Source organism: Pseudomonas sp. 14P5.3.2, from assembly GCF_057799175.1.
Genome location: NZ_JBYOKU010000009.1, coordinates 115,344 through 169,593, shown reverse-complemented (window position 1 = coordinate 169,593; position 54,250 = coordinate 115,344). Strand labels below are relative to the sequence as shown.

The window sequence follows — 54,250 nt, the reverse complement described above, 5'->3', positions numbered from 1 at the left end:
TGAAACTGGAAGACACCACCATCGGCTGGCGTTTCATCAACCCGTTGATGAAAGCGCAGTATGGCGTCGACGCGATGCCGCAGACCGCCGACAACGTCGCCGACGACTATAAAGTATCGCGCGCCGACCAGGACGCGTTCGCCCTGCGCAGTCAGCAACGCACCGCCGCCGCGCAGGCTGCGGGCTACTTCGCCGAAGAAATCGTCGAAGTGCGGATCGCCCACAAGAAGGGCGAAACCGTGGTCAGCCAGGACGAACATCCACGCGCTGACACGACGCTTGAAGCCCTGAGCAAACTCAAACCGGTCAACGGTCCGGACAAAACCGTGACCGCTGGCAACGCGTCCGGGGTCAACGACGGCGCGGCCGCGCTGATTCTCGCTTCGGCTGAAGCGGTAAAAAAACACGGCCTGACCGCCCGAGCCAAAGTGCTGGGCATGGCCAGTGCCGGCGTCGCGCCACGGGTGATGGGCATCGGCCCGGTGCCGGCGGTGCGCAAACTGATCGAGCGTCTCGGAGTGGCGGTCAGCGATTTCGACGTGATCGAACTCAACGAAGCCTTCGCCAGCCAAGGCCTGGCGGTGCTGCGTGAACTGGGTCTGGCCGACGATGCGTCGCAGGTCAACCCGAACGGTGGCGCGATTGCCTTGGGTCACCCGTTGGGCATGAGCGGCGCGCGACTGGTGCTGACTGCGTTGCATCAGTTGGAAAAGACCGGCGGCAAGAAAGGTCTGGCAACCATGTGCGTCGGCGTCGGGCAGGGTCTGGCGCTGGCCATCGAACGCGTCTGACGCACAGCTGCACGAACAAGAACTGAGGAAAGCGAAATGACTGACAAGCCTGGCTACCGTCGTCCGCAGGAAGGCACCCAGCCTGAGTACCTGCACCCGACGTATCAATCCACCAACCTGCGCTCGCCATCCAAGCCATTGGTGTTTCTGCCGCATTCGTTGTCGGAGATCACCGGCCCGACCATCGGTGCCGAACGCGTCGCCGAGAAAGACAACGACCTGACTGCTCAGCACGACGGCGAGCCGTTGGGCGAGCGCATCATCATTCACGGCCGTGTGCTCGATGAAAACGGTTTGCCGGTGCCGGGGATTCTGGTGGAGATCTGGCAGGCCAACGCCGCCGGCCGCTACAACCACAAACGCGATCTGCACGACGCGCCGCTGGACCCGAACTTCACCGGTACCGGTCGCACCGTGACCGACGCCGACGGCTGGTATCAGTTCCAGACCATCAAGCCCGGCGCCTATCCGTGGGGCAACCACCACAACGCGTGGCGCCCGGCGCACATCCATTTCTCGCTGTTCGGGCCGAGCATCCTCACCCGTCTGGTGACGCAGATGTATTTCCCCGGCGACCCGCTTCTGGCCTACGACCCGATCTACAACTGCGTGCCGGACACCTCCGCCAAGGAGCGTCTGATCGCCGCTTTCGATCTGGAAAAAACCATTCCGTCCTACGCCCTCGGCTATCGCTGGGACATCGTCTTGCGCGGCCGCGACGCCACGCCGATGGAGAAATAAGATGACGCTGACTGCCACCACGTCCCACACCGTCGGGCCGTACTACCACATCGGCCTGACCTGGCTGAACCGCGAAAACCTCGCGGTCGAACAAACCCTCGGCGAGCGCGTGGCGATCACCGGCCAAGTCGTTGACGGCAACGGCGATGTGGTCAACGACGCGATGCTCGAAGTCTGGCAGGCCAACGCCGCCGGCAAATACGCGCACCCGGAAGACGAGCAGGACAAACCGCTGGACCCGCACTTCGAAGGTTTCGGCCGGGTGCCGGTGGACGCCGAAGGGCGCTTCCGTTTCACCACGATCAAACCGGGCACGGTCGAAGGCCTGAAGGGCTCGACCCAGGCCCCGCACCTGGTGGTGCTGGTGTTTGCCCGCGGCCTGGTCAAACACTTGCTGACACGCATCTACTTCGAAGGCGATCCGGCGAACGTGAGTGATCCGCTGCTGGAATGTGTGCCGGCCGAGCGCCGCGGGACGTTGCTGGCGAAGCCGGATGCGGCGGGTGTTTATCAGTGGAATGTGATTTTGCAGGGCACTGAGGCGGAGACGGTGTTTTTCGATTATTGAAGGGGCAACACACATCCCATGTGGGAGCGGGCTTGCTCGCGAAGGCGGTGGGTCAGTCAACATTAATATTGCCTGACACGCCCTCTTCGCGAGCAAGCCCGCTCCCACAGGGAAACTGTATGGCTGATTCGATGTGGAACGGGACTGTTGCGAAGTGTGTCTAGACTCTCACCTGTCCCCTCAGAGTAAAAACAATGACAACTACCACCGCTCATTACACCGGCGAAGAGCGCAGCAAGCGCATCTTCGCCATTGTCGGTGCCTCGTCCGGCAATCTGGTCGAATGGTTCGACTTCTATGTCTATGCCTTCTGCGCGATCTATTTCGCCCCGGCGTTTTTCCCCTCCGACAACCCCACGGTGCAACTGGTCAACACGGCCGGCGTATTCGCCGCCGGTTTCCTGATGCGCCCGATTGGTGGCTGGATTTTCGGGCGGCTGGCGGACAAGAAGGGCCGCAAGACTTCGATGATGATTTCGGTGCTGATGATGTGCTTCGGCTCGCTGCTCATCGCCTGTCTGCCGACCTACGCCAGCATCGGCGTGTGGGCACCGCTGTTGTTGCTGTTCGCGCGTCTGCTGCAAGGTTTGTCGGTGGGTGGCGAATACGGCACCACCGCGACCTACATGAGTGAAGTTGCGCTCAAGGGCCAGCGCGGCTTTTTCGCTTCGTTCCAGTACGTGACGCTGATCGGCGGACAACTGCTGGCGGTGTTGCTGGTGGTGATCCTGCAGCAGTTCCTCAGCGAAGACGAACTGCGTGCTTACGGCTGGCGGATTCCGTTTGTGGTCGGTGCGGTGGCGGCGGTGATCTCGCTGTTCCTGCGGCGTTCGCTGAAAGAAACCGCCAGCAAGGAAATGCGCGAGAACAAGGACGCCGGCAGCATTCGCGCGCTGTTCCGTGATCACAAAGCCGCTTTCATCACCGTGCTCGGTTACACCGCCGGTGGCTCGCTGATTTTCTACACCTTCACCACCTACATGCAGAAGTACCTGGTGAACACCGCCGGCATGCACGCGAAGACCGCCAGCTACATCATGACCGGCGCGCTGTTCCTGTATATGTGCATGCAGCCGCTGTTCGGCATGCTCGCCGACAAGATCGGCCGGCGTAATTCGATGCTCTGGTTCGGCGCGCTCGGCACGCTGTTCACCGTGCCGATCCTGTTGAGCCTGAAAAGCATCAGCAGCCCGGTGCTGGCCTTTGTGCTGATTACCGTGGCGCTGGCGATTGTCAGTTTCTACACCTCGATCAGCGGCCTGGTGAAAGCCGAAATGTTCCCGCCGGAAGTCCGCGCTCTTGGCGTCGGTCTGGCCTATGCGGTGGCCAACGCGATCTTCGGCGGCTCGGCTGAATACGTGGCCCTGAGCCTCAAGGCCGGGGGCATGGAAAACGCCTTCTACTGGTACGTCACGGTGATGATGGCGGTGGCGTTCCTGTTCAGCCTGCGCCTGCCGAAACAGGCGGCGTACTTGCATCACGATCTGTAAACCGATGAGCGCGGGCTGTGAAGGCCCGCGCCGGCAAGGACTGTTTATGACTCAGCGACCGGGCAATCAATTGTTCGATGCCTACTTCACTGCCCGCGATATGCGCGACGTGTTCTGCGATCAGGGCCGGGTGCAGGCGATGCTCGATTTCGAAGCGGCACTGGCCCGGGCCGAAGCGCGGGTCGGGGTGATTCCGGCGTCCGCCGTTGCGCCGATTGCCGCCGCCTGCAACGCCGGTCTGTATGACTTCGCGGCGCTGGGCGAGGCGATTGCCACGGCCGGTAACTCGGCGATTCCACTGGTCAAGGCGTTGGGCAAGCAGATCGCCGCGAGCAGTGCCGAGGCTGAGCGTTATGTGCATCTGGGGGCGACCAGTCAGGACGTGATGGATTCCGGGCTGGTGCTGCAATTGCGTCAGGCGCTGGAGCTGATTGAAAGCGATCTGGCAGCGCTTGCCGATTCGCTCGCCGCCCAAGCCCAACGTCATGCGGCGACGCCACTGGCCGGGCGCACCTGGCTGCAGCACGCCACGCCCGTCACGCTCGGAATGAAGATTGCCGGTTGGCTCGGCGCGGTGACCCGCAGTCGTCAGCGCCTGCGTGAACTCAAGCCACGGCTGCTGGTGCTGCAATTCGGCGGAGCGTCCGGCACCCTCGCGGCGCTCGGCGGGCAAGCATTACCGATCGCTCAGGCCTTGGCGGAAGAACTGCGACTGACACTGCCCGAGCAACCGTGGCACACCCAGCGTGATCGCATCGTCGAGTTCGGCGCGGTACTCGGTTTGATCGCCGGCAGCCTCGGCAAACTCGGGCGCGACGTCAGTCTGTTGATGCAGACCGAAGCGGCGGAAGTGTTCGAGCCGTCGGCGCCGGGCAAGGGCGGTTCGTCGACCATGCCGCACAAGCGCAATCCGGTCGGCGCGGCGGTGTTGATCGGTGCCGCGACGCGGGTGCCGGGGCTGGTCTCGACGCTGTTCAGCGCCATGCCGCAGGAGCACGAACGCAGCCTCGGTCTATGGCATGCCGAATGGGAAACCCTGCCGGACATCTGCTGCCTGGTGTCCGGTGCGCTGCAACAGGCGCGCCTGCTGGCCGATGGCCTGGAAGTCGACGCCGAACGCATGGCGCGCAATCTCCAATTGACCCAAGGGCTGGTGCTCGCCGAAGCGGTGAGCATCGTCCTCGCGCAGCGGGTCGGCCGCGACACCGCGCACCATTTGCTCGAACAATGCTGCAAACGCGCGGTGGCCGAACAGCGCCACCTGCGTGCGGTACTCGGCGACGAGCCGCAAGTGACTGCCGAACTGAGCAGCACCGAACTCGATCATCTGCTCGACCCTGCGCATTACCTCGGCCAGGCGCAAACCTGGGTCGAGCGCGCAGTCGCCGAACACAATGCTTTGACTGTCTGAAGGAGAGGGCTGTGGCTTTCGTTCAACTCGCCGATGGCGAACTGCACTATCAATTGGATGGGCCGGTCGATGCGCCGGTGCTGTTGCTGTCCAACTCGCTGGGCACCGACCTGCACATGTGGGACGCGCAGATACCGGCGTTCACCAAGCACTTCCGGGTGCTGCGTTTCGACACGCGCGGGCACGGCCAGTCGCTGGTGACGCCGGGGCCGTACAGCATCGAGCAACTGGGTCGCGACGTGCTGGGGCTGCTGGATGCGCTGCACATCGAGCGTGCGCATTTCTGCGGATTGTCGATGGGCGGGTTGATCGGCCAGTGGCTGGGGATCAATGCCGCTCATCGTCTGCACAAACTGATTGTGTGCAACACCGCCGCGAAGATCGGCGACCCGTCGGTGTGGAATCCGCGCATTGAAACCGTGTTGCGTGATGGCCCGGCAGCGATGGTCGCGCTGCGTGATGCATCGATTGCCCGTTGGTTTACCCCGGACTTTTCCACGGCCAATCCGGCCGCGGCGAAGAAGATCACCGACATGCTCGCGGCGACGTCACCTGAAGGTTATGCGGCCAATTGCGCGGCGGTGCGCGATGCCGATTTCCGTGAGCAACTGGCGTCGATCAACCTGCCGCTGCTGGTGATCGCGGGTACCGAAGATGCGGTGACGCCACCGTCCGGCGGGCATTTCATTCAGGAGCATGTGCGCGGCGCCGAGTACGCCGAGTTCTATGCCGCGCACCTGTCCAACGTGCAGGCCGGTGCCGCTTTCAGTGATCGGGTGTTGGCGTTTCTGAACGCTCAGTGAGGGAAGATTTGTGGACGAGAAACAACGTTACGACGAAGGTTTGCAAGTACGCCGCGCGGTATTGGGCGATGCCCACGTCGATCGCAGCCTGAATGCGCTGACCGAGTTCAACTCGGAATTCCAGGAGATGATCACCCGTCACGCCTGGGGCGACATCTGGACCCGCCCGGGCCTGCCTCGGCATACCCGCAGCCTGATCACCATCGCCATGCTGATCGGGATGAACCGCGAGGCCGAACTGAAACTGCATTTGCGTGCGGCGGCCAACAACGGTGTGAGCCGGGGCGAGATCAAGGAGGTGATCATGCAAAGTGCGATCTATTGCGGGATCCCGGCGGCGAATGCCACGTTCCATCTGGCGGAGTCGGTGTGGGATGAGCTGGGGGTTGAATCCCGGGAGTGATGGTGCCTGAACTGAGGCCTTCGCGAGCAAGCCCGCTCCCACAATGGAACGCGTTCATCTGTAGGAGTGAGCCTGCTCGCGATGGCGATATTTGCCGTGACACCTCATACCCTGGCGACAATGAAAATCCGCTTGAACGGAAACAGCGTCTGCCCGTTTTTCTCCGGCGGATAATGCTTATGCACCCGCATCAGATAGTGATAGATGAAGCGCGCCTGTTCTTCTGAACTCAGCGCCTGCATCACCGGCCGCAGTGCCGAGACCTTCACCCAGTCGTAGATCGGCGACTTGCCGCCGACCACCTGCAATTGCTCGGTTTCCCAGATGTCCAGTGACGTGGTCAGCGGCGCCAGCAAGCGGTAGTAATCCTCCAGCGACAATAGCGGTCGCGCCGCCATGTGCTGGCGCAGTTGCGGTGTGCCGATAGGGGTATGGCCCGGGCCGGCGTCTTCTAGGGTGTCGAGCATCAGTCGATACCACAAGGCATCGCGCCAGTCCGGCATGTGCGCCGCCAGACAGCCGCCGGGGTTCAGATGCCCGAGCAGGCGCGGCAGCAGTTGTTGATGATCGCCAATGAAATGCAGCACCGCTGCGGCGAGCAGCAGGTCGGCGGGTTGTCTGGGTTGCCATTCGAGCAGGTCGCACTCTTGCCAGCGGGCGTTGATCGGCAGACATCGGGCCTGATCCAGCATCTGCCGCGAACTGTCGACGCCCAGCAACTGCGCTCGCGGCCAACGTTCGGCCAGCAGCTGCGTGGCAATACCGGTGCCGCAGCCCAGGTCGTAAATGTGTTTGGGGTTATCCAGTTCGACGCGATCGAGCAATTCGTGGACCGGGCGCTGGCGTTGACGGGAAAACTGCTGGTACGCCTTGGCGTCCCAGTCGAGGGCTGCGTTGAGTGGGTTGATCATGAGGTGGTCCTCCGATGATCAGCAGTGTCTTCCGATGACAACCTGGCCAAATCTTGAGGACCAACAACTTTGGAGAGCGGAAGCGGGGAGGGTGTGGCGCCTGAGTCCTTCAGGTGTTTCCTACTCTACCCGAGGCTTTGCGAAGCGCTACAGATCCTGACGGATGGCTCTCTGATATCCCTTTCCCTGTAGGAGCTGCCGAAGGCTGCGATCTTTTGATCTTAAAAAAGCACAAGATCGCAGCCTGCGGCAGCTCCTACAGATAATCCGGGGCCATTCTCGAATCAGAGCAAGCTGATCGGATAGCTGATGAACAGGCGGTTTTCGTCGAACTCGTTGTTGCTGAAGTCGCGGCGCATGGTCGAGTTGCGCCAGCGCACGTTCAGGTCGCGCAAGGCGCCGCTCTGCACGGTGTAGCCCAGTTCCGATTCGCGGCCCCATTCCTTGCCATCGGTGATGGTTCCGGTGTGCACGTTGTCGCCGCTGATGTAGCGGTTCATCAGGGTCAGGCCGGGGATGCCCAGGGCGGCAAAATTGTAGTCGTGGCGCACCTGCCAGGATCGCTCCTGAGCGTTGTCGTAGCTGGAGTTGTAGCTGTCGTTGGCCAGGGTGCCGCCGCTGGTGCCGTTGACGCGCATCCAGGCGCTGTCGCCGGTGAGTTTCTGCAGGCCGACGTAGAAAGTGTTGCCGCCGTAGCGGGCCGAGAACATCCCCGACCAGGTCTTGTTGTCGAGTTCGCCGGCGCGGGCGCTGCCGTCATCCTTGCCATAGAAGAAGCCGAGGTTGGCGCCCAGGGTCCAGTCGCCCAGTGGCTGGCTGTGAGTCAGGTTGACGTATTGCTGGCTGTAGATGTCCTTGAGTTCGGCGTTCCACAGGCCGATCTGCGTGCGCTTTTCGTTGAAAACGTATTCACCACCCTGAAAGTTGAAGCGGTCCGAGGTGAACGCCGGCTTACCGAACATCGACATGTCGCTCATGCTGCTGTCGTCGCGCGGACTGTTGGCGCGGAACTGGCCGCCGTAAAGGGTCAGACCGTTGATCTCCTTCGAGGTGATCTGCCCGCCACGGAAGGTTTGCGGCAGCGAACGGCCGTCGTCCGAACGCAGGATCGGCAGCACCGGCATCCATTCGCCGACCTTGATTTCGGTCTGCGACAGCTTGGCCTTGAACGCGACGTTGGTACGGCCGAAATTGTCCGCCGGGCGCCCGTCGTGATCCAGTGGCAGCAATTGCGTGCCGCCGGTGCCCTTGCCGCCGTCGAGCTTCACCGAATACAGGCCCAGCACGTCCATGCCGAAGCCGACGGTGCCTTGGGTGAAGCCGGATTTGGCGTCGAGGATGAAGCTCTGCGTCCACTCTTCAGCCTTGCCCTGAGCCTTGGTCGGGTTGGTGAAGTTGCGGTTGATGTAGAAGTTGCGCAGGTTCAGGTTGGCGCTGGCGCCTTCGACAAATCCGGCTTCTTCGGCTGCGACAGGCAGGGCGGCGCCGGTCAGTGCGAGGGCGATCAGGCCGGGGAGTGCGTACGGCGCAGTTGGATGAGTCATCGCAGGGTCTCTTGTTATTTTTTTTGGGTCGAACGGGTCTGTTGCCGCCACTTTCGGGGCAGGCAAGCGCTTGCAGAATCTGGGATGCAGTGGCGGCGATCAGCCGGACGGGACAGGGCGCGGGAGCATGGTGTCGAACCTGTTGTTATTGGTTTTGTGGGACGAATGGTGCGGGGCGCGATGGGCGGGATTCAATCGGGGAAAGCGGGTTTTGGGCGATTATCGAACGCAAGATTGAGTCGGGTTTTTTTGGCGTCTATCAGGGCCTCTTCGCGAGCAAGCCCGCTCCCACAGGGGAATGCATTCCAAAAGTGGGAGCGGGCTTGCTCGCGAAGAGGCCGGTTCTGACGACAGAATCTTTCTGGCAGGCAACAAAAAGCCCGCCAAGTGGCGGGCTCCCTGTGTTCACCGGATGATCAGAACAGCTTCATCTTCGGTGCTTCTTCTTTCAGCGGTTCGTTCTGCGCGGTCTGCGCATTCCAGCCACCACCCAGCGCCTTGTACAGGTTGACCGCACTGGTCAGCTGCGCGAGGCGGTCGGTGATCAGTGCCTGTTGCGCGCTGAACAACAGACGCTGGGCGTCGCATGTGAATTTCCGTACCAACGTTGTGCCCCGGATGTAGCTGCTTTTGCAAATCTCTAAATTTTCCGAATTTATTGGGCGAGGCGATTGCAGAAAGTGGTAATAGGAGTTTTTGCTTTCTATAAAAATATTTCATGTTGATTGAAGTGGTATAAAAAAGTCAACTGTCAGTAGTGACAGTTGTGCGTGAGAGAGAAAGTGGCGTAATTTTTTTGCTCTTGTTATGGAAGGGAAGGGCGTGTTATGAAAGATTCAAATGGTGTTTATGTTGGTGAAGTTAAAAAATTTGGTGAAAATTTAAAGCTGGTAAAATCTACAAGTGGGCTAATTAAACTTCGTGTCAAGCGAGAGGGGCAGCAGAATGAAGAACTGCAGACGGGATGGTTCAACTTCTATATTGAGAGTTGGCGTACTGTAGTTGAGGCCTACTTTGGGGAGGATACGGGCGCCAGAGTACCAGCAGTCATGCTGCTGGCTAATCATAAGTTGCAAAAAAAGACCTACGAAATTAAGAATCCTTTCGACGACGAATGGGAAGTTTGCGCTATGTTTGGAACCGGTAGGCCGAACGGAGGAATTGGTGGGGATGCATTTGGTAAGGGCATACTGAGGGTTCACGGCATCGTTGATGATGACGTGAAGCAACGTATTGATGGAACTTTTTCGTTTAATTATGTAGATCGTGATGGGCGGGTAGTAAAAGTAGAAGCTGATGATTTTTGGGCTGAGTTTAAATATTGATATTTCTGGACGTTTGTTGATAGTTTCTTTCATGCAAAAAAAGCCCGCCTGGATAGCGGGCTTTTTTCTCAACCAAAGATCAGAACAGCTTCATCTTCGGTGCTTCTTCTTTCAGCGGTTCGTTCTGCGCGGTCTGCGCATTCCAGCCACCACCCAGCGCCTTGTACAGGTTGACCGCACTGGTCAGCTGCGCGAGGCGGTCGGTGATCAGCGCCTGTTGCGCGCTGAACAACTGACGCTGGGCGTCGAGGAAGGTCAGGTTGCTGTCGACACCGATGCGGTAACGACGCTCGGCCAGGCGATAGTAATCCTGGTTGGCCGCGACGAAGTCACGTTGCGCCTGCAACTGCTCGGTGTAGGTCTGGCGGGCGGCCAGGCCGTCGGCGACTTCCTGGAAGGCGGTCTGAATCGACTTCTCGTAGTTCGCCACGTCGATGTCTTTCTGGATCTTCGCCGCGTCGAGGCTGGCGCGCAGGCTGCCGGCGTTGAAGATCGGCAGATTGATCTGCGGCGAGAACAGCCAGGTACCCGAACCACCCTTGAACAGACCGGACAGGTCCGGGCTCAGCGTACCGGCGTTGGCCGTCAGGCTGATGCTCGGGAAGAACGCGGCACGGGCCGCGCCGATGTTGGCGTTGGCCGCTTTCAGGTTGTACTCGGCTTGCAGGATGTCCGGACGACGTTGCAGCAGGTCCGAAGGCAGGCCGGCCGGTACGTCGCTGAGCAGGTCATCCGACAGCGGTTTGGCTGCTTGCAGGTTGGCCGGGATACCGGTGCCGAGCAGCAGGGTCAGGCTGTTTTCGTCCTGAGCCACCTGACGCGTGTACTTGGCCAGTTGCGCCCGGGCGTTTTCCACCGAGGTACGCGACTGCGCCAGGTCCAGCGCCGAGGCGACACCGACTTCGTTGCTGCGGCTGGTCAGCTTGTAGCTTTCTTCGAAGGCACCGAGGGTGTCCTGCGTCAGCTTGAGCAGTTCCTTGTCGGCCTGCCAGGTCAGGTAGGCGTTGGCCACGCTGGCCACCAGGCTGATCTGGGTGCTGCGCCGCGCTTCTTCAGTGGCGAAGTATTGTTGCAGCGCTTGTTCGCTCAGGCTGCGAACTCGACCGAACAGGTCGAGTTCGTAGGCGCTGATGCCGACGGTGGCGGAGTAGGAGCTGGTGATGCCCGCTTCACCGGTCTGCGAAGCCCGTGCCGGAACGCGCTGGCGGCTGCCGGTGGCGTTCGCCGAAACCGCCGGGAACAGGTCGGCCCGCTGGATGCGGTACTGAGCGGCGTAGGCGTCGATGTTCAGCGCCGCGACGCGCAGGTCGCGGTTGTTTTCCAGCGAGACCTGGATCAGCTGTTGGAGGGCAGGATCATGGAAAAACTGCTTCCAGCCTTGCTCGGCAGCGGCTTGCGCCGGTGCCTGGGCCGGCGAGTACGCCGGGCCCTGCGGGAACTGGTTCGCAACCGGTGCTTCTGGTCGCTGATAATCAGGAATCAGCGAGCAACCGCTCAGCACGAAGGCTGCGACCGCGATGGAGAGTAGCGACTTGCTCATTGGCCAGCCTCTTTAGGAGTTTCTGTGGTGTCATCCTGGTCCGCATTTTTGCGCTGGCCCATGGACGACACGGTGACGAAGAACAGGGGGACCCAGAAAATTGCCAGGATCGTGGCCGTGAGCATACCGCCAATCACACCTGTACCGATTGCGTGTTGACTGCCCGAGCCGGCGCCGGTGGAGATCGCCAACGGTACTACACCGAGGACGAATGCCAGCGAGGTCATGATGATCGGTCGCAGACGCATGCGGCAGGCTTCGATCGCCGCATCGCGCAGACTGCGCCCTTGTTCATGCAGCTCCTTGGCGAATTCGACGATCAGAATGGCGTTTTTAGCTGCCAGACCGATGGTCGTCAACAGGCCCACCTGGAAGTACACGTCGTTGGACAGACCGCGCAGGCTGGTGGCCATCAGCGCACCGATGATCCCCAGCGGTACCACGAGCATGACCGCGATCGGAATCGACCAGCTTTCATACAGTGCCGCCAGACACAGGAACACCATCAGCAGCGACAGGGCGTAAAGCGCTGGCGCCTGCGAACCGGACAGACGTTCCTCGTAGGACAGACCCGTCCAGGAGATACCGACACCGGCCGGCAGCTTCTTGGCAATCGCTTCGACTTCGGCCATCGCTTCACCGGTGGAGTAACCCGGCGCCGGAGAACCGAGGATCTCCATCGCTTCCACACCGTTGTAACGCGCCAGTTTCGGCGAACCGTAGATCCACTCGCCCTTGGCGAACGCGGAGAACGGCACCATGGTCCCGGCGCTGTTGCGCACGTACCACTTCTTCAGGTCTTCAGGGCTCATGCGCGAACCGGCCTGGCCTTGCACGTACACCTTCTTCACACGACCGCGGTCGATGAAGTCGTTGACGTAGCTACTACCGAAGGAAATCGACAGGGTGCTGTTGATGTCGGTAATGCTCACGCCCAGGGCGCGGGCCTTCGCATCGTCGATTTCCAGGTGGTATTGCGGCTCGTCGTTCAGACCGTTCGGACGGACCTGGTAGAGCACCTTGCTCTGCGCGGCCATGCCGAGGAACTGGTTACGCGCTTCCATCAGTTTTTCGTGACCGATACCGGCGCGGTCCTGCAGGAACACGTCGAAACCGGTGGCGTTACCCAGCTCCAGTACCGCAGGCGGGGCAAAGGCAAACACCATCGCGTCGCGGAAGCTGAAGAAGTGCTGCTGGGCGCGCTGGGCCAGGGCAAACACGCTGTTGCTCGCATCACGCTCGTGCCACGGCTTGAGCATGATGAATGCCAGACCCGAGCTCTGACCACGACCGGCGAAGTTGAAGCCGTTCACGGTGAACACCGAGGACACCGCACCGGACTCTTTTTCCAGCAGGTAGGAGCGCATTTCGTCGATCACGACTTGCGTACGTTCGGCACTGGAACCGGCCGGGGTCTGCACCTGGGCGAACAGTACGCCCTGGTCTTCTTCCGGGAGGAACGCGGTCGGAATGCGGGTGAACAGCCAGATCATGCCGACCACGATCAGGACGTAGGCCAGCAGGTACGGCGCTTTGCGCGACAGCATGTTGCCGACACCGCGCTCGTAGCTTTTCACGCCACGGTCGAAGCTGCGGTTGAACCAGCCGAAGAAGCCTTTTTTCGGTGTGCCATGCTCGCCTTTCGGAATTGCCTTGAGCATGGTGGCGCACAGCGCCGGGGTGAAGATCAGCGCCACCATCACCGACAGGGCCATGGCCGAAACGATGGTGATCGAGAACTGCTTGTAGATCACACCGGTGGAGCCGCTGAAGAACGCCATCGGCAGCAGTACCGCCGACAGAACCAGGGCGATACCGACCAGAGCGCCCTGGATCTGGCCCATGGACTTCTTGGTCGCTTCCTTCGGTGACAAGCCTTCTTCGCTCATCACCCGCTCGACGTTTTCCACCACGACGATGGCGTCGTCCACCAGCAAGCCGATGGCCAGCACCATACCGAACATGGTCAGGGTGTTGATGCTGAAACCGAACGCCGCGAGGATGCCGAACGTACCGAGCAATACCACCGGCACGGTCATCGTGGTGATGACGGTCGCGCGGAAGTTCTGCAGGAACAGGAACATCACCAGGAACACCAGCACGATCGCTTCGACCAGGGTTTCAACCACACCCTTGATCGACTCGGTCACCACCGGAGTGGTGTCGTACGGGAACACCACTTCCATGCCTTGCGGGAAGAACGGGCTGAGCTCGTCGATCGTTTTACGCAGGGCTTTGGCGGTGTCGAGGGCGTTGGCGCCGTTGGCCAGCTTTACCGCCAGACCGGAAGAAGGCTTGCCGTTGAACTGGGCCGAGATGGTCGAGTTTTCACCGCCCAGGCCGACGTCGGCAACATCACCGATGTGTACTTGCGAGCCGTCCTGGTTGACCTTCAGCAGAATCGCCTTGAACTGCTCGGCAGTCTGCAGACGGGTTTTGCCGATGATCGTGGCGTTCAGTTGCTGGCCAGGCAGCGCCGGCAAACCACCGAGCTGACCGGACGACACCTGGACGTTCTGCGCCGAAATCGCGGTGCTGACATCGGCCGGGGTCAGGTTGTACTTGTTCAGCTTGGCCGGGTCGAGCCAGATGCGCATCGCGTACTGGGCACCGAAGACCTGGAAGTCACCGACACCGGCAGTCCGCGAGATCGGGTCCTGCATGTTCGACACGATGTAGTTGGACAGGTCGTCCTTGGACATGCTGCCGTCACGCGACACCACGCCGATCACCAGCAGGAAGTTCTTCACTGCCTTGGTCACGCGGATACCCTGTTGCTGCACTTCCTGCGGCAGCAGCGGGGTGGCCAGGTTCAGCTTGTTCTGAACCTGAACCTGCGCGGTGTCGGAGTTGGTGCCTTGCTCGAAGGTCGCGGTGATAGTCATGCTGCCGTCGGAGTTACTTTCCGAGGACACATAACGCAGGTTGTCGATACCGTTGAGCTGCTGCTCGATCACCTGGACCACGGTGTCCTGCACGGTTTGTGCCGAAGCACCCGGGTAGGTCACGGAGATCGCAATGGCCGGAGGCGCAATGCTCGGGTACTGGTTGATCGGCAATTTCAGGATCGATAGTGCCCCGACCAACATGATCACCAGGGCAATTACCCAGGCGAAAATCGGACGGTCGATAAAAAATTTCGACATGAGTTACTCCCCTTTGCCGCCAGCGGCTTTGTCAGCTGCCTGAGCGGGGGCCGGGTTCTTGGCTACGTTGGTCGCTTCAGTCGGGTTGACCTGAACACCTGGTCGAACATATTGCAGGCCTTCGGTGATCAGACGATCGCCGGCTTTCAGGCCGTCCTCGATCAGCCACTGGCTACCGACGGTGCGACTGGCCTTGAGCTGACGCAGTTCAACCTTGTTGTCCGGGCCGACAACCAGTGCGGTCGGGGTGCCTTTGAGGTCGCGGGTCACGCCTTGTTGCGGCGCCAGAATGGCGGCTGCGTTGACCCCGGCCTGCAACTGGGCGCGTACGAACATGCCTGGCAGCAGGGTGTGATCCGGGTTCGGGAACACGGCGCGCAAGGTCACGGAGCCGGTAGTCGGATCAACCGACACTTCGGAGAATTCCAGCTTACCGTCGAGCTTGTACTGGCTGCCGTCTTCGAGGGTCAGTTTGACCGCTGCCGAGTTGTCGCCGACCTTTTGCAGGCGACCGCTTTCCAGCTCGCGGCGCAGTTCCAGCAGTTCAACCGAGGACTGGGTAACGTCGACGTAGATCGGGTCCAGTTGCTGGATCGTCGCCATCGCGTCAGCCTGGCCGTTGTTGACCAGTGCACCTTCAGTCACCGAAGAGCGGCCGATACGTCCGGAGAGCGGTGCGTAGACCTTGGTGTAACGCAGGTTGATCTGCGCGCTTTGCAGCGAGGCTTCCGACTCCATGCGGTTGGACACGGCAGTGTCGTATTCCTGGCGGCTTACAGCCTGCTCGTCAACCAGTTGCTTGTAGCGGTCGGAGATCGACTTGGTCGAACGCAGGTTGGCTTCGGCGCTTTTCAGGGTGGCTTCATAGACGGCCGGGTCGATCTGATACAGCTGCTGACCGGCCTTGACGTCGCTGCCTTCCTTGAACAGGCGCTTGAGAATGATGCCGTTGACCTGTGGTCGAACTTCAGCGATGCGGTACGCACTGGTGCGGCCCGGCAGTTCGGACGTGAGTGTAAAGGCTTGTGGTTGCAGGGTGACGACGCCGACCTGAGGAGGCGGAGCGGCTGGGGCCGCTTCTTCCTTTTTACATCCGCTGAGCAGCGATGCCAGGGCGACGGCAGTGACCAGAGCGGTAACAGCTGGCTTGAATTGCATGAAGATCCTCGGGTCAGGCGCGCACAGTGCGCACAAGAAGTGTGGAAGGGTAAAAAAATCGGGTCGAGTGGATAAGTAGCTTGCTAAGGAATATACTTACGTTCATGGTTGTTTGTAAATAGCTTGGCGTCGTACCCACCCTGTTACAAAATGCGTCGCAAGGTTTGAAATTGTAGGCCGGGGAGCTGATTCGTGAGAGATCGGCCCCCTCTTTATTCAGCGGATATTCAGCCATCCCTGAAACATCCTGTTTGAGGTTTTACTGCCATGGTCCGTCGTACCAAAGAGGAAGCTCAGGAAACGCGCAGCCAGATTCTCGAAGCGGCCGAGAAAGCGTTTTATGAAAGAGGCGTGGCCCGCACGACCCTGGCGGATATCGCAACGCTGGCTGGCGTCACGCGCGGTGCCATCTACTGGCATTTCAGCAACAAGGCGGATCTGGTGCAGGCGATGCTCGACAGCCTGCATGAACCGCTGGATGAATTGGCGAAGGCCAGCGAGAGCGAGGACGAACTCGACCCACTGGGGTGCATGCGCAAGCTGTTGATCCATCTGTTCCATCAGGTAGCCCTGGATCCGAAGACCCGTCGCATCAACGAGATTCTTTTTCATAAGTGCGAATTCACCGATGAAATGTGCGATCTGCGCCAGCAGCGCCGCACGGCCAGTCTCGATTGCAACCTGCGCATCGGCCTGACCTTGCGTAATGCGGTAAATCGCGGCCAGTTGCCGGAAGATCTCGACACTGCCCGAGCGGCCATCAGCATTCATGCGTATATCGATGGCCTCCTGTATGGATGGCTATTGGCGCCGGACAGCTTTCAATTGCATGCCGAAGCCGAGCGCTGGGTCGATACAGGGCTGGACATGCTGCGCCTGAGCCCCAGCCTGCGCAAATGAAACAAAATGCGTAATTGGCACAGGTTATGTCAATCGGCCTGCTTTTATATAGACCCGAACCGCGAGTTTAAACGTAGCGAGCTACGGATTTTGTAGGGATTTTGTGTCTTCGCTGTGAACGAATGTTAGCTGTCGCCAATAATGACAGCATCACCTTGTGGGAGCGGGCTTGCTCGCGAAGGCGTCTGAACATTCAATACATCTGCCGACGGTTATACCGCTTTCGCGAGCAAGCCCGCTCCCACAATGGAGCTTCAGCGATTGCGGGGCAAAACCCAAGAAAAAGCCCCCGACTTTCACAAGTCGGGGGCTTTTGTATTTCTGTCGCGTCCTGAATAAGGTTTACAGCGTCGGGTAGTCGATGTAACCGACCGGGCCCTTGCCGTAGAACAGCTCAGGGCGCGGATCGTTCAGCGGTGCATCGGCCTTCAGACGTGCCGGCAGGTCCGGGTTGGCAATGAACGGTACGCCGAACGCCACCGCGTCAGCCTTGCCTTCTGCCAGCCAGGCATTGGCACTGTCCTTGGTGAAGCGTTCGTTGGCGATGTACGCGCCGCCGAAGGCTTCTTTCAGTTGTGGGCCGAGGCTGTCGGCGCCTTCTTTCTCGCGGGAGCAGATGAAGGCGATGCCACGCTTGCCCAGCTCGCGAGCGACGTAAGTGAAGGTCTCGGCCAGATTGTCGTCGCCCATGTCGTGGGAGTCGGCGCGTGGCGCCAGGTGCACGCCGACACGGCCGGCGCCCCAGACGTCGATCGCCGCGTCAGTCACTTCCAGCAGCAGACGTGCACGGTTTTCCAGGGAGCCGCCGTAGTTGTCGGTGCGCTGGTTGGTGCTGCTTTGCAGGAACTGGTCGAGCAGGTAGCCGTTGGCGCCGTGGATTTCCACGCCGTCGAAACCGGCGGCTTTAGCGTTCTCGGCACCGGTGCGGTAGGCCTCGACGATCTCGGCGATTTCAGCGGTTTCCAGGGCACGTGGAGTCGGGTAGTCGGCCAGTGGGCGAACCAGGCTGACGTGACCCTTAGGCTGGATGGCGCTCGGCGCGACCGGTGTTTCGCCATTGAGGTACGACGGGTGCGAGATGCGGCCGACGTGCCACAGTTGCAGAACGATCTTGCCGCCGGCAGCGTGCACGGCTTTGGTCACGTTGGTCCAGCCGCGCACCTGATCGTTGGACCAGATACCCGGGGTGTCCGGGTAGCCAACGCCCATCGGCGTCACCGAGGTGGCTTCGGAGAGGATCAGGCCGGCAGAGGCGCGTTGCACGTAGTACTCGGCCATCAGTGCGTTCGGCACGCGGCCTTCATCGGCGCGGCAGCGGGTCAGCGGGGCCATGATGATGCGGTTGGACAGCTCGAGGTCGCCCAGTTTGATCGGATCGAAAATAGTTGCCATGTGTACAACCCTCGTCAGTTAAGTGGTTAATCAGTGGGTAGCAGGGGCCAGGCCGGCATCGCCGTTCTGACGGAAAGTGATCAGGGTCACCAGCAGCGCGAGCACGGCCAGCGCGGCGGCGGCCAGGGGCACGCTGGTCAGGCCGAAACCGTGGGCGATGACGCTGCCGCCGACCCAGGCGCCCAGGGCGTTGCCGATGTTGAAAGCGCCGATGTTCAGGGTCGACACCAGGTTTGGTGCGGCCTTGCCGAAGGTCACCACGTTGACTTGCAGCGCCGGGACGGCGGCAAACGAAGCGGTGGCCCAGAGGAACAGGGTGATTTCCGTCGGGATCAGCGCCACGCTGGTCCAGCTCAGCACGGTGGAGACCACCGCCATCGCCACGAATACGCCGATCAGGGTCGCGCCGAGGCGTTTGTCCGCCAGCTTGCCGCCGATGATGTTGCCCACCGTCAGACCGAGGCCGATCAGCAGCAGGGTCCAGGTCACGCCTTTGGGCGAGACGCCGGTGACATCGCCGAGGAGCGGCGCGACGTAGGTGAAGAGGGTGAACATCGATGCGGCGAACAGCGCGGTCATGCTCAGCGACAGCCAGATGCCGGCGCCTTTCAGGGCGGCGAGTTCGGCGCGCATGTCGAGTTTTTCTTCGTCACGCTTGGCCGGCAGGAAGCGGATCAGACCGATCAGTGCCACAACACCAATCACGGTCACCGCCCAGAACGTCGAACGCCAGCCGGCCTCCTGACCCAGTGCCGTGCCCAGCGGTACACCGAGGACGTTGGCCAGGGTCAGGCCGGTGAACATCAGCGCCACGGCGGAGGCGCGTTTGTTCGGCGCTACCAGTCCGGCAGCTACCACAGAACCGATACCGAAGAACGCACCGTGGCACAGCGCGGTGACGACACGGGCGAACATCAGCACGTTGTAGTCACTGGCGATGGCGCACAGCAGGTTACCGACGATGAAAATGCCCATCAGTGCTACCAGTGCGGCCTTGCGCGGCAGTCTGGCGGTGGCCAGTGCCATGAACGGCGCACCGATGGCCACGCCCAGGGCGTAACCGGTCACCAGCCAGCCGGCGCCCGGGATCGACACACCGAGGTCGGCTGCCACATCGGGCAGCAGGCCCATGATGACGAACTCGGTGGTGCCGATGGCGAAGGCGCTCAAGGCCAGAATGAGTAGCGAGAGGGGCATTTGAATCAATTCCTTGTGGGAGCGCTGAGCTCTTTGACGATGGCGTCGAGGAACGCCTGGATCACGTCCTCGTTGCGTTTGAAGAAGTGCCACTGGCCGGCTTTCTGGCTGCTGATCAGACCTGCGCGTTGCAGGGTCGCCAGGTGGGCAGAGACGGTCGACTGCGACAGGCCGCAGCGTTGATCGATCTGCCCGGCGCAGATGCCGTACTCGTGGTTGTGAATCTGCTCAGGAAACTGGGCTTTGGGGTCTTTCAGCCAGATGAGAATGTCTCGCCGTACTGGGTGTGCCAGGGCTTTTATTATTTCGTCGAGGTCGAGGTTCATGGCTTTATGCTCGTGATGTGTAGCGTTATATCGCGATGAGGCGAACTTTAAATCGGTATTTCGCGATATACCAATATGAATTTGATCTGATGACCGCATAAATCGGTATATCGGGTTATAACGATACGTATGCTGTAACGATGAAAGCGCGCAGTGCTAAGCTGCGCCCATGAACTATCTCGCACATTTACACCTCGGAGGCCAGCGCCCCGAGCAATTACTTGGCAGCCTGTATGGCGATTTCGTCAAAGGACGGCTGCAGGGGCAGTTTGCTCCGCAGATCGAAGCGGCGATTCAGCTGCACCGGCGAATCGATGTGTTCACCGATCGCCACCCTTTGGTGGACATCGCCCTCGGGCGTTTCTCCGAGACCCGGCGGCGTTATGCCGGGATTGTCCTTGATGTGTTTTTCGACCATTGCCTGGCGCGGGACTGGACGCAGTACGCCGATCAGCCACTGGAGCAGTTCACCGCCGACGTTTATCGAGTGCTGTCGAGCGAGCCGCAATTGCCGGAACGCCTGGCGAAAATCGCCCCGCACATGGTCGCCAATGACTGGCTGGGTTCGTATCAGCAATTCGAAGTGCTGGACCAGGTGCTGCGCGGGATCTCACGGCGTCTGACTCGGCCTGAGGAACTGGCGGGGGCGATGCAGGAATTGCGGCGGTTGTACGAGCCGCTGAGTGAGGATTTCCGTTTGTTCTATCCGCAGCTTCAAGAATTTGCACAAACGTCGGCAACGCAGTAACCCCCTGTGGGAGCGGGCTTGCTCGCGAATGCGGTAGGTCATTCAACATGTGCATTGGCTGAACCACCGCTTTCGCGAGCAAGCCCGCTCCCACAGGGGGGATCTGTGTTTCAGGCGGCGATCAATTCGCCGGCGCGACGCGGTTCGGCAGGTTTGGCCACCTCACCAAACAACGCCTTCTGCACCGCCTGCTGTGCTTCGAACGCCAGTGCTGCACGCTCGCGACCGACGCAGGCAATCGGCTTGAGCACATGAATCTCGACATCGCCGCAGTCGTTACTGAACAGACGCATCAAGTGCGAGAGCAAATCATCGTCGCCAATGAACGGTGCCAGCGTGTCGATTTCGCCATCGCGCAGATAACGGATCGCCACCGGTTGCAGCATCACCTCCGAATCAATCGCCGCCGACAGCAGGCGACCATGAAAGGTGCGCAGCGAACGGCCATCGGTGGTGGTGCCTTCCGGGAACATCAGCAGCGGATGTTGCGTTTGCAGGTGACGGGTCATCTGTTTGCGGATCAACTGGCTGTCGCCCGAGCCGCGACGGATGAACAGACTGCCGGCCTTCGCCGCCAGCCAACCGGCCACCGGCCAGGTGCGCACTTCGGCCTTGGACAGAAACGACAGCGGCGTGAGCATGCCCAGCAGCGGAATGTCAGTCCATGACACATGATTGCTGACCCACAGCATCGGCTGCTTCGGCAAGTCGCCGTGCACGGTTACGCGAAAGGGCAGGGCATTGCTCAGACGCGCCATGAAAAACCGCGACCAGCGCTGCCGACGTTGCATCGAGTGCGCCAGGCCCAGACGTTCGAACATCCCGAAGACGCTGGCCATGGTCAAGCCCAGCGCCACCACCAGCAGCACCCGCGCGATCCTCGCGTACACGCGCAACCGGCTCATCACACGGCCGCCTTGAAGTGTTTGGCGTAGCGCGGGCAGAGTTCGTCGCGCTTGAGCAGGATGAACACGTCGGCGACCTGGAAGTCTTCGTCCCAGCACGGCTCGCCGCAGATCTTCGCACCCAGGCGCATGTAGGCCTTGAGCAGCGGCGGCATTTCGGCGATCACGTTCGACGGGATATCCAGCGACGGCAGCGGATTCTTCGGTTCGGCGCGCAAGTGTTCGGTGCACAGATAACGTTCGCGCAGACGCTGCATGATCGCGTGGGCCTGCACGCCGCCGTCCTGCATCGGAATACTCGCGCAACCCATCAGGTAGCTGTAGCCGCCCTGATTCAACACTTCGGCCAGTTCACCCCAGAGCACGGCGATGGTGCCGCCGTTGCGGTAGGCCGGGTCGACGCAGGTGCGGCCGATTTCGAGGATCGGCCCTTGCAGATGGGCGAGGCCATGCAGGCTGAATTCTTCTTCGCTGTAAAAACGGCCCAGACTGCTGGCAGCGGTGTGATCGAGCAGACGGGTAGTCGCCACCAGACGCCCGGTGTTCAGGTCACGCACGCCGATGTGGCTGCAGTGAACATCATAGTCATCCATGTCCAGACCCAGCTCCGCGCCTTTCAGCTTGGCGTTGAACTCGCCGCTGAACACGTTGAAGCGCAGGGCCTGGGCTTGCTGCAAGGCCTCGGCGCCGATCAGGCGTTCGGCTTGCAGGCGGCGTTCATTGCCGGTGTCGCTGATGCGGGCGATCTGAGTCATTGGAATCTCCGTACGGGCCTTGAACCCGTCGTGGGTTGCAGCCGATCGACTTTCTTTATGCAGCCATGTTGTGCAAAGTCAGGCTATGTAGCCCCGGTGTCATCGCCATGAACGTTTGGTGATGCTTGTATGACAGCCCACAAGGAGCCTCTTATGCCCTGGCCAACCCTGCTCGAAAGTCGTGAACGCCTGCCCGCCGTCGCTGATCTGGCGGAAGGTTTCGCCACGTTGTTGCATCAACTGGGCAGCGTCACGCCGTTCGAACTGGCGGTGGCCGGAGGGCGGCGGATGGCGACGCCGGGGCTGGCGTTTCTGGTGGGGTATCAGGCGGCATTGCGCATGCTCTGGCCGAGCGCCCCGCCGAGTCTTGGCGCGTTGTGTGCGACCGAACAGCGCAGCTTGCGCCCGGCGGACATGCAGACGCGCCTGACGGATTTGCGCCTCAACGGACAAAAGGATTTCGTCACCGCCGGGGATGCGGCGGATTGGCTATTGATCGCCGCGCGCAGTGACGAACCCGGCGAAACGCCGCGCCTGAGTCTGGCGGTGGTCTATCCCGGCGAACCCGGCGTGCGCGTGGAAAAACTCCCGGCGCTGCCGCTGATGCCGGACATCAGTCACGGTCGTCTGCATCTGGACGGCGCCTTGTGCGAGCTGCTCGCGGGGGATGGCTGGGATGCTTATGTGAAGCCGTTCCGCACTCTGGAGGATGTTTACGTGTTGAGCGCGATGACCGCGTGGCTGTATGGCGTCGGTCAGGACAGCGGCTGGTCGCAGCCGCTGCTGTTGCGCTTGCTGGCGCTGCTGGGCGGGTGTGCGGAAGCGAGTCGCCAGCCGCCGAACAACCCGGCCGGGCATGTGCTGTTGGGTGGGTTGTTTGCGCAGTTCGATGCGTTCAAACCCGAGATCGATCGGGCGTTGGCTGAGGGTAATCCGGAGTGGGCGTTGATGTGGCAGCGTGATCAGTCGGTGATGCAGTTGGCGGCGGGCGCGCGGGCCAAGCGCTTGGCCAAGGCTTTGGCGGTGGGCTGACGGGCCCCTTCGCGAGCAAGCCCGCTCCCACAGTTGAAATGCATTCTCTTGTAGGAGTGAGCCTGCTCGCGATGGCGGTCTCGAAACCACCACACCCCTGTCATAAACCCCGACTACCCTCAGCAGGTTCTCCCCCAAGAGCCCACACCATGTGCAAAGGCCTGTCCCTGTTTCTGCTGCTGATCAGCTTCACGGTTCAGGCCGAGCAATGGCCCGATGAACAATGGCCGACTGGCGCAAAAATCAGCGGCGCCGCGGTCGAGGCATTGGAAACTTACGCCTTCCCGCCTCGCGACGACACCACCCGCCAAGGCATCCGCACCGACGCCTTGCTGATCATCCGCGACGGCCAGTTGATCTACGAACGCTATGCCGGCCCGACCCGTGCCGAGACCCCGCACCTGACCTGGTCGATCAGCAAAAGCCTGATGGCCACGGTGCTTGGCGTGGCGTATGGCGAAGGCCTGTTCAAACTGGATGATCCGGTCTCGAGGTTTTATCCGGCGCTGGAAAAACACCCGGCGATCACCGTGGCGGATCTGCTGCACTGGGCTTCCGGGCTGGACTGGCAGGAAGACTACGAGTACGCGCCGCTGAAATCCTCGGTGGTAGCGATGCTCTACACCCGTGGGCACCGCGACATGCCAGGGTTCACTGCCAATCACGACGCTTATGCGCCGCCGGGGCAGACGTTCCGTTACTCCAGTGGCGACAGCAATCTGTTGGCCGCTGCGTTGAAAGCCATGGTTGGCCCCCAGCGTTATCCCGACTATCCGTGGACGGCGCTGTTCGAGCCGCTGGGCATCCGCCATGCCGTGTGGGAAACCGATGCCGGCGGCACGTTTGTCGCGTCCTCTTATGCCTATCTCACGGCGCGGGATCTGGCGCGGGTCGGTCTGCTGATGGCTCGCGACGGACGTTGGCACGACCGGCAATTGCTGCCCAAGGATTGGGTCGCTTTCAACCGCACTGCCTTTGCCGGCTACAAGGCGCATCAGGACGAAGCGGTGCCCGGTGGTCAGTGGTGGCTCAATCGCCCGGCGGATGGCGCCGCCGCGCCGTGGCCCGACGCGCCGCCCGACACCTTCGCCGCCCTCGGCCACTGGGGCCAGGCGCTGTATGTGATCCCCAGCGAGAAACTGGTGATCGTGCGTTACGCCGATGACCGCGACGGCAGCTATCGCCACAACGAACTGCTCAAACGCGTGCTCAAGTCGGTGCAGCCATGAAGCTGTTGAAACGGGCGCTGCTGCTGGTGCTGATCGTGCTCCTCTGCTGGATCTGGCTCGAGCGGGACAACCTGTGGGCCTTCCCCGATATCATCAGCGCGTACACCGCCAAGGAATATTGTTCGTGTCGTTATGTGATGAACAACGACGCCGAATATTGCCGCGGCTATGTAAAACAGTGGCTGCCGACCAGCCGCTTTACCGATGACAGCGCGAGCAAAACCATCACCGTCAGCGGCATGGGCCGCAGCAATAGTGCGCAGTGGTTGAGTGAACGGCAGGGCTGCCGCCTCAATCCTTGAAATCCTTGATCCTTCAGTCAATGAACAACCCTGTGGGAGCGGGCTTGCTCGCGAATACGGTGTGCCATTCAGCATTTGTGTTGACTGATTCACCGCCTTCGCGAGCAAGCCCGCTCCCACAGGAGGTTTCACCAATCGATGGATTTGCGGCGATCAGTTTGCAATAACGGCGTGGGCGGTTAAGGTTCGTGCAGGTTTATCGCCCCCACGAGTATTCAATGTTCAACCGCTCCCTCTATAAAGCCTTCGCCAGTCTGCTGCTGGCCGCCGCCGCGCTGCCGGCGCAGGCCAATTGGTATCTGGATGGCGAGTCGTCGCGGCTATCGTTTGTCAGCACGAAAAACGCCCACATTTCCGAAGTGCAGCGCTTTCTGGTGTTGCACGGCAAGGTCGATCCCAGCGGTCGGGCCGAGGTTGAAGTCGAACTGGAGTCGATCAACAGCGGCATCCCGCTGCGCGACGAGCGCATGCGCAAGGAGCTGTTCCAGATCGAGCAATTCCCCGAAGCGACCATCAGCACCCGGATCGACCTGCGCCCGATCAACGATCTGGCCCCCGGCGCGCAACTGGAATTACGCTTGCCGCTGACCGTCAACCTGCACGGCAAACAACATGAATACCCGGCAGAGTTGCTGGCCACCCGTCTCGATGACCGACGTTTTCAAGTGGTGACGCTGGAGCCGCTGGTGATCAACGCCGAGGATTTCGACCTGGTGCCGGGTTTGGAAACTCTGCGCAACCTGGCCGGTCTTTCGGCCATCAGTCTGTCGGTGCCGGTGGGTGCGGTGCTGATTTTCACGGCGCGCTGACATGCGCGGCGCGGTGTTCCCATGGCGCGACGGCAACCGCTTCGAGCTGTTGATCGACGGCCCGCAATTCTTCCCGCGCATGCTGGTGGAGATTGCCCGCGCCGAGGAACAGGTCGAGCTGGAGTTGTATCTGGTCGAGGCGGGCGCCTGTGCCGAAGCCGTGGTGCAGGCGCTGGTGCAGGCCGCCGAGCGCGGTGTGCGGGTGCGCTGCCTGTTCGATGACTACGGCAGTCTCGCGTTTACCCTGCACCTGCGTCAGCGCCTGATTCAGGCCGGGGTCGAGTTGCGGTTCTACAATCGCCTGAGCTGGCGGCGCTGGGTCGGCAACTTCTATCGCGATCACCGCAAACTGCTGCTGGTCGACCAGCGTCTGGCATTCGTCGGCGGCACCGGTGCGACCGATGAATTCTGGACGCCGGAGCAGGACAGCAGCGAATGGCATGAAGTGATGGTGGAAATCAGCGGCCCGCTGGTGCTCGACTGGCAGATATTGTTCGACCGCCAATGGATCGCCAACCGCCATCGCCGGGCCTGGAAACCGTCGGCGCATGTCGGCCTGCCACGCCTGCCCAAGGTGCCGGACATGGGCGAGGGCATGGGCCGTGTGGCCTACGCCGATGCGCGCCAGCATCGTGACATTCTGCAGTCGCTGTTTCGTGCTCTGAACAGTGGGCAGAAACGCATCTGGATGGCCACCCCGTATTTCCTGCCGACCTGGAACATCCGCCGTTCGCTGCGCAAGGCTGCTGCTCGCGGTGTCGACGTCCGGTTACTGCTGACCGGGCCGCGCACCGATCACCCGTCGGTGCGTTACGCCGGCCATCGCTATTACCCGCGTCTGCTCAAGGCCGGGGTGCAGATCTTCGAATACCAGCCGTGCTTCCTGCATCTGAAAATGGTGTTGGTGGATGAGTGGGTGAGCATCGGTTCATGCAACTTCGATCACTGGAACCTGCGCTTCAATCTGGAGGCGAATCTGGAGGCGCTGGACCCGTCGTTGACGGCAGCGGTGGTGCAGAGTTTCGAGAAGGATTTCGGTCTGAGCCAGCAGGTCAGTCTGGAGGAGTGGCAGCGCCGGCCGTTGTGGCGGCGGGTGAAGCAGAGGATCTGGGGCTGGGTGGATCGGGTGGTGGTCAACATTCTCGATCGGCGTGGATAACGCCAATTTCGAAAATTACGGAAATCTAATGTGGGAGGGGGCTTGCTCCCGAAGGCGGAGCGTCATTCAGCATATAGGTAGCTGATACACCGCCTTCGGGAGCAAGCCCCCTCCCACAGGGTTTATGTGTTGCCTGAAAAATTACAGCAACTCAAAGCTCTGCTGCGTCACATCCTGCGAATCCAGGCCGATTTGCACGTTGAACTTGCCAGGCTCGGCTGCGTACTTGAGCTGGGCGTTGTAGAACTTCAGGTCATCCTCGGTGATGGTGAAGTGCACGACTTTCTGTTCGCCGGCCTTGATCATGATTTTCTGGAAGTTCTTCAGTTCTTTCACCGGGCGGATGATCGAGCCGGTGACGTCCTGAATGTACAGCTGCACCACGGTTTCGCCGTCGCGTTGGCCGGTGTTTTTCAAGGTGACACTGGCGTCGAGCTTGCCGGTCTTGTTCAGGGTGGTCGAGGACAGCGCCATGTCGCTCAGGGCGAATTGGGTGTAGCTCAAGCCATAACCAAACGGGAACAGCGGCCCGGTGGTGTCATCGAAATACTGCGAGGTGTAGTTGCCCGGTTTGCCCGGTGTGAACGGCCGGCCAATGCTCAGGTGGTTGTAGTAGGTCGGGATCTGGCCCACCGAAAGCGGGAAGGTCACCGGCAGTTTGCCCGACGGGTTGTAGTCGCCGAACAGCACATCAGCGATGGCGTTGCCGCCCTCGGTGCCGCTGAACCAGGTTTCCAGAATCGCATCAGCCGACTGGTTCTCTTCGAGAATGGTCAGCGGACGGCCGTTCATCAGCACCAGTACCAACGGTTTGCCGGTAGCTTTCAATGCGCGGATCAGCTCGCGCTGATTTTCCGGGATGTTCAGGTCGGTGCGGCTCGAGGATTCGTGGGACATGCCACGGGACTCGCCAACGGCGGCGACGATCACGTCAGCGTCCTTGGCTGCCTTCACCGCTTCGTCGATCAACACGTTGGCCGGGCGTGGGTCATCGACCACTTCCGGGGCGTCGAAGTTGAGGAAGTTCAGGTAATCCAGCACCTTCTTGTCGCTGGTGATGTTGGCGCCACGGGCGTAGATCAGGTTGGCCTTGTCGCCAATCACCGAGCTCATGCCGTCGAACAGCGTGACCGATTGCGCCGGTTTACCCGCAGCAGCCCAGCTGCCCATCATGTCGATCGGCGCCTTGGCCAGCGGGCCGACCAGTGCGACTTTCGCGGTTTTCTTCAGCGGCAGGGTGTCGTTCTGGTTCTTCAGCAGCACCAGGCTGCGACGCGCGACGTCACGCGCGTCGGCGCGGTGCAGACGACTGTCGGCGTAAGTGTCGGCCGGATCATCCTCGGCTTTGCCGATACGCAGGTACGGATCCTTGAACAGGCCCATGTCGTACTTGGCGGCGAGCACTTCGCGCACCGCGTTGTCGATGTCTTTCTGTTCGATCTCGCCGGACTTGAGCAGCCCCGGCAGCTCTTTGCCGTACAGGGTGTCGTTCATGCTCATGTCGATGCCGGCCTTGATCGCCAGTTTCGCCGCTTCACGGCCGTCGGCGGCTACACCGTGCTTGATCAGCTCGAAGATCGCCCCGTGGTCGCTGACGGCCAGGCCCTTGAAGCCCCAGTCCTTGCGCAGCAGATCGTTCATCAGCCAGGTATTGGCGGTGGCCGGGATGCCGTTGATCGAGTTCAACGCCACCATCACCCCGCCGGCACCGGCGTCGATCGCCGCGCGGTACGGTGGCAGATAGTCCTGGTACATCTTCACCGGGCTCATGTCGACGACGTTGTAGTCGCGACCGCCCTCGACCGCGCCATACAGGGCGAAGTGCTTGACGCTGGCCATGATGCTGTCAGCCGCGCTCGGCGTGTCGCCCTGGTAGGCCTTGACCATCACTTTGGCGACGCGCGAGGTCAGGTAGGTGTCTTCACCGAAGCCTTCGGAGCTGCGGCCCCAGCGCGGATCGCGGGAGATGTCGACCATCGGCGCGAAGGTGATGTCGAGGCTGTCAGATGCAGCCTCTTTGGCGGCAACGCGCCCGGACCGACCGATGGCGTCCATGTCCCAGCTCGATGCCAGGGCCAGCGGAATCGGGAAAATCGTACGGTGACCGTGGATCACGTCGTACGCAAAAAACATCGGAATCTTCAGGCGACTGCGCATCGCCGCGTCCTGCATCGGACGGTTTTCCGGGCGGGTGATCGAGTTGAACGTACCGCCGATATTGCCGGCGGCGATCTCTTTGCGGATCAGTTCGCGGGGCATTTCCGGGCCGATGCTGATCAGGCGCAACTGGCCGATCTTTTCATCGAGGGTCATTTGTTTCATCAGATTGCTGATGAACGCGTCCTTGTTTTCCAGGGGTACCGGGGTCGTGGCGGCCAATACTTGATGACTGGCCAGGCTGACGAACAGGCCCAGCAAACACAGCTTCTTCATGAATATTTTTCTCAAGGGCCCAAGCGGCAATGCAATGCCGGCCAGCCAAAAGTTAGGGAGCGACTATTGTTGTTCGGGTGCAGGCTCAAAATGACCGAGCCAAAAACGCCCACCGACTTTCGGCAGCGTTTGCGCAGGGCCTCTTTTTAGCCCATCGGCCCGTTGCAATCCAGTGGCGCCGCCGATTATGCCCGAACCGCCGACGCAGAAGGTTTCACGGTCGGTTTTTTATGAAATACGCCAGGGAGCATCACTTTGATGAATGTCAGTCCAACCTACCGCTCGCGTTTGCAGGTCGCCACGCTGCTGCTGATGGCTACGTTGTTGACCGCGTGCGGCATCAACAACATTCCGACCCTCGACGAACAGGCGAAAGCGGCCTGGGGCCAGGTACAGAACCAGTACCAGCGTCGTGCCGACCTGATTCCCAATCTGGTGGAAACCGTCAGAGGCTATGCCAAGCATGAAGAAGCAACCCTGACTGCAGTGGTCGAGGCGCGGGCCAAGGCAACTTCGATCCAGGTCGATGCCAGCACCCTCGACAACCCGGAAAAGCTCAAGCAGTTCCAGCAGGCCCAGGATCAGTTGAGTGGTGCGCTCAGCCGATTGATGGTGGTCTCCGAGCGCTACCCGGACCTGAAGGCCAACCAGAACTTCCTTGCCCTGCAATCGCAGCTCGAAGGCACGGAAAACCGGATTGCCGTGGCGCGGCGCGATTTCATTCTGGCGGTGCAGAAGTACAACACCGAGATCCGCACATTTCCCGGTCGCCTTTGGCACAGCGTGATGTACAGCGATCTGCCGATTCGCGAAACCTTCGAAGCCACCACCCCCGGTGCGGAGAAGGCCCCGGAAGTGAAGTTCTGATTCGAGGTTGCCCATGCGTGTGTTGAAGATTGGCCTGGTGCTGATGCTCTGGCTGTTCGCCGTCAGCGCCCGGGCCGAGTTGACGTTCCCGGCGCTGAGCGGGCGGGTGGTGGACGAGGCGCAGATGATCGAGCCCTCGGTGCGCGCCCAGTTGAGCCAGCAGTTGCAGGCTCACGAGCAAGCTACGGGCGAGCAACTGGTGGTGGTCACGGTGCCTGATCTGCAGGGCACCACCATCGAGGATTACGGCGTGCAACTGGGCCGGCACTGGGGCATCGGCCAGAAAGACAAGAACAACGGCGCGCTGCTGATCGTCGCCCGTGATGAGCGCAAGCTGCGCATTGAAGTCGGTTACGGGCTGGAAGATCGGCTGACCGATGCGCAGACCTCGGTGATCATCCATCAAGTGATCACCCCGGCATTCAAGACCGGCAATTTCAGCAAGGGCATCAGTGACGGCGTGGCGGCGATGCTGGTGGTGCTCGGCGGCAACCCGCTGGACGAGCCCTCGACGGTGTACGAGTCGAGCGGCGATCCGCAAAGCGATTTTGTCTCGCGCCATCCGCTGTTGTTTGTTTTTCTGGTGGTGTTGTTCATCCTGACCGTGTTTGTCTGCCAGATGCTCGGTATCCTTCCCGCCGGCCGTGGCGGCTCCGGAGGCGGGGGCGGTTTCGGCGGTGGTGGATTTGGCGGCGGCGGTGGAGGCGGGGGCTTCAGCGGCGGCGGGGGCAGTTTCGGCGGCGGTGGTTCGTCCGGCGGCTGGTGAACACACAACAATAATGATCAGGCACTTTTCGACATGGCATTACTGAGCGAACACGAACAACGCAAAGTCGCCGAGGCGATCGCCCGGGTCGAGCGCGACACCGACGCCGAACTGGTGACCGTGCTGGCGGCCCGCGCCGATGACTACGCGTACATCCCGTTGCTGTGGGCCAGCCTGTTGGCGCTGCTGGTGCCGGGCATCGTCCATTACCTGACCGGCTGGCTGACCATGCACAGCCTGTTGCTGGTGCAGTGGGGGCTGTTCATTGTCCTGTGCCTGCTGTTTCGTCTGCCGCAAGTCACCACCCATCTGATCCCGCGCCGTGTGCGCCACTGGCGCGCATCGAACCTGGCGCGGCGCCAGTTCCTCGAACAGAATCTGCACCACACCGTGGGTAGCACCGGCATGCTGATCTTTGTCTGCGAGGCCGAACGCTACGTGGAGATTCTGGTAGACGAGGGAATTTCCCGGCGGCTGGACAACAAGAGCTGGGACGCGATTGTCGCCGCGTTCACCGAGCAAGTGCGGCAGGGGCGCACGCTTGAGGGGTTCGTGACCTGCATCGAGGCCTGTGGGGAGTTGCTCAAGGTGCATGTGCCGGTGACGCAGGTGAGGAATGAATTGCCCAATCGGTTGGTGGTGCTGGCCTAGAAGCCCCTCACCCCAGCCCTCTCCCGGAGGGAGAGGGAGCCGGCCGAGATGTCTTGCGCTCGACATCGGCCTGAGAAACCGAGTCGATTATGGATTCAAAGGCACTCTTTCAAGTCGGTGAACCTCTTCAATATCCCCCAATCAGTCCCCTCTCCCTCCGGGAGAGGGTTAGGGTGAGGGCGCTTTTAAAGCCGTTGGGTAAATAAGAACGTGTCCCCAACCCCCATCCCCCCTAAAATACCCGCCATTCCCGTTTCGCCCCGCCCGAGGCCGCTTGTTCATGTCTGTTACCGCCCCATCCGCGCCGTCTGCCAAACCCGCGCCAGACCACCACGCCCAGTTCATCGAGCTGCTGCAAACCAGCCTCGAACACAACGGCTTCATCAAACTGGTGCTGGCCAAGTACGTGGGTGAAGAGGCGGATCTGCAGCGGATCATCATCAAAGCGGTGACGGTCAAGGCACAGCCAAACCTGTCGTTTGTCTATCGCTACAAGACCCGCGACATCACCAAGAACCTGCCGCTGAGTGAAGGCGTGGCGGTGATTGCCGAGCTGTTGCCGGCGGCGTTCAAGAATGCGCATTTGCTGACCGTGACCGACGAGGCCCAGCTCGAATACAGCAAAAAGGGCAAGCCTTCGCTGTTCAAGAGCAAACCTCAGCAATTGCGCGAGGCGCCGTCCGCCGAGCACAACCGCGAGAAAAACCGCTTTCTGGACCTGAGCCGGCCGTTCCTCAAGGACCTGGGCGTGACCAACGCGCAACACGAGCTGATCCCGGCGATGTCGCGCAAGTGGAAGCAGATCAACAAGTTCATCGAAGTCTTCAGCCACGCGCTGACCTCGTCACCGCTGGCGCTGGACAAACCGGTGCGGGTTGCTGATTTCGGTTCGGGCAAGGGCTACCTGACGTTCGCGATTCACGATTACCTGCGCAACACGCTCAAGGCCGAAGGCGAAGTCACTGGCGTCGAGTTGCGTGACGAGATGGTCAACCTGTGCAACGCCGCTGCGGCGAAACTGCAGCACCCGGGGCTGGTGTTCAAGTGCGGTGACGTGCGCAGCGTGGCGCCGAGCGAACTGGACGTGATGATCGCCCTGCATGCCTGCGACATCGCCACCGACTACGCGATCCACACCGGTATCCGTTCCGGCGCGTCGATCATCATGTGCTCGCCGTGCTGCCACAAACAGATCCGCCTGCAGATCCAGAGCCCGGCGCTGCTCAAGCCGATGCTGCAATACGGTCTGCACCTGGGACAACAGGCGGAAATGGTCACCGACAGCCTGCGTGCACTGTTCCTCGAAGCCTGCGGATACGAGACCAAAGTGTTCGAGTTCATCTCGCTGGAACACACCAACAAGAACAAGATGATTCTCGCGGTGAAACGCGCCGAGCCGGTGGACCCGGCTCAGTTGCTGGTGAAGATTGCTGAGTTGAAGGCGTTCTACAACATCAGCGAGCACTGCCTGGAAACCCTGCTGCGCGCCGACGGTTACCTGGCCTGACCTTGACCTTGTGGGAGCGAGCCTGCTCGCGAAGGCGGACTGCCAGCCAAGGATGCTGCTGGCTGTTATGGCCCCTTCGCGAGCAGGCTCGCTCCCACATGGGGTTTGATGGCGGTCTTGCGCCCGAGCATCACCGTTGCGATGACCCCGCAGGCAAACACCCAGGTGATCGGCTCGACATGTTCGCCAAAGAACAGCGCCGAAAACGCGATGGTGAAGAAGATCTGCAGCAACTGGATCTGACTGACCCGCGCGATCCCGCCCATCGCCAGCCCGGCGTACCAGGCGAAGAAGCCGAGAAACTGCGAAAACAGCGCCACGTAGCCAAAGGCCCACCAGGTCTTGGCCGACACCGCGCCCTGATGTTGCAGCGCCAGGTACAACACTGGCCCGATCAGCAGCGGCGTCGACAGCACCAGCGCCCAGCAGATCACCTGCCAGCCGCCCATTTCCTTGGCCAACCGGCCACCCTCGGCATACCCCAGACCGCCCACGGCAATCGCGCCGAGCATCAGCAAGTCACCGGCCTGAATGCTGCCGGCACCGGTGTAAAGCGCATAACCGAGCACCAGCGCACTGCCCAGTGCGGCGCAGGCCCAGAAGGCTTTTGACGGACGCTCGTGGGACAGCCAGGCGGCATACAGCGCCACGCACAGCGGCTGCAAACCGTTGACCAGTGCGCCATGGGACGCCGGCAAGGTCTGCATGGCCCACGCCGACAGCACCGGAAAGCCCAGAATCACCCCGGCGATCACCAGGCTCAGGCCTTTGATTTGCTGCCAGCTCGGCCACTTCTCGCGCCGCCATAACAACAGCGCCGCCGCCGGAATCGCCGCGAACAGCGCCCGGCCGAGGCCGTTGAGCAGCGGATGCAGTTCCTGCACCACGATCCGGGTGAAGGGCAGGGTCAGGCTGAAAATCACAACCCCGAGCAGGCCGAGGGCCATGCCGGTGTTTTCGCGCGAGGACATGTGAGTGACCAGAATTGAAGGTGACAGGGAGGTGGCTTCATCTAGCCATAAACCGGGCAGGTCGGGCTGTTACAGCTAGGCACAGAGTTATCCATACAGTTGGAATAAGTCCTGTGGCGAGGGAGCTTGCTCCCGCTCGCCTGCGCAGCAGGCGCCAAACCTGAATGCATTCTTTACTCACGGAAAGCGAGGGGACGCTTCGCGCCCCAGCGGGAGCAAGCTCCCTCGCCACAAAGGCGGGGAGGCGTAGTAGCCGGTTGTTACCCGCCCGAACGGATAAGGTCTACCTTGAATACTCCTGCAAGCCCTTTCCCAGAGGAGTCCTCCCCATGGCCGCGAAAAAAATCCTGATGCTGGTCGGCGATTACGTCGAAGACTACGAAGTGATGGTGCCGTTCCAGGCCCTGCAAATGGTCGGTCACACCGTGCACGCCGTGTGCCCGGACAAGCCATCCGGTAGCACCGTGCGCACCGCGATCCATGACTTTGAAGGCGACCAGACCTACAGCGAAAAACCGGGGCACCTGTTCGCCCTCAACTTCGACTTTGCCAAGGTCGCCGAGGCCGATTACGACGCGCTGCTGATTCCCGGCGGTCGTGCGCCGGAATACCTGCGCCTGAATGAAAAGGTGCTGGCGCTGGTAAGAGCATTCGACAAGGCTGGCAAGCCGATTGCCGCTGTGTGCCACGGCGCACAGTTGCTCGCGGCGGCGGGTGTTCTGGAAGGTCGCGAATGCAGCGCCTATCCGGCCTGTGCGCCGGAAGTACGCCTGGCCGGTGGCACGTTCATCGATATCCCGGTGACCGACGGCCACGTTCAGGGCAATCTGGCGACTGCTCCGGCGTGGCCGGCGCACCCGAACTGGCTGTCCGGATTCCTCGGCCTGCTTGGCACCCAAATCACCCTGTAACGAGGATGCGCCGATGTGCGAGCTCTACGTCAAGGCCGACCCGATTCTCTACGAATCCCGCTCGCGCTCGCTGCGCATCTGCGGCGTGGTGACGACATTGCGTCTGGAAAACCAGTTCTGGGACATCCTCAGCGAAATCGCCGAAGTCGATGGCATGACCACTAACCAGTTGATCGCCAAGCTGTATGAAGAAGTGATGGATTATCGCGGGGAGGTGGTGAATTTTGCCTCGTTCCTGCGGGTGAGCTGCACGCGGTATCTGAGTCAGCGGCGGGTGACGGAGCCGCAGTTGTCGGTGGTGCGAGCAGTTGTGAAATAGCCCACTGCGGGTCGACCCCTTCGCGAGCAAGCCCGCTCCCACAGTGGAGACTGTGCTCTGTGGAGATCCACTGTGGGAGCGGGCTTGCTCGCGAAGAGGCCGTCACAGGCGACAGAAATCCTGGGCTGGTCTTTACTCACTGGCGCGAAACCTCTCAACCGCCAAGGAGAATCGAGCATGTCCGGATGGTACGAAGTGAGCAAAAGCAGCAACGGCCAGTTCAGGTTTGTACTGAAGGCCGCCAACGCCGAAACCATTCTCGCCAGCGAGCTCTACACCACTCGCGCGGCAGTCGACAACGGCATTGCTTCGGTGCAGACCAACAGCCCGCTGGATGAACGCTACGAGAAGAAATCGACGAAGGATGGCCACCCATACTTCAACCTCAAGGCCGCCAACCATCAGATCATCGGCAGCAGCGAGTCGTACTCCACGGACGCCGCGTGCGCCAAAGGCATCGCCAGCGTCAAGGCCAACGGGCCGAGCAAAGTGATCAAGGACAAGACGTTGCCGGTGCTTTGAAATAACTCCACGACTCAGTCGCCAAAACAATGGCGACTGAATTCTGGCTATGTGCCACTACATCGCTTATCCTTCGCGACCAATCCATGGAAGGGGCGGCGGTCAATACTCTTTCGTGTGTTTTTCAATGTTTACGCGAGAGTTTTTCCTTTGATGATTCGCTTTTTCGCTGTTCTGACGGCGCTGCTCGGCCTGAGTGGTTGCTACAGCATGTCACCCACCCACATTGACGATGAACTCAAGCCAACCGCCGATTCCGGCGTGGCTTATGTGGTAGGTGTGGTCGGCATCTGGCCCAAGACGAGGTTTTCGGCGAAGGAACAAATGCTGATGATCCGTAAGCGTGGAAGCGATGATTTCGCCACTGCACGCCTGCACAACGAGTTTTACGCCCGAACCGAGCGAGATGTACGCGAGACCGATCACGGCATCGGCACGTTGTTTGTGATGCCGCTCAAACCCGGTCGTTACGAGATCTATAACGTGCGTTTCGATCATGGGCAGTCGGTGACGTGGAGCCGTGAAGACTTCACCATCGGCATGCAACTCGAGGCGGGCAAGGCTTATTACATCGGCGATTTTCGCGCCGGGTGCCTGATCGGTCTCCAGCTGTCATGCCTGTTCCTGCACAGCGATCATCTTGAACGTGATGCGGCGCTGGTTCGTGCCAAATACCCGCAAGTACCGGGATTGCAGCGTCTGGACATGCCGAATCTGGACACCGCCACGCCGTTCATTCGCGAAGAAAACGGCCCCAGCGCCTCTGTCTATAAAGCCATGCTGTCAGGAAAACTCTAATGCGCCTCAAGCTTCTGTTTCTGGGATTGCTCATGTTGCTGGGGGGGTGTCAGGCGACCCACAGCCTCAAGGCCCCCGACGTCGACTACAGCCAGCAACTGCCGGCGATCAGCGTCAATGTGCTCGGTCTGCCGAGCTGGATGTTGCGAGACGAACTGCGTCGGCGCGGCACTTTCGACGAAGTTCGCGCCGGTCGAAGCGAGGATGGCTACAACGTTCTGGTAGTCGCCAACAGCGATGTCGGCGCGCTTCAGCCTCAGTTGTTCCTGAGTGCCTTCACACTGTTCCTGGTACCGGTACCGGTGAGCTTCGACAGCACAGTGGTGTTCAGTCTCAGCCATGGCAAGGAGATACTGGGTGTCTATGCCGTGCACAATCACACTGAATCCTGGCGGGGCGCCTTCAACGCCTCGGGCGGGCAGTTCGAACATGTGCGCTTGATCGCTGACACGTTCATTGCGCAGGTCCTGAAGGATCAGCCCTTCCACCGCGAAGCGATGAAGCACGCCGCCAGTCTTTGACCGACAGGCAGGAAAAATCCCGCCCGGAGTGTTCCGGGCGGGATTTTTTTCATCAGCGCAAAACGTCGAGCAGCGCTGTGAGGTGATGTCTGCCGGTGTCACTCAACGGGAACACTGGCAACCGGGGATCGCCGACCTCCAGCCCCGTCTCGCGCAATCCAGCCTTGATCGTCGCCGGCAAGCCGCCCTTGAGGATGAAATCCAGCAGCGGCAACTGGCGGTAGAACACCTCACGTGCCCGCTCCAGATCGCCGGCCAGCGATGCCGCGTACAGATCCAGATTCAGTTGCGGGATCAGGTTCGGCGCGGCGGTGCACCAACCTTTGGCGCCGGCGGCAAACGCTTCCAGCGCCAGCGGATTGCAGCCGTTGTAGAACGGCACCTGGCCTTCACCGAGCAATTGCAGTTTGTGCATGCGCTGAATGTCGCCGGTGCTCTCCTTGACCATGGTCACGTTTTCCACGGCATTGACGATGCGCAGAATCAGCTCGACCGACATGTCGGTGCCGCTGGTAGCCGGGTTGTTGTAGAGCATGATCGGCACGCCGATGTTGTCGCCGATGGCGCGGTAGTGGGCGAGGATTTCCGCCTCGTTGAGCTTCCAGTACGAGGCCGGCAGCACCATCACCACGTCGGCGCCATGCGCTTCGGCGAAGCGCGCGCGGCGCACGGCTTTGGCGGTGGTCAGGTCGGACACGCTGACGATGGTCGGCACCCGTTTGGCCACGTGTTTGATGCTGAACTCGGCGACCTGATCCCACTCGGCGTCGCTCAGGTAGGCGCCTTCGCCGGTGCTGCCCAGCGGGGCGATGGCGTGGACGCCGCTGTCGATCAGACGATCGATCGATTGGCCGAGGGCGGGCAGATCCAGGCCTTCGCCCTTGGCGCCGAACGGGGTGATGGTGTAGCCGATGATGCCGTGAATGTTGGACATGCGGTGTCTCCTTGAAAAGCTGAAATCAGTTCAGGCAATCGGCGTGCTGGCGCAGGTTCTGCCGGGCGTAGTAGTTGAAAGCGGCGGCGTGGCGCTTGGGTTTCGACACCCAGTCATGGGCCTCGCGTCCCAGTTGCGGGATGATCGGCTTGATCGTGCCAGCGGCCATTGCCAGCAACTGAAGTCTGGCGGCGCGCTCGATCAGTTGGGCGATGACACACGCTTCTTCGATCGTATTGCCGGTCGACAGCTGGCCGTGGTGCGACAGCAGAATTGCACGCTTGTCGCCCAGTGCACCGGCAATCAGTTCGCCCTCTTCGTTACCCACCGGCACGCCCGGCCAGCCTTCGAGAAACGCACAGTCCTCGTACAACGGGCACAGGTCCATGTGGGAAATCTGCAGCGGCACTTCCAGCATCGACAGTGCGGCAATGTGCGTCGGATGGGTGTGGATGATGCAGTTCACGTCTGGCCGGGCGCGGTAGACCCAGCTGTGGAAACGGTTGGCCGGGTTGGCCATGCCGTGGCCTTCGAGCACTTCCAGGTCTTCGTTGACCAGCAGCAGATTGCTCGCGGTGATTTCATCGAAACCCAGGCCCAGTTGCTGAGTGTAATAGGTCCCCGGTTGCGGGCCACGGGCGGTGATCTGTCCGGCCAGACCGGAGTCATGACCGCTCTCGAACAGGATCCGGCAGGTCAGCGCCAGCTTTTGCCGGTCAGTCCACGTATTATCCGCCAGGGTGTTTTGCATCTGGGTCAGCGCTTGCTTGACCAGTTGCGCTTTGGGTAGTGCTAATGTCTTGGCCATGTCTGTGTCCTTTGGGTGATTGCAAATGACACGAAAGAGCCTATATGACACAAGGTGTCATAAGCAAGCATGAATCGTCGTTTCCTTGATGGAATAACTGCTGCGCATGTCTATCCGTTTGAAATTATTGAGAAAAAAACTTGGGGTAACGCTTGAGGCGCTGGCCGAAAAATCCGGTATGACCAAGAGTTATCTGTCGAAAGTCGAGCGCGGGTTGAACACCCCGTCGATTGCGGCCGCGCTGAAACTGGCGAAGGCGCTGAACGTGAAGGTCGAGGAATTGTTCTCCGAAGACAACGTCAGCCTCGACAGCTACAGCCTGGTGCGCAGCCACGAGCGCCAGTCACTGGCGGCCAACGATCAGAGCCCGGGGTATGCGGTGCTGGCGCATCAGGTCAGCGAGCGCAACCTGCTGCCGTTCATCATCTACCCGCCGAGCGAGTTCACCGACAAGACCTTCAAGGAGCACTTGGGCGAAGAGTTTCTGTTCGTCCACGAAGGGCAGGTGGAAGTGGATTTCATGAACGAGCGAGTGCTGCTGGAGCGCGGCGATGCGCTACATTTCAATGCGCAGAAACCGCATCGGATCAGATCGGTGGGCGAGGTGCAGGCGCAGTTGCTGGTGGTGGTGCACAGCAGCGAAGAATGAGTTGGCCCCAAAAGCTTCGCGAGCAAGCTCGCTCCCACAGTAGTTCGCGTTCCAATGTGGGAGCGGGCTTGCTCGCGAAAGCGTCACTCCGGTTTACATCAAACCTCGACGGGCACTGACAACTTCGGATTGCCCAACGCATGCGTCTTCGCATCAAAAAACCGCAACTCAACCCCGGTCCCATCGAACACCTTCGCGTAATGCCGCTTCTGGTGCTGAATGAACGCCGCACTGCGCGGATAGATCGAGATGGCCACGCTCGCCGGTTTCGCCAGGCGCAGCGCCCTCAAGATGTGAGCATCCTGCTCGCCCAGCGCATGCCCGAAGATGCACAGGTTCTGCGCGTGGCCCAATAACTGCTCATAGCAGAACGACAGATAATCCGAGCTGCGAATGGTCTTCAGCTTGTCCGCACTCGGCCCTTCGTTGACGAACAGCGGCACGTCGTCGAGGGTCTTGATCGTGTTGTTGATCGCGAAACTGCCGAGCAGGGTGCCTTCGGTCGAAGTCAGTTTGCGGGCGGTGCCGTCCTGATTGCGCACCAGGTGCAGACCACCGTGCAGATACAGCAGACGCGGTTTGACGCTGGCGCTTTCGCTCAGATCAAAACTGGCGTCGGGGCCGTTGAACAGGTCGTCGATCGCCTCGCTGCGGTGCTGGATCGCCCAGTAGCTGAGCAGATCGTAATTGGTGGTGAACACCGTGCGATAACGCGCCAGTTCTTCGTTGAGCGTCGCCAGGGTCGAGGCCTGCACCAGTCGCCATGGAATGTGCACCGCATGCACGGTGTTGATCAGCGCTTCCTTGATCGCGTAGTAGCGATTGCGCGGTGCGGCCGAGCTGACCGCCAGCGCCTTGTTGACCCGGCTGGTGGTTTTCAGCGCACCGAGCACCTGCTCGAAGCTGCGCGTCTGCATCGCATCGAACACGCTCAGCTCCGACGGACTCAGTGGTTTCTCTTCCACGGTGCGCGCGTTTTCGAACAGCGAGTCGTAGCCGAAATCGTCCCACACCGCGCGGCTGGCGCCATTGCCCACCAGCAGACCGTTGAAGTCGGCGGTGGCGCGCAGGGCGCTCCAGTCTTCGAGGGTGGCATCGACTTGCAGAAAATCGGTCATTGCGTGGGCAGTCTCAAAACAAAGGGCAGATGGGCGGCGACTTTATCACGAGCGGGCATTGAGCCAGATCAACATCGGTGGTGACCGATCGGTCGATCCTGTGCACATCCGCCGTATCGGAGCAGTCGATTCGGCCCCAGTCAGGAGACGCGCATGAGCAGCACTTTTTTCATTCCAGCCGTAAACATCATGGGCAACGGATGCCTCGACGAGGCCATGCTTGCGATCCGCAACTACGGTTTTCGCAAGGCGCTGGTCGTCACCGACGCGGGGCTGGCCAAGGCTGGCGTGGCGGCCATGGTCGCCGAGAAACTGGCGATGCAGGACATCGACTCGGTGATCTTCGACGGTGCCAAACCGAACCCGAGTATCGCCAACGTCGAGGCCGGACTGGCGCTGCTCAAGGACAGTCGCTGCGATTTCGTGGTGTCGCTCGGCGGCGGTTCGCCCCATGACTGCGCCAAGGGCATCGCCCTGTGTGCGACCAACGGTGGGCAGATCCGCGACTACGAAGGCGTCGATCAATCGAGCAAGCCGCAGTTGCCGCTGATCGCCATCAACACCACCGCCGGCACTGCCAGCGAGATGACCCGTTTCTGCATCATCACCGACGAATCGCGCCACGTGAAAATGGCCATCGTCGACCGCAACGTCACGCCGCTGCTGTCGGTCAACGACCCGGCGCTGATGGTCGCCATGCCGAAAAGCCTGACCGCCGCCACCGGCATGGACGCGCTGACCCACGCCATCGAGGCCTACGTTTCGACTGCCGCCAACCCGATCACCGACGCCTGCGCACTGAAGGCCATGACCCTGATCAGCAACAACCTGCGCCTGGCCGTGCGTGACGGCAGCGACCTCGCGGCGCGCGAGAACATGGCCTACGCGCAGTTCCTCGCCGGCATGGCGTTCAACAACGCATCCCTAGGTTACGTGCACGCGATGGCCCACCAGTTGGGTGGTTTCTACGACTTGCCCCATGGTGTGTGCAACGCCGTGTTGCTGCCGCACGTGCAGACCTTCAACGCGTTGATCTGTGCCGAACGCCTGACTGACGTCGCCCACGCCATGGGCGCGGACATTCGTGGGTTCAGTCCGGAAGAGGGCGCCCAGGCGGCGATCAACGCGATCCGTTGTTTGGCCAGGGACGTCGAGATTCCGGGTGGCCTGCGTGAACTCGGCGCCAAGCTCAGCGACATCCCGGTGCTCGCCAGCAACGCGCTGAAAGATGCATGCGGCCTGACCAATCCACGGGCGGCGGATCAGCGGCAGATCGAGGAGATTTTCCGTAACGCGTTTTGAGATGCGCCGTTCTGATATTTTTTAGCTGAGCTCAATGGCCCCTTCGCGAGCAAGCCCGCTCCCACAGTTGAAATGCGATCAACTGTGGGAGCGGGCTTGCTCGCGAAGACGTACTCGTCAACACCACAAAACCATGCGTTTTCACATCAGCCAACCGCCGCCACATTCCTCTCGAAAACACCGCCAAACTGAATCAACACCACCCCGCCAATCAGCAGCAACGCGCCCAAAACCCGCGACATCGTCAGCTGTTTCTCCACCAATCCAAACAGCCCGAAGTGATCGAGCAGCATCGAAGCAATCACTTGCCCGGCCAACGCCAGCGCAACAAACCCGGACGCGCCGAGTTTGGGCAGCAACATCACCGCCAGCGCCACAAAGCACACGCCGAACGCACCGCCAGCCCACATCCACAACGGCGCCTTGCTGATAAACCCCAGCGACGGCAGCGGCAGGCGCAACGCCAGAATCACCGGCAACAGCACCAGCACACTCACCAGCAACGAGGCCAAGGTCGCCCACAGCGGATGTCCCAGTCCTCGCGCCAGATTGCTGTTGATCGCACTCTGAAACGGCACCACCGCCCCGGCAAACGCGGCCAGCAGCGACAAACCGACCCACTGCAACGTACTCATGATCATTCTCCAACAGGTTTTGCTGGACTCTAGAGTATTCGTCGCGCAGATTTAAATTCCGTTTTGTCATCCAGAACATGCACAAGATGAATGATCTGCGCCGTATCGATCTCAATCTGCTGGTGGTTCTCGACGCCTTGCTCAGCGAGCAACATGTCACCCGCGCCGCCGAGCGGCTGCACCTCAGCCAACCGGCAGTCAGCCATGCGCTGGCGCGTCTGCGCGACTTGCTTGGCGATCCGCTGCTGGTGCGCGCCGGTTCGACCCTGGTGCCCACGGCGCGGGCGCTGGAACTGGTCGCACCGCTGGCCGAAGCACTGGCTCAGGTGCAGTCGCTGCTGGCGCCGAACACTTTCGATCCGGCCACTGCGCGGCGGACCTTTCGTGTGGCGATGTCCGACTACGGCGCGGCCATCATCCTGCCCGATCTGATCCGCACCTTGCGCCGCGAGGCACCGGGCATCGACCTGCAAATCAGTCACGCCAGTCGCGAAGGCATGCTCGAAGGTGTGCTCAACGGCGACATTGATCTGGCCGCCGGGGTGTTCCCGGAAATGCCCAACGAATTGCGCAGCACGCTGCTGTTCGAAGAGCGCTACGTCTGTTTGCTGGATCGCCGCAGCCTGCCGGCCGAGGGGCTTCTGGATTTGCCGACCTACCTGTCGCGCCCGCATGTGTTGCTGGAAATGCGCGGCAGTGGCACCCCGGAAATCGAACGGGCGCTGACCTCATTGCGCGAACGCCGCCGCGTCGCCATCAGCCTGCCGCACTGGAACGTCGCGCCACAGTTGATCAGCGGTACGGATTTGATTCTCACGGTGTCGTCACGCAGCGTGCGCGAGATTGATCAACAGGAATTGATTGTGCTGCCGCCACCGTTCGAGATCGCGCCGTTCACGTTTGTGCTGGCGTGGCATAAGCGCCGGGGTGGGGATCAGGCGTTGAACTGGTTGAATCGCAGGATTGAGGAGGGGATAGTGCGCGGCTGAAAACCATATCAAGGAGTGGGATGTGACAGTGAAGTCTGGATGGGTCGGGTGGGTGGCCCTGAGTGGGTGGTTGATGGCAGGGCAGGTGTTCGCCGAGTGCACGCCAACACCGATGGCAGGAGAACTGGATCTTTCTGTCTGCAAGGAGTGGCCTGCATATCCAGGATTAACCATCAACGCCACTGCGCAGTTTAAGCGCGGATCCCCATCTGATGACGCTGAAGCACTGAGTACCTACGATCTCGACTTGTCCGTTCTGGACACTGCTCAATCGAAGCCCATTGCGACTTATTACAAAGCGGCTGCATTCGTATTGGATGGCGTCAGTTTGCGAGAAATAACACTCGATACGGCTCGCTACACACTTACTACCGATCTTCGTGCCTTTGGCGTACGTGCGTTATCCACTAACGGGTCCCGGATCAATCCGATGGAAGAAAATCTGCTTTCGCTCTACGCGAAAGAGGGCGAAAAATTGCGCCCGGTATTGGATAAGTTAGTGGTTTATCAGTATGGCGGCGAGTGGGATGGTGACTGCGAAGGCGAGCGATATGAGATTTCAAGAACGATAGAAATCGCTAAAACGAGCTCCCACGGCTATGCAGATCTGATTGTCAAAACCTTGGAGAAAGACACAACAAGTGTGGGTACGGGAGCCGCGTGTAAAACGAAAACCACTGACAACAAACCCGTTTTGACAACATTGCACTACGACGGAAAATCCTACGTTTTGCCAAACGGTTTCCAAGGCCTATAACCCGCCAGCCCAACACGACACTTATCAAGGAAGAACCATGCTCAACCCCACCAGACTCCTGATCGCCCTCGGTTTCCTGGCCATCACCACCCACACCCACGCCGCATGCACCACCAAGAGTTTCGACGGCAAATCCATGTCGCGCTGCAACGTCTGGCCGGCGTTTCCGAGTCAGGCGATTTCGGTCAAGTCCACCTATCTGGCCGATTCTGGCGGCGACGATGCCGGGGCGTTCGATCTGGATCTGGCGCTGCTCAATGCGAGCAATGCCAAACCCATCGCCACCTACCGTAAACCGGGCGCCTACAACTCTGATGCCGTGCAGTTGGACGATGTGCGCATCGACACTGCGCGCTACCGACTGACGCCGGATATCCGCGCTTTTGGGCTGCGAGCCAAGTTCGTCCACAGTTCCCATGCCATTCCCTATGAGAAAACCGATCTGGCGCTGTATGTTCGCGAGGGGGACGAGTTACGTCCGGTGCTTGAAGGCCTGGTGGTCTTCAAGAACAACGGTGAGTTCGTGAATGACTGCGAGGGCTACAGCAAAAAAATCCGCCGGACGCTCGAGATCGCTCCAACGAGCCACAATGGTTTCGCCGATCTGATCGTCACCACCAGCGGCAGTAAAATGAAAAACACCAAGTCCGGCAATCAGTGCGTATCGAACACCACCGAGCTGAAGAAAAAGCAGATCACCCTGACGTACGATGGTCAGCAGTACAACGTTCCTGAAGACCTCAGAGGTTATTGACCCCATGCTCACCGGCCTCAACCACCTGACCCTCGCCGTCAGTGATTTGCCCCGCAGCCTGGCGTTCTACCGCGATGTGCTGAGTCTGCGCGTCGAAGCCACATGGGACGCCGGTGCCTACCTGTCGCTGCCGGGGCTGTGGTTGTGTCTGTCGCTGGAGGCGCAGCGCACCACCGAGCCGTCCGTCGACTACACCCATTACGCGTTCAGCCTCGCCGAGACAGATTTTCCGTTGTTTGTGCAGACGCTAAAAGCGGCGAATGTGAGGGAATGGCGCGACAACCGCAGTGAAGGCGCGTCGTTCTACTTTCTCGACCCTGATGGCCACAAGCTCGAGGCTCACGTCGGCGATCTCGCGTCGCGACTGGCAGCCTGTCGGCACAAACCGTACGCGGGCATGCGTTTTTACGACGCGTCGTGATCTGGCGTTGCGGGCTGATATAGACTGGCCATCATTTGTACTGGCGCCAGCAGGTTTTTCATGACTCCATCGCTGCTAATGGCCGTTCTGGCCTCGGGTTTCATTTACGGCATCACGCCTGGGCCGGGCGTGCTGGCCGTGTTCGGCATTGGCGCGGCGCATGGGCGGCGGGCCGGGGCGGGGTTTCTCTGCGGGCACCTGCTCGGTGATGTGGTGTGGTGCAGTACCGCGCTGATCGCCATCGTCGGTGCCCGCGAAATCGGCAGCACCGCGTTCGATGTGCTGGGTGTGCTCAGCGGTTTGTACCTGTTCTGGCTCGGCTGGCGCGCAGTGCGGGCCAAACGGCGCAGCGATGATCAGCCCCAGGGCGCAGCGCGTCAGCCGTTCTGGCACGGCATCCTGTTTGGCCTGACCAATCCCAAGGCGTATCCGGTGGCTGTGGCGACGTTTACCGCGCTGCTGTCGAGCCGTGCCGAACTGCTCAACTGGTCGATGCTGCCGGCGCTGATCGCCCTGAGTTTCCTCGGCGGTTTGCTGGCCTACGCTATTCTGATCGGCGTGGTCGGCGCCCGACGGGTGCGCACGCTGTATCAGCGCCACGAGCTGATGATCACGCGTTTGTGTGGCGTGATGTTCATCGGTTTTGCCATAAACGCACTGGTGCACGCACTACCGGGATTGCTGCCGAACAAGGCTTGAAGTTGTGTGCAGGGATGCGTGAACAAAGGGTCAGGGATGGTTGAACAGTGCTGCATTGTCCGGACACCCACGCTGAACCATGGAAAGCCGAAATTCCGCGCCGCTGGCGAGTTATATGGACCTGTTGCTCGATGCCGTCTGTGCGGTGGACACGCAGGGCCGTTTCGTTTTTGTCAGCGCCGCCTGCGAGCGCATTTTCGGCTATACGCCTGACGAGTTGATCGGTCGGCCGATGATCGAACTGGTGCATCCTGCAGACCGCCAGCGCACCCTCGCCGCCGCCCGCGACATCATGGGCGGCGAACCCAAACACAATTTTGAAAACCGTTACGTGCGCAAGGATGGCCGCATCGTCAACATCCTCTGGTCGGCGCGCTGGTCGCAGGTCGATCAACTGCGCATCGCCGTGGCCCGCGACATCACTGAGCGCAAGCAGGCCGAGTCACGTCAGGCGGCGTTGTATGCGATTTCCGAAGCGGCGCATGTCGCCGAAGACTTGCTGGCGCTGTTCAAGCGCATTCACCTGATCATCGGCGAGTGGTTGCCGGCGCTGAATTTCTCCGTGGCGCTGTACGACGAGCACTGTGCGCAGCTGAATTTTCCCTATCACGTCGACGATCACGAATTGCAGCCCGAGCAACCGGGCACCGTCACCGGGCGCCTGTGTGCGGAGGTTATCCGCAGCGGTCAGCCGATTCTGCTGACGCCGGACAGTCCCGACGCCCCACCCGACTTCGCGGCGCTGGTGGCGGGGCAGGATTCACCGTGCTGGCTCGGTGTGCCGCTGAATTCGAAGAACGGCACCATCGGTGCGCTGATCGTCAAAAGCCTGCCGGGTGGCGAGCGTTACACCGAACAGGACAAGGAACTGCTGCAATACGTCTGCGCCCAGGTCGCGACCGCGATCGAGCGTCAGCAACTGCACGCGCGGCTCAAGCGCATGGCGCAGTACGATCAATTGACTCAGTTGCCCAATCGAGGATTGCTCAAAGACCGCCTCAAGGCTGCGCTGGCCGGTGCCCGCGAAGCGTCGGGAAACATGGCGCTGCTGTACGTCGATCTGGATCACTTCAAGCAGGTCAACGACACCTTTGGCCATGCGGTCGGCGACATGCTGCTACAAACGGTGGCGAGTCGGCTCAAGGGCTGCGTACGCGATACCGATACCGTGGCGCGCATTGGTGGCGACGAATTCGTGGTGCTGTTGCACAGTGTTCATGCCGCTGAAGACGCCGACAGCGTGGCCGGAAAAATCCGACAGGTGCTGATGCAGCCCATGCGCCTGGACGGTCACAACCTGTGCATCGAGCCGAGCATCGGCGTGGCCCGTTATCCCGAACATGGCCGCGAAGAGCAACAACTGTTCCGGCACGCCGACCAGGCGATGTACGCCGCCAAACGCCTCAATCATCGGGTAGTGGATAGCTGAAACAGTGCACGCCGTTCGTCGCGGCGCGGGCAACTTTTCTAAACCTTTATCGGTCCGGCAATTCTCAATCTAGGCGGGCACCTGCTCGCCAACGATCAACACCAAGAGGAAGAGAATCATGCCTAATTCAAGAAACTCGAACTCGGGAAACTTCGCCAACGATCGAACCAAGGCCTCTGAAGCCGGTCGCAAAGGTGGGAAAACCACCACCACGACAGTCGACAAAGAGCCTGCGAAAACCGAAATGGGCCGCAAGCCAGCTCAGAAGTCGAAGTAGTCGGTGAGGTAGTTTTGATTGAGAGGCGGGGGCGCAAGCCCCCGCTTGAATTTGCAGAGATAGGAGGGCGCGACCATGAGCCGGATGGCCACCCAGATACGTCGTTTCAGTTTTGCCACGCTGTTGGGCTTGTTCGCTGGCAGTGCATTCGCCCAGTCGCCTGCCGACTTCATCAACGATGCGTCCGCCAAAGGCATGGCCGACATCGAAGCCAGTCGTCTGGCGCACCAGAAATCCGACTCCAAAGAGGTCAAGGATTACACCATCGTCGTGATCAATGACCGCACCACGGCCAACCAGCATCTGGCAAAGATCGCGAAAAAGCTCGACCTGCCCGTCGCACCTCGTGAAGAAATTGCCGACAAGGCCAAAACCATGATCCCGCAGGTGAAAGACGGTGAAACCTTCGATCAGGCCTACGCCGCAAGCCAGGTGAAAGCGACCGAAGAAGCTATTCAGCAGATCCAGCAGGAAGCGCAGTCAACCGACGTTCCGGAAATCAAGGCATTTGCCGACGAGACGTTGCCAAAACTGCAAAACCATCTGGAAATGGCGCGAGCGCTGCAAGCCAGCCGCTGATCCCGCTTACAAGTCAAAAGATCGCCGCCTGCGGCAGCTCCTGCACCATTCCATGCAGGAGCTGCCGAAGGCTGCGATCTTTTGCTTTTTTAACTTTACTCAGCAGTCATTCAAATCCTGCTTCGGCTTGCTCTTCTCCCCCAGCCCATCGAGATTGAACACCTCGCTTTCCCCCAAGCTACGGTAATGCTTGCGCAGCGCCTCCAATTGTTTGAGGTCCAGCGATTCCAAGCCAAGCATCGCGTTTTGCGCTTCCTTGTTTACCCGCAACAACTCATCGAGCTTCAGATGCAGGATGTCGGTATCGCGGTTCTGCGTGTTCTGGATCAGGAACACCATCAGAAAGGTGATGATGGTAGTCGAGGTGTTGATGATCAGTTGCCAGGTGTCGTTGAAATGAAAAATCGGCCCACTCAGCCCCCACAGAAAAATCAGGATCAACGCGCCCATGAAGGTTTTTGGGCTACCGGCCCAAAGGGCCAGGGTCTGGGATATTTTTGCGAATTTCATTGCGGTGTTCCTTATTGGGAGACGCTAGAAATTCAGACAGTGAGGGCGTTGCGAAAATTCTGTTTTTCGTTGCCTGTCCATGAAAAACCGGTCTTGCGACCGGCTCATACATGAGTAGGCTCAGGACGTCAGTTCGACTCCCACCTGCCACTGAAAGTACCCCGCCACTTCACATTGCTGATTGACCAGCATGAACATTAATCCGCACTGGGCAGTGCCAGGTGTTTTCGGGGTGCAGGCCCAAAAATGATCGTCTGCCTTGCGGCTGCCCGGCACGGCGGGGGATTCGGGGTTGGGCGCGGGGACGGTAAGGCCGGTGTGGATTTCCAGTTTGGGTACAGTAAGAACGCTGCTGTCATCGACGGTCATGCGACAGGCCACCACGCTGTGCTCGGCGATCAGGCTGACGCTTCTGACGCGAAAGTGAACATCACGGTCCATCACGACTAAGACTTTGGTAGCACTGTCATTTGTAACAATTTCTTTTGAGTTATTACCCGTGGCGAAAAAGATAAATCCATCGGCAATGTCTGTAGGGTTGGCAGGATCCTGGCTGGGTGTTGGATAGTGCGCAAGCAGAGATTCGGCATCGACGATCAGCAATACATTCTGCGCGCTGTCGACGGTGGAAGAGGGGGAGGTGATCGGTTCGGAAGTCATCATGGATTCCTTTCATGACGTCGCTAAACACTGGCGGCCGCATCGGTCAAGGCAAGACATCCTGATTCCGCCGGGCTGCATCGGATCGGTGGAGCCCCTCGTTGCCAAGGGGCTCGTTACAGGGTCAGTTGTGGATGGAGATGAACGGGTCCCACGAGCAGCAGCCGATGATCTGGCAGTTGCGGTCGACGATCAGGAAGTGGAAGTGATAGGTCACGCGGCCGCAATCCAGGGTCTCGGATGACCAGTAATGGTTGTCGACTTTCTGGCAGCTCGGCACAGATGGATTTTCCCGGTTTGGCACTGCAACGCACGCCGTGGCCTTGCGCGGTGAGGGTGGGGAGATCAGGTCGGCCCCCGCGTTGCCGATGAACTTGTAGAAAATTACCGCTTGTTCGAAGCTCTGCGACAGGCTGGTTTCACGCCAGCGGATCAGGTCGCCGACTTGCGCCTTGAGGTCCAGTTCACCACCGGCCTGGCCACTGACGACATTGTCCTGGTTGGTGACCATATACACATGATGCCAGTCGATCAGCGTGGGATTCTTCGGATCCTTGCTGATGTTTGGATACTTTTTCAAAATGGTTTCGGTGTCGATGGAAACCAGAATATCCGTAACTCGAGACATGGTGAGGCTCCTTTTTCATAGTGAGCGTCGGACTGCAATCCAGGCACGACGACGCTTGCTTGCCGTATGGCTTTTGCGAGCACACTACTGGGGGAACCCATCGGTCATGAGAGACGCGCAGGCCGTGCTCCTTGCACGAAATCAGATGAGTCGGGTTCCTTCCGACTGCCGCAAATTGACTATAGGTTTGATTTTTTAGCTGTCAAAAATGCGTGTTAATGGTTCGACGGACGGTCGTTGATTGCATAAGAATCGCCCAATTGGCGATAAGCAGCCCGCCCGCTGACATCGTTTGCAATCAGTCGCTCTGGAACTGCTCGCATGGCTGCCTGTATTGTGACGAACCGCTGAAGTGTCCCGACAGGAGAACGCAATGAGTTGGTCCGCCAGACAATACGTCGCTTTCGAAGATGAACGCACCCGCCCGGCCCGTGATCTGCTGGCGGCGATCCCCACGGTTCAGGCGCGATCGGTGGTCGATATCGGTTGCGGCCCGGGTAACTCCACCGAGCTGCTGGTGCCGCGTTTTGAGCAGGCCCAGGTCAGGGGCCTCGACAGTTCGCCGGACATGGTCAACGCCGCGCGCAAGCGCCTGCCGCAGTTGCAGTTCGAGGTCGCAGAAATCGATAGTTGGGCGGATCAAGGCCCGTTCGATGTGATTTTCGCCAACGCGGTATTGCAGTGGGTACCGGATCACGCGACGTTGCTGCCGGCGCTGGTGGGTAAGCTGTCGGACGGTGGCAGTCTGGCGATCCAGATGCCGGACAACCTCAACGAACCTTCCCATCGACTGATGCGCGAAGTTGCCGCCAACGGCCCGTGGTCCGCGAAACTGGCAGGCGCCGCCGGACAGCGCACCGACATGGCCAGCGCCAGCGAGTACTTCTCGATGTTGCGTCCGCACTGCTCGCGGGTCGATGTGTGGCGCACCACCTATCACCATCAGTTGTCCGGTGGAGCGGCGGGGATCGTGGAGTGGTTCAAGGGCAGTGGCTTGATTCCGTTTCTGAGCCCGCTGAGCGAAGAGGAGCGGACGCAGTATCTGCAACAGTATCTGGCGGCCGTTGCCGAGGCGTATCCCGCGTTGCCTGATGGTTCGGTGCTGTTGCCGTTTCCACGGCTATTTATCGTCGCGACTCGCTAAAGGCAAACAACAATTCTGTGGCGAGGGAGCTTGCTCCCGCTGGACTGCGAAGCAGGCCCAAGGTCTTCGGGGCACTTCGCGCCCCAGCGGGAGCAAGCTCCCTCGCCACAATGCATGTTTCGCCAGTTAGCGCTGTACCGCCACCAACATCATCATCGGCCGCTCCCGCTCTTCAGCCAGCGCCGGTTGCGCCGCCACCTCCGCATCGCTCGGCCCCCATTCGTTGACATGGCGAATGGCAAAACCCGCCGCAATCAACGAATTCAACAGCGTGCCCATCGTGCGGTGCTGCTTGATCACCCCTTCGGCCAGCCAGTTGGTCACCCGTTCGCCTTCCATCTGATAACTGTCCAGCGGCCAGCGCTTGCGACCGTCGCTGTCGATCAACCAGCCCGGATTGCGCGGGGCCATGAAGATCGGGTGTTCGATGGAGAACACAAAATGCGAACCCGGTTTCAACGCTGCGTACAGATGAGCGAACAGCCCTGGCAGATCTTTGATGTAATGCAGCGCCAGTGAACTGTAGGCGAGATCGAAACTGCACGCTGGGAGATCGAGATGCTCAAGATCGGCGCGTTCATAGCGGATGTTCGCCGCCGCAGTGGTTTCGCGCGCGCGCTCCAGCATCTTTTCCGAGACATCCAGCCCCAGCACATGGGCGGCGCCATGTTCACTGGCCCAACGGCTGAACCAGCCATAGCCGCAGCCGAGGTCGACCACATTAAGATCATGCATCGACGGCAACAACGCTTTGAGCGCCGGCCATTCCGGCGCGGCATCGAGGCCGCCGATCGAGCGGTTCATCTGGCTGTAGCCCTGAAAAAATTCCGGGTCGTCGTAAATGTTTTGCGTCATGAGTGAGTGGCTCTTTTGAGTTCGGTCATCAGCGGCACAGTGGCCGCGCCATGGAGTCCCTCGAAAGTCAAAACGCGTATTCGTCGATGGCCGCGCAGGGGGAGGGTGGTGGGTGAAGTGGGAATCCTACTGGGTCGTGGGGACGGTGAGAACCGTGGGTGTGTTGTGGATCTGTAATGTCGGAAAAATCTTCAGGGTTTCAAAAAATGTGATTTGCAAGGATATGCAGTCATCGCAACAGCTTGATGTTGTGATCAATTCGGCTTTGAATGGTACGCAGGGTTTCCTGAGTGATCACGCCAGGATAAAGATCATTTGCCACAGTCGAGAATTGGCTGGATACGTCGCAAAAGCGCTCAATGATAACTCCTGCCTCATAGGCACCCACCTCCGCTTCTTCTGCCAGTCCAAGCATGGCCTTTCGGTCGATTTCCAGCGCTTCGCCCATCACATCCATCTGGTGATACCCACCCGGCCCCTCGCAAAAGGTCACATCGTAGGCCGGGGCTAATTTCCAATCGCCAGCTCGCGACATGGTGTAGGCAAAGTTCTTGGGATGATCATCCCGGTTGTGGAACGCAACGTTGAAAACAGCACGCTCGAACGCCCGTGCTTTTTCACGTACATCATTGGTACATCTTTGGGTGGCGCGCAGGAAGTTGACATAGTCCAATGCTCCCGGAGAGCGAAAATCTGCACCGGTAAAGGCTGCGAGGCTTTGCATGGGGACGCGTAGTCCGTCTTGTCGATCAAACCGTCTGCTGGCGAAGGCAGCCATTCCATCTGACAGACTGAAGTACTGCGTATCCGGCGTTTGAATGCCGCAGAGGCGCAAGCAAGCGGCATAAACCATTTCGATGGCGCACACTTCGGGATGTTCGTGTTGGGCAGGGAATTTCACCAGCCATGCTTCAAAACCTGGAGTGGCAGCTGTGGTGAACGTCCCGGTGTCGGGGGCGCGATAGACCAGAGCCTTGGGTCTGGCACCTTGCGGAGAGCCTCCAACCAGCAGCAACTTATGAAGAAGCTCGCCCCCTTCACCTTTCAGCACTTGCCGCACTTCGGCTGCAAGTAACTCAATGGGAACATGCATTTGTGGTTCTAGTACGTCAGGTGCCACAGGCTTGAACGACATGGCACCCATGGCATTGTTGCCGATGTAGGCCAGTCGCTCCAAAGGTCCGATGCGTGCGGGATTCAGGCCGCGACGTTTGAATAGACGATCCATCAGCAGCATGCCCCAGCCGTCGGGCAGCGAGTCATAGACGGGGCCTGGCAATCCCAACTGATGTGGCGGGAAATCCCGACTTAATTTGGCGCCTTGCAAAGGAAGTTTCAGGGACGAAAGTTCGAGTCCTCTTTTTTTCGCTTCGTCGCTGTACTCAAACACCACCAGCGGACGGCCGGTCAGCGCTGCGGTGGAAGCCAGTGTGCCCCACCGCCAATGTTCACCCCAGCCCTCGTAGTAGACGTCTACTTTCTCAAGCATTGTCGGATTTCCTTTTGATGCGGTAACGCTTGGCACTGTTTTCGTAGCGCAGGATGTCGTCCAGAGTTTCAAGCTTTGGCAAGAACAGGTTTTCGAGTTCCTTACTGCGCCCAAGTACCATGGCAACACGTACCAGATTTTCGAAGCCCACATTACGCCCGGCTTCAAGATTGGATACCGTGTTGGTTCCGATGCCGGCACGTGCGGCCACGTCCGCTTGTGTCATTTCCAGAGCGAGTCGATCAGTGCGTAGACGTTCACAGATCCGCTTGACGATCTCACTTGGCTTGCTAAGGCTTAAATCCAACATAATGGGTCTTACACCTCAAAAGCTACTTTAAAGCCGGTAATTCTGGATTTATCCAGGAACTTGTCATCCATGCACTATTCCTGATTATTGTGGCTTATCTTTTGAAAATCGCAATAACCCACAGAAAAATGGAATTATCCAAATTTGGGTTGAGGAGAGGTTCGAGTCAGGAGAATCATCATTCATGGTGTGTTCCCACAAATCCCGGACACAAAAAAACCGGCCCTGTAGGCCGGTTTTTCTGTTTCTGCATCCCCCGTCATAACCTCGACGTGAGACCCGATTGAGTGGAGCGGGTAGAGGGAATCGAACCCTCAACTAAAGCTTGGGAAGCTTTCGTTTTGCCACTAAACTATACCCGCTCAGAGCGGCTGACTTTGTACCAGAGTCGGGCGCGGATTTGAAGTTTTTCTTTTGCCCGCAGCGCGTTACAGCATTGAAAACGGTCATTC

Annotated in this window: 57 protein-coding genes, 1 tRNA gene and 1 pseudogene (1 of these 59 running past the window's edge); 35 read left to right on the top strand and 24 right to left on the bottom strand. The window is 60.2% G+C overall.

Annotated features, from left to right (window positions below; translation table 11 throughout):
- The 7 genes from pcaF to pcaC all read left to right on the top strand — a co-directional run.
- Positions 1 to 791, top strand: partial view of a 3-oxoadipyl-CoA thiolase gene (gene pcaF, locus AC27VU_RS10125; RefSeq protein ID WP_488723963.1) — the 3' portion only. The gene continues 415 nt to the left of window position 1, outside the view; 791 of the gene's 1,206 nt are visible here — the last part of the coding sequence; its start codon lies off the left edge, out of view; its stop codon occupies positions 789 to 791.
- Positions 792 to 827: 36 nt separating this feature from the next.
- Positions 828 to 1,532, top strand: coding sequence for a protocatechuate 3,4-dioxygenase subunit beta (gene pcaH / locus AC27VU_RS10120; RefSeq protein WP_027614394.1), 705 nt, complete (start codon positions 828 to 830; stop codon positions 1,530 to 1,532).
- Between the two features lies 1 nt (position 1,533).
- Entirely contained in the window at positions 1,534 to 2,100 is a 567-nt protein-coding gene (gene pcaG, locus AC27VU_RS10115; RefSeq protein WP_473018985.1) for a protocatechuate 3,4-dioxygenase subunit alpha, read from the top strand.
- Between the two features lie 194 nt (positions 2,101 to 2,294).
- A complete protein-coding gene (locus tag AC27VU_RS10110) occupies positions 2,295 to 3,590 on the top strand; it encodes an MFS family transporter (RefSeq protein WP_103520919.1) in 1,296 nt (431 codons plus the stop codon).
- Between the two features lie 46 nt (positions 3,591 to 3,636).
- Entirely contained in the window at positions 3,637 to 5,001 is a 1,365-nt protein-coding gene (locus tag AC27VU_RS10105; protein ID WP_400505812.1) for a 3-carboxy-cis,cis-muconate cycloisomerase, read from the top strand.
- Positions 5,002 to 5,012: 11 nt separating this feature from the next.
- The gene (pcaD, locus tag AC27VU_RS10100; RefSeq protein ID WP_488723962.1) at positions 5,013 to 5,804 is read left to right on the top strand and encodes a 3-oxoadipate enol-lactonase; all 792 of its coding nucleotides are present in this window, start codon (positions 5,013 to 5,015) and stop codon (positions 5,802 to 5,804) included.
- Between the two features lie 10 nt (positions 5,805 to 5,814).
- The gene (gene pcaC, locus AC27VU_RS10095; protein ID WP_003222417.1) at positions 5,815 to 6,207 is read left to right on the top strand and encodes a 4-carboxymuconolactone decarboxylase; all 393 of its coding nucleotides are present in this window, start codon (positions 5,815 to 5,817) and stop codon (positions 6,205 to 6,207) included.
- A 104-nt stretch (positions 6,208 to 6,311) separates the two neighbouring features.
- On the opposite strand, the gene AC27VU_RS10090 is transcribed toward pcaC, so the two are convergent.
- The 3 genes and pseudogenes from AC27VU_RS10090 to AC27VU_RS10080 all read right to left on the bottom strand — a co-directional run.
- Positions 6,312 to 7,118, bottom strand: coding sequence for a methyltransferase domain-containing protein (locus AC27VU_RS10090; RefSeq protein ID WP_488723961.1), 807 nt, complete (start codon positions 7,116 to 7,118; stop codon positions 6,312 to 6,314).
- A gap of 284 nt (positions 7,119 to 7,402) precedes the next feature.
- Positions 7,403 to 8,662 carry an OprD family porin gene (locus tag AC27VU_RS10085; protein WP_488723960.1) on the bottom strand — a complete coding sequence of 420 codons (1,260 nt, stop codon included), beginning with the start codon at positions 8,660 to 8,662 and terminating at the stop codon, positions 7,403 to 7,405.
- 416 nt (positions 8,663 to 9,078) lie between these two features.
- A pseudogene (locus AC27VU_RS10080) lies at positions 9,079 to 9,249 on the bottom strand (multidrug transporter); the annotation flags it as partial.
- Between the two features lie 240 nt (positions 9,250 to 9,489).
- Here AC27VU_RS10080 and AC27VU_RS10075 point away from each other — a divergent pair.
- On the top strand, positions 9,490 to 9,987 hold the full coding sequence (locus AC27VU_RS10075; RefSeq protein WP_488723959.1) for a hypothetical protein: 498 nt from the start codon (positions 9,490 to 9,492) through the stop codon (positions 9,985 to 9,987).
- A gap of 79 nt (positions 9,988 to 10,066) precedes the next feature.
- Here the strand turns inward: AC27VU_RS10075 and emhC are convergent, their stop codons facing one another.
- The 3 genes from emhC to emhA are packed head-to-tail and all read right to left on the bottom strand — an operon-like array spanning position 10,067 to position 15,831.
- On the bottom strand, positions 10,067 to 11,527 hold the full coding sequence (gene emhC / locus AC27VU_RS10070; RefSeq protein ID WP_003222424.1) for an efflux RND transporter outer membrane subunit EmhC: 1,461 nt from the start codon (positions 11,525 to 11,527) through the stop codon (positions 10,067 to 10,069).
- Positions 11,524 to 14,673, bottom strand: coding sequence for an efflux RND transporter permease subunit EmhB (gene emhB / locus AC27VU_RS10065; protein ID WP_003222425.1), 3,150 nt, complete (start codon positions 14,671 to 14,673; stop codon positions 11,524 to 11,526). The genes emhC and emhB overlap by 4 nt, the downstream gene beginning before the upstream one ends.
- A gap of 3 nt (positions 14,674 to 14,676) precedes the next feature.
- Entirely contained in the window at positions 14,677 to 15,831 is a 1,155-nt protein-coding gene (gene emhA / locus AC27VU_RS10060) for an efflux RND transporter periplasmic adaptor subunit EmhA (protein ID WP_262141274.1), read from the bottom strand.
- A gap of 267 nt (positions 15,832 to 16,098) precedes the next feature.
- Between emhA and emhR the strand changes: the two genes are divergently transcribed.
- Positions 16,099 to 16,731 (top strand): efflux system transcriptional repressor EmhR, encoded by a 633-nt coding sequence (emhR, locus tag AC27VU_RS10055; protein ID WP_045122322.1) that lies wholly within the window; start codon positions 16,099 to 16,101, stop codon positions 16,729 to 16,731.
- A gap of 342 nt (positions 16,732 to 17,073) precedes the next feature.
- On the opposite strand, the gene AC27VU_RS10050 is transcribed toward emhR, so the two are convergent.
- From AC27VU_RS10050 to AC27VU_RS10040, 3 genes are read right to left on the bottom strand one after another with little or no spacing between them, the layout of a single operon-like run.
- Positions 17,074 to 18,123, bottom strand: coding sequence for an alkene reductase (locus AC27VU_RS10050; RefSeq protein ID WP_041070489.1), 1,050 nt, complete (start codon positions 18,121 to 18,123; stop codon positions 17,074 to 17,076).
- 30 nt (positions 18,124 to 18,153) lie between these two features.
- Positions 18,154 to 19,320 carry an MFS transporter gene (locus AC27VU_RS10045; RefSeq protein ID WP_003222434.1) on the bottom strand — a complete coding sequence of 389 codons (1,167 nt, stop codon included), beginning with the start codon at positions 19,318 to 19,320 and terminating at the stop codon, positions 18,154 to 18,156.
- A gap of 5 nt (positions 19,321 to 19,325) precedes the next feature.
- Positions 19,326 to 19,646 (bottom strand): ArsR/SmtB family transcription factor, encoded by a 321-nt coding sequence (locus tag AC27VU_RS10040; protein WP_003222436.1) that lies wholly within the window; start codon positions 19,644 to 19,646, stop codon positions 19,326 to 19,328.
- Between the two features lie 169 nt (positions 19,647 to 19,815).
- Between AC27VU_RS10040 and AC27VU_RS10035 the strand changes: the two genes are divergently transcribed.
- Positions 19,816 to 20,394 carry an acyl carrier protein phosphodiesterase gene (locus tag AC27VU_RS10035; protein ID WP_488723958.1) on the top strand — a complete coding sequence of 193 codons (579 nt, stop codon included), beginning with the start codon at positions 19,816 to 19,818 and terminating at the stop codon, positions 20,392 to 20,394.
- A gap of 110 nt (positions 20,395 to 20,504) precedes the next feature.
- On the opposite strand, the gene AC27VU_RS10030 is transcribed toward AC27VU_RS10035, so the two are convergent.
- Positions 20,505 to 21,299, bottom strand: coding sequence for a lysophospholipid acyltransferase family protein (locus AC27VU_RS10030; protein ID WP_262141272.1), 795 nt, complete (start codon positions 21,297 to 21,299; stop codon positions 20,505 to 20,507).
- Positions 21,299 to 22,054, bottom strand: coding sequence for an L-ornithine N(alpha)-acyltransferase (gene olsB, locus AC27VU_RS10025; RefSeq protein ID WP_003222441.1), 756 nt, complete (start codon positions 22,052 to 22,054; stop codon positions 21,299 to 21,301). Before olsB ends, AC27VU_RS10030 begins: the two co-directional genes overlap by 1 nt.
- A gap of 153 nt (positions 22,055 to 22,207) precedes the next feature.
- Here olsB and AC27VU_RS10020 point away from each other — a divergent pair, with 153 nt between their 5' ends.
- From AC27VU_RS10020 to AC27VU_RS10000, 5 genes are all read left to right on the top strand, one after another.
- Positions 22,208 to 23,086 carry an acyl-CoA dehydrogenase middle domain-containing protein gene (locus AC27VU_RS10020; protein ID WP_262141271.1) on the top strand — a complete coding sequence of 293 codons (879 nt, stop codon included), beginning with the start codon at positions 22,208 to 22,210 and terminating at the stop codon, positions 23,084 to 23,086.
- Positions 23,087 to 23,235: 149 nt separating this feature from the next.
- Positions 23,236 to 24,315 (top strand): serine hydrolase domain-containing protein, encoded by a 1,080-nt coding sequence (locus tag AC27VU_RS10015; protein WP_488723957.1) that lies wholly within the window; start codon positions 23,236 to 23,238, stop codon positions 24,313 to 24,315.
- Complete coding sequence (locus tag AC27VU_RS10010) at positions 24,312 to 24,617, top strand: hypothetical protein (protein ID WP_003222448.1); 306 nt, start codon at positions 24,312 to 24,314, stop codon at positions 24,615 to 24,617. The genes AC27VU_RS10015 and AC27VU_RS10010 overlap by 4 nt, the downstream gene beginning before the upstream one ends.
- A 218-nt stretch (positions 24,618 to 24,835) precedes the next feature.
- Complete coding sequence (locus AC27VU_RS10005; protein WP_103485669.1) at positions 24,836 to 25,426, top strand: YceI family protein; 591 nt, start codon at positions 24,836 to 24,838, stop codon at positions 25,424 to 25,426.
- Position 25,427: 1 nt separating this feature from the next.
- A complete protein-coding gene (locus AC27VU_RS10000; protein ID WP_003222452.1) occupies positions 25,428 to 26,585 on the top strand; it encodes a phospholipase D-like domain-containing protein in 1,158 nt (385 codons plus the stop codon).
- Positions 26,586 to 26,726: 141 nt separating this feature from the next.
- Here AC27VU_RS10000 and bglX read toward each other — a convergent pair whose 3' ends face one another.
- Positions 26,727 to 29,018: a beta-glucosidase BglX gene (gene bglX, locus AC27VU_RS09995; protein ID WP_488723956.1), complete on the bottom strand. Its 2,292-nt coding sequence runs from the start codon at positions 29,016 to 29,018 to the stop codon at positions 26,727 to 26,729.
- Between the two features lie 258 nt (positions 29,019 to 29,276).
- Between bglX and AC27VU_RS09990 the strand changes: the two genes are divergently transcribed.
- From AC27VU_RS09990 to AC27VU_RS09975, 4 genes are all read left to right on the top strand, one after another.
- Positions 29,277 to 29,885, top strand: a complete 609-nt coding sequence (locus AC27VU_RS09990; protein WP_003222455.1) for a LemA family protein — start codon at positions 29,277 to 29,279, stop codon at positions 29,883 to 29,885.
- A gap of 13 nt (positions 29,886 to 29,898) precedes the next feature.
- Positions 29,899 to 30,651 (top strand): TPM domain-containing protein, encoded by a 753-nt coding sequence (locus AC27VU_RS09985; RefSeq protein ID WP_103485672.1) that lies wholly within the window; start codon positions 29,899 to 29,901, stop codon positions 30,649 to 30,651.
- Positions 30,652 to 30,684: 33 nt separating this feature from the next.
- Positions 30,685 to 31,302, top strand: a complete 618-nt coding sequence (locus tag AC27VU_RS09980; protein ID WP_003222459.1) for a TPM domain-containing protein — start codon at positions 30,685 to 30,687, stop codon at positions 31,300 to 31,302.
- Between the two features lie 280 nt (positions 31,303 to 31,582).
- Positions 31,583 to 32,809, top strand: coding sequence for a class I SAM-dependent methyltransferase (locus tag AC27VU_RS09975; protein WP_488723955.1), 1,227 nt, complete (start codon positions 31,583 to 31,585; stop codon positions 32,807 to 32,809).
- Between the two features lie 65 nt (positions 32,810 to 32,874).
- Here the strand turns inward: AC27VU_RS09975 and AC27VU_RS09970 are convergent, their stop codons facing one another.
- Positions 32,875 to 33,780 carry a DMT family transporter gene (locus AC27VU_RS09970; protein WP_086792057.1) on the bottom strand — a complete coding sequence of 302 codons (906 nt, stop codon included), beginning with the start codon at positions 33,778 to 33,780 and terminating at the stop codon, positions 32,875 to 32,877.
- Positions 33,781 to 34,109: 329 nt separating this feature from the next.
- On the opposite strand from AC27VU_RS09970, the gene AC27VU_RS09965 reads away from it, so the two are divergent.
- From AC27VU_RS09965 to AC27VU_RS09945, 5 genes are all read left to right on the top strand, one after another.
- Positions 34,110 to 34,691, top strand: coding sequence for a DJ-1/PfpI family protein (locus tag AC27VU_RS09965; protein WP_103485675.1), 582 nt, complete (start codon positions 34,110 to 34,112; stop codon positions 34,689 to 34,691).
- A gap of 13 nt (positions 34,692 to 34,704) precedes the next feature.
- Positions 34,705 to 35,010, top strand: a complete 306-nt coding sequence (locus tag AC27VU_RS09960) for a ribbon-helix-helix domain-containing protein (RefSeq protein WP_003222468.1) — start codon at positions 34,705 to 34,707, stop codon at positions 35,008 to 35,010.
- Between the two features lie 177 nt (positions 35,011 to 35,187).
- The gene (locus tag AC27VU_RS09955) at positions 35,188 to 35,532 is read left to right on the top strand and encodes a YegP family protein (protein WP_338801014.1); all 345 of its coding nucleotides are present in this window, start codon (positions 35,188 to 35,190) and stop codon (positions 35,530 to 35,532) included.
- Positions 35,533 to 35,685: 153 nt separating this feature from the next.
- Positions 35,686 to 36,330, top strand: a complete 645-nt coding sequence (locus AC27VU_RS09950) for a hypothetical protein (protein WP_098967624.1) — start codon at positions 35,686 to 35,688, stop codon at positions 36,328 to 36,330.
- Positions 36,330 to 36,851, top strand: a complete 522-nt coding sequence (locus AC27VU_RS09945) for a hypothetical protein (protein WP_488723954.1) — start codon at positions 36,330 to 36,332, stop codon at positions 36,849 to 36,851. The genes AC27VU_RS09950 and AC27VU_RS09945 overlap by 1 nt, the downstream gene beginning before the upstream one ends.
- A gap of 52 nt (positions 36,852 to 36,903) precedes the next feature.
- Here the strand turns inward: AC27VU_RS09945 and AC27VU_RS09940 are convergent, their stop codons facing one another.
- Entirely contained in the window at positions 36,904 to 37,785 is an 882-nt protein-coding gene (locus tag AC27VU_RS09940; RefSeq protein ID WP_488723953.1) for a dihydrodipicolinate synthase family protein, read from the bottom strand.
- A gap of 25 nt (positions 37,786 to 37,810) precedes the next feature.
- Complete coding sequence (locus tag AC27VU_RS09935; RefSeq protein ID WP_400496123.1) at positions 37,811 to 38,593, bottom strand: aldolase; 783 nt, start codon at positions 38,591 to 38,593, stop codon at positions 37,811 to 37,813.
- A 106-nt stretch (positions 38,594 to 38,699) separates the two neighbouring features.
- Between AC27VU_RS09935 and AC27VU_RS09930 the strand changes: the two genes are divergently transcribed.
- Positions 38,700 to 39,242, top strand: a complete 543-nt coding sequence (locus AC27VU_RS09930; protein ID WP_003222480.1) for a helix-turn-helix domain-containing protein — start codon at positions 38,700 to 38,702, stop codon at positions 39,240 to 39,242.
- Between the two features lie 98 nt (positions 39,243 to 39,340).
- Here the strand turns inward: AC27VU_RS09930 and AC27VU_RS09925 are convergent, their stop codons facing one another.
- Complete coding sequence (locus AC27VU_RS09925; protein ID WP_488723952.1) at positions 39,341 to 40,360, bottom strand: DUF4917 family protein; 1,020 nt, start codon at positions 40,358 to 40,360, stop codon at positions 39,341 to 39,343.
- A gap of 153 nt (positions 40,361 to 40,513) precedes the next feature.
- Here AC27VU_RS09925 and yiaY point away from each other — a divergent pair, with 153 nt between their 5' ends.
- Positions 40,514 to 41,662 (top strand): L-threonine dehydrogenase, encoded by a 1,149-nt coding sequence (gene yiaY / locus AC27VU_RS09920; protein WP_488723951.1) that lies wholly within the window; start codon positions 40,514 to 40,516, stop codon positions 41,660 to 41,662.
- A gap of 146 nt (positions 41,663 to 41,808) precedes the next feature.
- On the opposite strand, the gene AC27VU_RS09915 is transcribed toward yiaY, so the two are convergent.
- Positions 41,809 to 42,297 carry a DMT family transporter gene (locus tag AC27VU_RS09915; protein WP_488723950.1) on the bottom strand — a complete coding sequence of 163 codons (489 nt, stop codon included), beginning with the start codon at positions 42,295 to 42,297 and terminating at the stop codon, positions 41,809 to 41,811.
- A 77-nt stretch (positions 42,298 to 42,374) separates the two neighbouring features.
- Here AC27VU_RS09915 and AC27VU_RS09910 point away from each other — a divergent pair, with 77 nt between their 5' ends.
- The 8 genes from AC27VU_RS09910 (at position 42,375) to AC27VU_RS09875 (ending at position 48,202) form a co-directional block, all read left to right on the top strand.
- Positions 42,375 to 43,286, top strand: a complete 912-nt coding sequence (locus AC27VU_RS09910; protein ID WP_198286793.1) for a LysR family transcriptional regulator — start codon at positions 42,375 to 42,377, stop codon at positions 43,284 to 43,286.
- Between the two features lie 22 nt (positions 43,287 to 43,308).
- Complete coding sequence (locus tag AC27VU_RS09905) at positions 43,309 to 44,043, top strand: PA3715 family protein (RefSeq protein WP_488723949.1); 735 nt, start codon at positions 43,309 to 43,311, stop codon at positions 44,041 to 44,043.
- Between the two features lie 37 nt (positions 44,044 to 44,080).
- Entirely contained in the window at positions 44,081 to 44,797 is a 717-nt protein-coding gene (locus tag AC27VU_RS09900; protein ID WP_488723948.1) for a PA3715 family protein, read from the top strand.
- A 4-nt stretch (positions 44,798 to 44,801) separates the two neighbouring features.
- Positions 44,802 to 45,218, top strand: coding sequence for a fosfomycin resistance glutathione transferase (fos, locus tag AC27VU_RS09895; protein WP_488723947.1), 417 nt, complete (start codon positions 44,802 to 44,804; stop codon positions 45,216 to 45,218).
- Between the two features lie 60 nt (positions 45,219 to 45,278).
- Positions 45,279 to 45,917 (top strand): LysE family translocator, encoded by a 639-nt coding sequence (locus tag AC27VU_RS09890; protein ID WP_103485687.1) that lies wholly within the window; start codon positions 45,279 to 45,281, stop codon positions 45,915 to 45,917.
- Positions 45,918 to 45,996: 79 nt separating this feature from the next.
- Positions 45,997 to 47,346: a sensor domain-containing protein gene (locus tag AC27VU_RS09885; RefSeq protein ID WP_201135585.1), complete on the top strand. Its 1,350-nt coding sequence runs from the start codon at positions 45,997 to 45,999 to the stop codon at positions 47,344 to 47,346.
- Between the two features lie 118 nt (positions 47,347 to 47,464).
- Entirely contained in the window at positions 47,465 to 47,623 is a 159-nt protein-coding gene (locus AC27VU_RS09880; protein ID WP_003222499.1) for a KGG domain-containing protein, read from the top strand.
- Between the two features lie 75 nt (positions 47,624 to 47,698).
- A complete protein-coding gene (locus AC27VU_RS09875) occupies positions 47,699 to 48,202 on the top strand; it encodes a DUF4142 domain-containing protein (protein ID WP_003222501.1) in 504 nt (167 codons plus the stop codon).
- A gap of 99 nt (positions 48,203 to 48,301) precedes the next feature.
- Here the strand turns inward: AC27VU_RS09875 and AC27VU_RS09870 are convergent, their stop codons facing one another.
- From AC27VU_RS09870 to AC27VU_RS09860, 3 genes are all read right to left on the bottom strand, one after another.
- The gene (locus tag AC27VU_RS09870; RefSeq protein ID WP_003222503.1) at positions 48,302 to 48,712 is read right to left on the bottom strand and encodes a low affinity iron permease family protein; all 411 of its coding nucleotides are present in this window, start codon (positions 48,710 to 48,712) and stop codon (positions 48,302 to 48,304) included.
- A gap of 120 nt (positions 48,713 to 48,832) precedes the next feature.
- The gene (locus AC27VU_RS09865; RefSeq protein WP_488723946.1) at positions 48,833 to 49,372 is read right to left on the bottom strand and encodes an AidA/PixA family protein; all 540 of its coding nucleotides are present in this window, start codon (positions 49,370 to 49,372) and stop codon (positions 48,833 to 48,835) included.
- Positions 49,373 to 49,496: 124 nt separating this feature from the next.
- Positions 49,497 to 50,000, bottom strand: a complete 504-nt coding sequence (locus AC27VU_RS09860) for an inclusion body family protein (protein WP_008076892.1) — start codon at positions 49,998 to 50,000, stop codon at positions 49,497 to 49,499.
- 373 nt (positions 50,001 to 50,373) lie between these two features.
- Here AC27VU_RS09860 and tam point away from each other — a divergent pair, with 373 nt between their 5' ends.
- Positions 50,374 to 51,144 carry a trans-aconitate 2-methyltransferase gene (tam, locus tag AC27VU_RS09855; RefSeq protein ID WP_262141252.1) on the top strand — a complete coding sequence of 257 codons (771 nt, stop codon included), beginning with the start codon at positions 50,374 to 50,376 and terminating at the stop codon, positions 51,142 to 51,144.
- A 126-nt stretch (positions 51,145 to 51,270) separates the two neighbouring features.
- Here the strand turns inward: tam and AC27VU_RS09850 are convergent, their stop codons facing one another.
- The 4 genes from AC27VU_RS09850 to AC27VU_RS09835 all read right to left on the bottom strand — a co-directional run bounded on the left by AC27VU_RS09850 (position 51,271) and on the right by AC27VU_RS09835 (position 54,160).
- Positions 51,271 to 51,999: a class I SAM-dependent methyltransferase gene (locus tag AC27VU_RS09850; protein WP_103485691.1), complete on the bottom strand. Its 729-nt coding sequence runs from the start codon at positions 51,997 to 51,999 to the stop codon at positions 51,271 to 51,273.
- A 229-nt stretch (positions 52,000 to 52,228) separates the two neighbouring features.
- Positions 52,229 to 53,488: a type II toxin-antitoxin system HipA family toxin gene (locus tag AC27VU_RS09845; protein ID WP_262141221.1), complete on the bottom strand. Its 1,260-nt coding sequence runs from the start codon at positions 53,486 to 53,488 to the stop codon at positions 52,229 to 52,231.
- Positions 53,481 to 53,798, bottom strand: coding sequence for a helix-turn-helix domain-containing protein (locus AC27VU_RS09840; protein WP_003222513.1), 318 nt, complete (start codon positions 53,796 to 53,798; stop codon positions 53,481 to 53,483). Before AC27VU_RS09840 ends, AC27VU_RS09845 begins: the two co-directional genes overlap by 8 nt.
- Positions 53,799 to 54,086: 288 nt before the next feature.
- Positions 54,087 to 54,160, bottom strand: a tRNA-Gly gene (locus AC27VU_RS09835).
- Positions 54,161 to 54,250: the final 90 nt, after the last annotated feature.

What these genes read in the sequence shown, in the direction of transcription:
- AC27VU_RS09990 (WP_003222455.1), top strand. Translation starts at nt 29,277, where the DNA reads ATGAATGTCAGTCCAACCTACCGCTCGCGTTTGCAGGTCGCCACGCTG.
- AC27VU_RS10020 (WP_262141271.1), top strand. Translation starts at nt 22,208, where the DNA reads ATGCCCTGGCCAACCCTGCTCGAAAGTCGTGAACGCCTGCCCGCCGTC.
- AC27VU_RS10015 (WP_488723957.1), top strand. Translation starts at nt 23,236, where the DNA reads ATGTGCAAAGGCCTGTCCCTGTTTCTGCTGCTGATCAGCTTCACGGTT.
- AC27VU_RS09865 (WP_488723946.1), bottom strand. Translation starts at nt 49,372, where the DNA reads ATGACTTCCGAACCGATCACCTCCCCCTCTTCCACCGTCGACAGCGCG.
- AC27VU_RS10030 (WP_262141272.1), bottom strand. Translation starts at nt 21,299, where the DNA reads ATGAGCCGGTTGCGCGTGTACGCGAGGATCGCGCGGGTGCTGCTGGTG.
- AC27VU_RS09860 (WP_008076892.1), bottom strand. Translation starts at nt 50,000, where the DNA reads ATGTCTCGAGTTACGGATATTCTGGTTTCCATCGACACCGAAACCATT.
- emhC (WP_003222424.1), bottom strand. Translation starts at nt 11,527, where the DNA reads ATGAGCAAGTCGCTACTCTCCATCGCGGTCGCAGCCTTCGTGCTGAGC.
- AC27VU_RS10085 (WP_488723960.1), bottom strand. Translation starts at nt 8,662, where the DNA reads ATGACTCATCCAACTGCGCCGTACGCACTCCCCGGCCTGATCGCCCTC.
- emhB (WP_003222425.1), bottom strand. Translation starts at nt 14,673, where the DNA reads ATGTCGAAATTTTTTATCGACCGTCCGATTTTCGCCTGGGTAATTGCC.
- AC27VU_RS09945 (WP_488723954.1), top strand. Translation starts at nt 36,330, where the DNA reads ATGCGCCTCAAGCTTCTGTTTCTGGGATTGCTCATGTTGCTGGGGGGG.
- AC27VU_RS10090 (WP_488723961.1), bottom strand. Translation starts at nt 7,118, where the DNA reads ATGATCAACCCACTCAACGCAGCCCTCGACTGGGACGCCAAGGCGTAC.
- yiaY (WP_488723951.1), top strand. Translation starts at nt 40,514, where the DNA reads ATGAGCAGCACTTTTTTCATTCCAGCCGTAAACATCATGGGCAACGGA.
- AC27VU_RS09910 (WP_198286793.1), top strand. Translation starts at nt 42,375, where the DNA reads ATGCACAAGATGAATGATCTGCGCCGTATCGATCTCAATCTGCTGGTG.
- AC27VU_RS09975 (WP_488723955.1), top strand. Translation starts at nt 31,583, where the DNA reads ATGTCTGTTACCGCCCCATCCGCGCCGTCTGCCAAACCCGCGCCAGAC.
- AC27VU_RS10105 (WP_400505812.1), top strand. Translation starts at nt 3,637, where the DNA reads ATGACTCAGCGACCGGGCAATCAATTGTTCGATGCCTACTTCACTGCC.
- AC27VU_RS09930 (WP_003222480.1), top strand. Translation starts at nt 38,700, where the DNA reads ATGTCTATCCGTTTGAAATTATTGAGAAAAAAACTTGGGGTAACGCTT.
- AC27VU_RS09955 (WP_338801014.1), top strand. Translation starts at nt 35,188, where the DNA reads ATGTCCGGATGGTACGAAGTGAGCAAAAGCAGCAACGGCCAGTTCAGG.
- AC27VU_RS09900 (WP_488723948.1), top strand. Translation starts at nt 44,081, where the DNA reads ATGCTCAACCCCACCAGACTCCTGATCGCCCTCGGTTTCCTGGCCATC.
- AC27VU_RS10010 (WP_003222448.1), top strand. Translation starts at nt 24,312, where the DNA reads ATGAAGCTGTTGAAACGGGCGCTGCTGCTGGTGCTGATCGTGCTCCTC.
- AC27VU_RS10005 (WP_103485669.1), top strand. Translation starts at nt 24,836, where the DNA reads ATGTTCAACCGCTCCCTCTATAAAGCCTTCGCCAGTCTGCTGCTGGCC.
- AC27VU_RS09840 (WP_003222513.1), bottom strand. Translation starts at nt 53,798, where the DNA reads ATGTTGGATTTAAGCCTTAGCAAGCCAAGTGAGATCGTCAAGCGGATC.
- AC27VU_RS09915 (WP_488723950.1), bottom strand. Translation starts at nt 42,297, where the DNA reads ATGAGTACGTTGCAGTGGGTCGGTTTGTCGCTGCTGGCCGCGTTTGCC.
- AC27VU_RS09870 (WP_003222503.1), bottom strand. Translation starts at nt 48,712, where the DNA reads ATGAAATTCGCAAAAATATCCCAGACCCTGGCCCTTTGGGCCGGTAGC.
- AC27VU_RS09965 (WP_103485675.1), top strand. Translation starts at nt 34,110, where the DNA reads ATGGCCGCGAAAAAAATCCTGATGCTGGTCGGCGATTACGTCGAAGAC.
- AC27VU_RS09940 (WP_488723953.1), bottom strand. Translation starts at nt 37,785, where the DNA reads ATGTCCAACATTCACGGCATCATCGGCTACACCATCACCCCGTTCGGC.
- AC27VU_RS09925 (WP_488723952.1), bottom strand. Translation starts at nt 40,360, where the DNA reads ATGACCGATTTTCTGCAAGTCGATGCCACCCTCGAAGACTGGAGCGCC.
- AC27VU_RS09950 (WP_098967624.1), top strand. Translation starts at nt 35,686, where the DNA reads ATGATTCGCTTTTTCGCTGTTCTGACGGCGCTGCTCGGCCTGAGTGGT.
- AC27VU_RS09980 (WP_003222459.1), top strand. Translation starts at nt 30,685, where the DNA reads ATGGCATTACTGAGCGAACACGAACAACGCAAAGTCGCCGAGGCGATC.
- AC27VU_RS09880 (WP_003222499.1), top strand. Translation starts at nt 47,465, where the DNA reads ATGCCTAATTCAAGAAACTCGAACTCGGGAAACTTCGCCAACGATCGA.
- emhR (WP_045122322.1), top strand. Translation starts at nt 16,099, where the DNA reads ATGGTCCGTCGTACCAAAGAGGAAGCTCAGGAAACGCGCAGCCAGATT.
- AC27VU_RS09875 (WP_003222501.1), top strand. Translation starts at nt 47,699, where the DNA reads ATGAGCCGGATGGCCACCCAGATACGTCGTTTCAGTTTTGCCACGCTG.
- pcaG (WP_473018985.1), top strand. Translation starts at nt 1,534, where the DNA reads ATGACGCTGACTGCCACCACGTCCCACACCGTCGGGCCGTACTACCAC.
- AC27VU_RS09970 (WP_086792057.1), bottom strand. Translation starts at nt 33,780, where the DNA reads ATGTCCTCGCGCGAAAACACCGGCATGGCCCTCGGCCTGCTCGGGGTT.
- AC27VU_RS10075 (WP_488723959.1), top strand. Translation starts at nt 9,490, where the DNA reads ATGAAAGATTCAAATGGTGTTTATGTTGGTGAAGTTAAAAAATTTGGT.
- AC27VU_RS10045 (WP_003222434.1), bottom strand. Translation starts at nt 19,320, where the DNA reads ATGCCCCTCTCGCTACTCATTCTGGCCTTGAGCGCCTTCGCCATCGGC.
- AC27VU_RS09935 (WP_400496123.1), bottom strand. Translation starts at nt 38,593, where the DNA reads ATGGCCAAGACATTAGCACTACCCAAAGCGCAACTGGTCAAGCAAGCG.
- bglX (WP_488723956.1), bottom strand. Translation starts at nt 29,018, where the DNA reads ATGAAGAAGCTGTGTTTGCTGGGCCTGTTCGTCAGCCTGGCCAGTCAT.
- AC27VU_RS09885 (WP_201135585.1), top strand. Translation starts at nt 45,997, where the DNA reads ATGGAAAGCCGAAATTCCGCGCCGCTGGCGAGTTATATGGACCTGTTG.
- AC27VU_RS10035 (WP_488723958.1), top strand. Translation starts at nt 19,816, where the DNA reads ATGAACTATCTCGCACATTTACACCTCGGAGGCCAGCGCCCCGAGCAA.
- AC27VU_RS09960 (WP_003222468.1), top strand. Translation starts at nt 34,705, where the DNA reads ATGTGCGAGCTCTACGTCAAGGCCGACCCGATTCTCTACGAATCCCGC.
- pcaH (WP_027614394.1), top strand. Translation starts at nt 828, where the DNA reads ATGACTGACAAGCCTGGCTACCGTCGTCCGCAGGAAGGCACCCAGCCT.
- fos (WP_488723947.1), top strand. Translation starts at nt 44,802, where the DNA reads ATGCTCACCGGCCTCAACCACCTGACCCTCGCCGTCAGTGATTTGCCC.
- AC27VU_RS10050 (WP_041070489.1), bottom strand. Translation starts at nt 18,123, where the DNA reads ATGGCAACTATTTTCGATCCGATCAAACTGGGCGACCTCGAGCTGTCC.
- olsB (WP_003222441.1), bottom strand. Translation starts at nt 22,054, where the DNA reads ATGACTCAGATCGCCCGCATCAGCGACACCGGCAATGAACGCCGCCTG.
- AC27VU_RS10110 (WP_103520919.1), top strand. Translation starts at nt 2,295, where the DNA reads ATGACAACTACCACCGCTCATTACACCGGCGAAGAGCGCAGCAAGCGC.
- AC27VU_RS09850 (WP_103485691.1), bottom strand. Translation starts at nt 51,999, where the DNA reads ATGACGCAAAACATTTACGACGACCCGGAATTTTTTCAGGGCTACAGC.
- AC27VU_RS09845 (WP_262141221.1), bottom strand. Translation starts at nt 53,488, where the DNA reads ATGCTTGAGAAAGTAGACGTCTACTACGAGGGCTGGGGTGAACATTGG.
- AC27VU_RS09985 (WP_103485672.1), top strand. Translation starts at nt 29,899, where the DNA reads ATGCGTGTGTTGAAGATTGGCCTGGTGCTGATGCTCTGGCTGTTCGCC.
- AC27VU_RS09890 (WP_103485687.1), top strand. Translation starts at nt 45,279, where the DNA reads ATGACTCCATCGCTGCTAATGGCCGTTCTGGCCTCGGGTTTCATTTAC.
- AC27VU_RS10000 (WP_003222452.1), top strand. Translation starts at nt 25,428, where the DNA reads ATGCGCGGCGCGGTGTTCCCATGGCGCGACGGCAACCGCTTCGAGCTG.
- tam (WP_262141252.1), top strand. Translation starts at nt 50,374, where the DNA reads ATGAGTTGGTCCGCCAGACAATACGTCGCTTTCGAAGATGAACGCACC.
- emhA (WP_262141274.1), bottom strand. Translation starts at nt 15,831, where the DNA reads ATGCAATTCAAGCCAGCTGTTACCGCTCTGGTCACTGCCGTCGCCCTG.
- AC27VU_RS10040 (WP_003222436.1), bottom strand. Translation starts at nt 19,646, where the DNA reads ATGAACCTCGACCTCGACGAAATAATAAAAGCCCTGGCACACCCAGTA.